Annotated in this window: 61 protein-coding genes (2 of these 61 only partly in view); 38 read left to right on the plus strand and 23 right to left on the minus strand. The window is 53.9% G+C overall.

Annotated elements, in window-relative coordinates; genetic code table 11:
• The 20 genes from H7U36_RS06430 to H7U36_RS06520 form a co-directional block, all read left to right on the plus strand.
• On the plus strand, positions 1-262 hold the 3' portion of the coding sequence (locus H7U36_RS06430) for a virulence protein (protein ID WP_205155846.1). Its footprint begins 389 nt before the window's first position; the window shows 262 of its 651 coding nt (coding positions 390-651); its start codon lies off the left edge, out of view; the stop codon is at positions 260-262.
• On the plus strand, positions 259-477 hold the full coding sequence (locus H7U36_RS06435; RefSeq protein WP_456298513.1) for a DUF4314 domain-containing protein: 219 nt from the start codon (positions 259-261) through the stop codon (positions 475-477). The genes H7U36_RS06430 and H7U36_RS06435 overlap by 4 nt, the downstream gene beginning before the upstream one ends.
• Before the next feature lie 142 nt (positions 478-619).
• Complete coding sequence (locus H7U36_RS06440) at positions 620-985, plus strand: DUF7698 family protein (protein ID WP_205155848.1); 366 nt, start codon at positions 620-622, stop codon at positions 983-985.
• Between the two features lie 4 nt (positions 986-989).
• Positions 990-1,238, plus strand: a complete 249-nt coding sequence (locus H7U36_RS06445) for a DUF7678 domain-containing protein (RefSeq protein WP_205155849.1) — start codon at positions 990-992, stop codon at positions 1,236-1,238.
• A 122-nt stretch (positions 1,239-1,360) separates the two neighbouring features.
• Positions 1,361-2,962, plus strand: coding sequence for a terminase large subunit (locus H7U36_RS06450; RefSeq protein ID WP_205155850.1), 1,602 nt, complete (start codon positions 1,361-1,363; stop codon positions 2,960-2,962).
• 103 nt (positions 2,963-3,065) lie between these two features.
• Positions 3,066-4,385 carry an ATP-binding protein gene (locus H7U36_RS06455; protein ID WP_205155851.1) on the plus strand — a complete coding sequence of 440 codons (1,320 nt, stop codon included), beginning with the start codon at positions 3,066-3,068 and terminating at the stop codon, positions 4,383-4,385.
• Positions 4,386-4,480: 95 nt separating this feature from the next.
• Positions 4,481-5,851, plus strand: coding sequence for a phage portal protein (locus H7U36_RS06460; RefSeq protein WP_205155852.1), 1,371 nt, complete (start codon positions 4,481-4,483; stop codon positions 5,849-5,851).
• Positions 5,736-6,476 (plus strand): head maturation protease, ClpP-related, encoded by a 741-nt coding sequence (locus H7U36_RS06465; protein WP_205155853.1) that lies wholly within the window; start codon positions 5,736-5,738, stop codon positions 6,474-6,476. Before H7U36_RS06460 ends, H7U36_RS06465 begins: the two co-directional genes overlap by 116 nt.
• A gap of 13 nt (positions 6,477-6,489) precedes the next feature.
• Entirely contained in the window at positions 6,490-7,692 is a 1,203-nt protein-coding gene (locus tag H7U36_RS06470) for a phage major capsid protein (protein ID WP_205155854.1), read from the plus strand.
• A 45-nt stretch (positions 7,693-7,737) separates the two neighbouring features.
• Positions 7,738-8,040, plus strand: a complete 303-nt coding sequence (locus H7U36_RS06475; RefSeq protein ID WP_243426709.1) for a head-tail connector protein — start codon at positions 7,738-7,740, stop codon at positions 8,038-8,040.
• The gene (locus H7U36_RS06480) at positions 8,040-8,372 is read left to right on the plus strand and encodes a phage head closure protein (RefSeq protein ID WP_205155855.1); all 333 of its coding nucleotides are present in this window, start codon (positions 8,040-8,042) and stop codon (positions 8,370-8,372) included. Before H7U36_RS06475 ends, H7U36_RS06480 begins: the two co-directional genes overlap by 1 nt.
• A gap of 2 nt (positions 8,373-8,374) precedes the next feature.
• Complete coding sequence (locus H7U36_RS06485; protein WP_205155856.1) at positions 8,375-8,755, plus strand: HK97-gp10 family putative phage morphogenesis protein; 381 nt, start codon at positions 8,375-8,377, stop codon at positions 8,753-8,755.
• 1 nt (position 8,756) lies between these two features.
• Positions 8,757-9,077 (plus strand): hypothetical protein, encoded by a 321-nt coding sequence (locus H7U36_RS06490; RefSeq protein WP_205155857.1) that lies wholly within the window; start codon positions 8,757-8,759, stop codon positions 9,075-9,077.
• A complete protein-coding gene (locus H7U36_RS06495) occupies positions 9,078-9,758 on the plus strand; it encodes a major tail protein (RefSeq protein ID WP_205155858.1) in 681 nt (226 codons plus the stop codon).
• An 11-nt stretch (positions 9,759-9,769) separates the two neighbouring features.
• Positions 9,770-10,147, plus strand: a complete 378-nt coding sequence (locus H7U36_RS06500) for a hypothetical protein (protein ID WP_205155859.1) — start codon at positions 9,770-9,772, stop codon at positions 10,145-10,147.
• Between the two features lie 26 nt (positions 10,148-10,173).
• Positions 10,174-10,308 carry a hypothetical protein gene (locus H7U36_RS15305; protein WP_275951598.1) on the plus strand — a complete coding sequence of 45 codons (135 nt, stop codon included), beginning with the start codon at positions 10,174-10,176 and terminating at the stop codon, positions 10,306-10,308.
• A gap of 55 nt (positions 10,309-10,363) precedes the next feature.
• A complete protein-coding gene (locus H7U36_RS06505; RefSeq protein ID WP_205155860.1) occupies positions 10,364-13,297 on the plus strand; it encodes a phage tail tape measure protein in 2,934 nt (977 codons plus the stop codon).
• 3 nt (positions 13,298-13,300) lie between these two features.
• Positions 13,301-13,663 (plus strand): hypothetical protein, encoded by a 363-nt coding sequence (locus tag H7U36_RS06510; protein ID WP_205155861.1) that lies wholly within the window; start codon positions 13,301-13,303, stop codon positions 13,661-13,663.
• Positions 13,664-13,680: 17 nt separating this feature from the next.
• Entirely contained in the window at positions 13,681-15,549 is a 1,869-nt protein-coding gene (locus H7U36_RS06515; RefSeq protein WP_205155862.1) for a hypothetical protein, read from the plus strand.
• A 20-nt stretch (positions 15,550-15,569) separates the two neighbouring features.
• Positions 15,570-16,961, plus strand: a complete 1,392-nt coding sequence (locus H7U36_RS06520; RefSeq protein WP_205155863.1) for a hypothetical protein — start codon at positions 15,570-15,572, stop codon at positions 16,959-16,961.
• Positions 16,962-16,970: 9 nt separating this feature from the next.
• Here the strand turns inward: H7U36_RS06520 and H7U36_RS06525 are convergent, their stop codons facing one another.
• Positions 16,971-17,315 carry a SymE family type I addiction module toxin gene (locus H7U36_RS06525; protein ID WP_205155864.1) on the minus strand — a complete coding sequence of 115 codons (345 nt, stop codon included), beginning with the start codon at positions 17,313-17,315 and terminating at the stop codon, positions 16,971-16,973.
• On the minus strand, positions 17,312-17,611 hold the full coding sequence (locus tag H7U36_RS06530; protein ID WP_205155865.1) for a hypothetical protein: 300 nt from the start codon (positions 17,609-17,611) through the stop codon (positions 17,312-17,314). The genes H7U36_RS06525 and H7U36_RS06530 overlap by 4 nt, the downstream gene beginning before the upstream one ends.
• A 193-nt stretch (positions 17,612-17,804) precedes the next feature.
• On the opposite strand from H7U36_RS06530, the gene H7U36_RS06535 reads away from it, so the two are divergent.
• From H7U36_RS06535 to H7U36_RS06560, 7 genes are all read left to right on the plus strand, one after another.
• Entirely contained in the window at positions 17,805-18,227 is a 423-nt protein-coding gene (locus tag H7U36_RS06535; protein ID WP_205155866.1) for a phage holin family protein, read from the plus strand.
• Entirely contained in the window at positions 18,227-19,078 is an 852-nt protein-coding gene (locus tag H7U36_RS06540; protein ID WP_243426710.1) for an SPOR domain-containing protein, read from the plus strand. The genes H7U36_RS06535 and H7U36_RS06540 overlap by 1 nt, the downstream gene beginning before the upstream one ends.
• A 27-nt stretch (positions 19,079-19,105) precedes the next feature.
• On the plus strand, positions 19,106-19,165 hold the full coding sequence (locus tag H7U36_RS15500) for a hypothetical protein (RefSeq protein WP_243426718.1): 60 nt from the start codon (positions 19,106-19,108) through the stop codon (positions 19,163-19,165).
• 116 nt (positions 19,166-19,281) lie between these two features.
• Positions 19,282-19,488, plus strand: a complete 207-nt coding sequence (locus H7U36_RS06545) for an SHOCT domain-containing protein (protein WP_205155867.1) — start codon at positions 19,282-19,284, stop codon at positions 19,486-19,488.
• A gap of 52 nt (positions 19,489-19,540) precedes the next feature.
• Positions 19,541-21,100: a recombinase family protein gene (locus H7U36_RS06550; RefSeq protein ID WP_205155868.1), complete on the plus strand. Its 1,560-nt coding sequence runs from the start codon at positions 19,541-19,543 to the stop codon at positions 21,098-21,100.
• A 4-nt stretch (positions 21,101-21,104) separates the two neighbouring features.
• Positions 21,105-21,521: an integrase gene (locus tag H7U36_RS06555; protein WP_205155869.1), complete on the plus strand. Its 417-nt coding sequence runs from the start codon at positions 21,105-21,107 to the stop codon at positions 21,519-21,521.
• Positions 21,521-23,089 carry a recombinase family protein gene (locus H7U36_RS06560; protein WP_205155870.1) on the plus strand — a complete coding sequence of 523 codons (1,569 nt, stop codon included), beginning with the start codon at positions 21,521-21,523 and terminating at the stop codon, positions 23,087-23,089. The genes H7U36_RS06555 and H7U36_RS06560 overlap by 1 nt, the downstream gene beginning before the upstream one ends.
• A 56-nt stretch (positions 23,090-23,145) precedes the next feature.
• On the opposite strand, the gene H7U36_RS06565 is transcribed toward H7U36_RS06560, so the two are convergent.
• From H7U36_RS06565 to H7U36_RS06580, 4 genes are all read right to left on the minus strand, one after another.
• Positions 23,146-23,955 (minus strand): hypothetical protein, encoded by an 810-nt coding sequence (locus H7U36_RS06565; RefSeq protein ID WP_205155871.1) that lies wholly within the window; start codon positions 23,953-23,955, stop codon positions 23,146-23,148.
• 217 nt (positions 23,956-24,172) lie between these two features.
• Positions 24,173-25,555, minus strand: a complete 1,383-nt coding sequence (gene rlmD / locus H7U36_RS06570) for a 23S rRNA (uracil(1939)-C(5))-methyltransferase RlmD (protein ID WP_205155872.1) — start codon at positions 25,553-25,555, stop codon at positions 24,173-24,175.
• Positions 25,556-25,653: 98 nt separating this feature from the next.
• A complete protein-coding gene (locus tag H7U36_RS06575; RefSeq protein ID WP_138303348.1) occupies positions 25,654-26,598 on the minus strand; it encodes a 3'-5' exoribonuclease YhaM family protein in 945 nt (314 codons plus the stop codon).
• Positions 26,599-26,668: 70 nt separating this feature from the next.
• Positions 26,669-27,955 (minus strand): S1C family serine protease, encoded by a 1,287-nt coding sequence (locus H7U36_RS06580; protein WP_205155873.1) that lies wholly within the window; start codon positions 27,953-27,955, stop codon positions 26,669-26,671.
• Between the two features lie 223 nt (positions 27,956-28,178).
• Here H7U36_RS06580 and H7U36_RS06585 point away from each other — a divergent pair, with 223 nt between their 5' ends.
• The 3 genes from H7U36_RS06585 to H7U36_RS06595 are packed head-to-tail and all read left to right on the plus strand — an operon-like array spanning position 28,179 to position 32,762.
• Positions 28,179-30,557 (plus strand): endonuclease MutS2, encoded by a 2,379-nt coding sequence (locus H7U36_RS06585; RefSeq protein WP_191428998.1) that lies wholly within the window; start codon positions 28,179-28,181, stop codon positions 30,555-30,557.
• Positions 30,558-30,589: 32 nt separating this feature from the next.
• On the plus strand, positions 30,590-31,291 hold the full coding sequence (locus H7U36_RS06590; protein ID WP_033126231.1) for a response regulator: 702 nt from the start codon (positions 30,590-30,592) through the stop codon (positions 31,289-31,291).
• Positions 31,292-31,349: 58 nt separating this feature from the next.
• A complete protein-coding gene (locus H7U36_RS06595; RefSeq protein WP_205155929.1) occupies positions 31,350-32,762 on the plus strand; it encodes a sensor histidine kinase in 1,413 nt (470 codons plus the stop codon).
• Between the two features lie 204 nt (positions 32,763-32,966).
• Here H7U36_RS06595 and H7U36_RS06600 read toward each other — a convergent pair whose 3' ends face one another.
• Entirely contained in the window at positions 32,967-34,172 is a 1,206-nt protein-coding gene (locus tag H7U36_RS06600) for a substrate-binding domain-containing protein (RefSeq protein WP_191428999.1), read from the minus strand.
• 247 nt (positions 34,173-34,419) lie between these two features.
• Here H7U36_RS06600 and pflB point away from each other — a divergent pair, with 247 nt between their 5' ends.
• The 5 genes from pflB (at position 34,420) to H7U36_RS06625 (ending at position 38,401) form a co-directional block, all read left to right on the plus strand.
• Positions 34,420-36,537 carry a formate C-acetyltransferase gene (gene pflB, locus H7U36_RS06605; RefSeq protein WP_205155874.1) on the plus strand — a complete coding sequence of 706 codons (2,118 nt, stop codon included), beginning with the start codon at positions 34,420-34,422 and terminating at the stop codon, positions 36,535-36,537.
• Positions 36,538-36,593: 56 nt separating this feature from the next.
• Entirely contained in the window at positions 36,594-36,836 is a 243-nt protein-coding gene (gene grcA3 / locus H7U36_RS06610; RefSeq protein ID WP_033126228.1) for an autonomous glycyl radical cofactor GrcA3, read from the plus strand.
• Positions 36,802-37,578: a pyruvate formate-lyase-activating protein gene (gene pflA / locus H7U36_RS06615; protein WP_205155875.1), complete on the plus strand. Its 777-nt coding sequence runs from the start codon at positions 36,802-36,804 to the stop codon at positions 37,576-37,578. The genes grcA3 and pflA overlap by 35 nt, the downstream gene beginning before the upstream one ends.
• Positions 37,579-37,693: 115 nt before the next feature.
• Positions 37,694-37,864 (plus strand): 4Fe-4S ferredoxin, encoded by a 171-nt coding sequence (locus H7U36_RS06620; protein WP_081958046.1) that lies wholly within the window; start codon positions 37,694-37,696, stop codon positions 37,862-37,864.
• Between the two features lie 177 nt (positions 37,865-38,041).
• On the plus strand, positions 38,042-38,401 hold the full coding sequence (locus H7U36_RS06625; RefSeq protein WP_191493574.1) for a hypothetical protein: 360 nt from the start codon (positions 38,042-38,044) through the stop codon (positions 38,399-38,401).
• Here the strand turns inward: H7U36_RS06625 and dnaB are convergent.
• The 5 genes from dnaB to H7U36_RS06650 all read right to left on the minus strand — a co-directional run bounded on the left by dnaB (position 38,384) and on the right by H7U36_RS06650 (position 44,468).
• A complete protein-coding gene (gene dnaB, locus H7U36_RS06630; RefSeq protein ID WP_205155930.1) occupies positions 38,384-39,724 on the minus strand; it encodes a replicative DNA helicase in 1,341 nt (446 codons plus the stop codon). The genes H7U36_RS06625 and dnaB overlap by 18 nt on opposite strands.
• Before the next feature lie 13 nt (positions 39,725-39,737).
• Complete coding sequence (gene rplI, locus H7U36_RS06635) at positions 39,738-40,187, minus strand: 50S ribosomal protein L9 (protein ID WP_205155876.1); 450 nt, start codon at positions 40,185-40,187, stop codon at positions 39,738-39,740.
• Positions 40,188-42,248 (minus strand): DHH family phosphoesterase, encoded by a 2,061-nt coding sequence (locus H7U36_RS06640; RefSeq protein WP_205155877.1) that lies wholly within the window; start codon positions 42,246-42,248, stop codon positions 40,188-40,190.
• Positions 42,249-42,399: 151 nt separating this feature from the next.
• Positions 42,400-43,416, minus strand: coding sequence for a UDP-glucose 4-epimerase GalE (galE, locus tag H7U36_RS06645; RefSeq protein ID WP_205155878.1), 1,017 nt, complete (start codon positions 43,414-43,416; stop codon positions 42,400-42,402).
• Positions 43,417-43,541: 125 nt separating this feature from the next.
• Positions 43,542-44,468 carry a nucleotidyltransferase family protein gene (locus tag H7U36_RS06650; RefSeq protein ID WP_205155879.1) on the minus strand — a complete coding sequence of 309 codons (927 nt, stop codon included), beginning with the start codon at positions 44,466-44,468 and terminating at the stop codon, positions 43,542-43,544.
• A 187-nt stretch (positions 44,469-44,655) separates the two neighbouring features.
• On the opposite strand from H7U36_RS06650, the gene H7U36_RS06655 reads away from it, so the two are divergent.
• Positions 44,656-45,576: an AraC family transcriptional regulator gene (locus tag H7U36_RS06655; protein WP_033126263.1), complete on the plus strand. Its 921-nt coding sequence runs from the start codon at positions 44,656-44,658 to the stop codon at positions 45,574-45,576.
• A gap of 35 nt (positions 45,577-45,611) precedes the next feature.
• Here the strand turns inward: H7U36_RS06655 and murD are convergent, their stop codons facing one another.
• The 10 genes from murD to srtB all read right to left on the minus strand — a co-directional run bounded on the left by murD (position 45,612) and on the right by srtB (position 54,758).
• Entirely contained in the window at positions 45,612-47,036 is a 1,425-nt protein-coding gene (gene murD / locus H7U36_RS06660) for a UDP-N-acetylmuramoyl-L-alanine--D-glutamate ligase (protein ID WP_205155880.1), read from the minus strand.
• A gap of 16 nt (positions 47,037-47,052) precedes the next feature.
• Complete coding sequence (locus tag H7U36_RS06665; RefSeq protein ID WP_205155881.1) at positions 47,053-48,423, minus strand: MurL-like N-terminal domain-containing; 1,371 nt, start codon at positions 48,421-48,423, stop codon at positions 47,053-47,055.
• A gap of 106 nt (positions 48,424-48,529) precedes the next feature.
• Positions 48,530-49,984, minus strand: a complete 1,455-nt coding sequence (locus H7U36_RS06670; RefSeq protein WP_330637049.1) for a sulfatase family protein — start codon at positions 49,982-49,984, stop codon at positions 48,530-48,532.
• 28 nt (positions 49,985-50,012) lie between these two features.
• Positions 50,013-50,858: an aminotransferase class IV gene (locus H7U36_RS06675; protein WP_076780244.1), complete on the minus strand. Its 846-nt coding sequence runs from the start codon at positions 50,856-50,858 to the stop codon at positions 50,013-50,015.
• Complete coding sequence (locus tag H7U36_RS06680) at positions 50,855-52,195, minus strand: D-serine ammonia-lyase (protein WP_076780242.1); 1,341 nt, start codon at positions 52,193-52,195, stop codon at positions 50,855-50,857. The genes H7U36_RS06675 and H7U36_RS06680 overlap by 4 nt, the downstream gene beginning before the upstream one ends.
• A 136-nt stretch (positions 52,196-52,331) precedes the next feature.
• Positions 52,332-52,598: a 30S ribosomal protein S18 gene (gene rpsR / locus H7U36_RS06685; protein WP_033126215.1), complete on the minus strand. Its 267-nt coding sequence runs from the start codon at positions 52,596-52,598 to the stop codon at positions 52,332-52,334.
• Between the two features lie 32 nt (positions 52,599-52,630).
• On the minus strand, positions 52,631-53,071 hold the full coding sequence (locus H7U36_RS06690; RefSeq protein WP_033126214.1) for a single-stranded DNA-binding protein: 441 nt from the start codon (positions 53,069-53,071) through the stop codon (positions 52,631-52,633).
• Between the two features lie 18 nt (positions 53,072-53,089).
• Positions 53,090-53,377, minus strand: a complete 288-nt coding sequence (rpsF, locus tag H7U36_RS06695) for a 30S ribosomal protein S6 (RefSeq protein WP_033126213.1) — start codon at positions 53,375-53,377, stop codon at positions 53,090-53,092.
• Between the two features lie 130 nt (positions 53,378-53,507).
• Positions 53,508-53,699, minus strand: coding sequence for a DUF951 domain-containing protein (locus H7U36_RS06700; RefSeq protein ID WP_033126212.1), 192 nt, complete (start codon positions 53,697-53,699; stop codon positions 53,508-53,510).
• Positions 53,700-53,732: 33 nt separating this feature from the next.
• Positions 53,733-54,758, minus strand: a complete 1,026-nt coding sequence (gene srtB, locus H7U36_RS06705; protein WP_243426711.1) for a class B sortase — start codon at positions 54,756-54,758, stop codon at positions 53,733-53,735.
• Between the two features lie 167 nt (positions 54,759-54,925).
• On the opposite strand from srtB, the gene H7U36_RS06710 reads away from it, so the two are divergent.
• Positions 54,926-55,321: a Zn-finger containing protein gene (locus H7U36_RS06710; protein ID WP_033126211.1), complete on the plus strand. Its 396-nt coding sequence runs from the start codon at positions 54,926-54,928 to the stop codon at positions 55,319-55,321.
• 30 nt (positions 55,322-55,351) lie between these two features.
• Positions 55,352-55,873, plus strand: a complete 522-nt coding sequence (bilS, locus tag H7U36_RS06715) for a flavodoxin family protein BilS (RefSeq protein WP_052084062.1) — start codon at positions 55,352-55,354, stop codon at positions 55,871-55,873.
• A 40-nt stretch (positions 55,874-55,913) separates the two neighbouring features.
• On the opposite strand, the gene H7U36_RS06720 is transcribed toward bilS, so the two are convergent.
• Positions 55,914-56,587, minus strand: the 3' portion of a protein-coding gene (locus tag H7U36_RS06720) for a carbohydrate ABC transporter permease (RefSeq protein WP_076780240.1). Its footprint extends 166 nt past the window's final position; only the last 674 of its 840 coding nucleotides appear in the window; the start codon falls outside the window, past its right edge — the gene reads right to left on this strand; the stop codon is at positions 55,914-55,916.

Raw genomic sequence — 56,587 nt, forward strand, 5'->3', positions numbered from 1 at the left:
CAGCTTCCCTTGGTTCACAGAGATGCCGGATCCAGAAACGGTCAAAGCCTACACTCACTTCATTACCGCCCTTGGCAAAATGAGCCGAGATTTGAAACGTATCAGCGCCAATGAAAAGTACGCATTCCGCTGTTTCCTCCTGCGACTTGGTTTCATCGGAAACGAATATAAGGCAGAGCGCAAGATTCTCCTTAAAAACCTCTCCGGCAACTCAAGCTGGAAAAACGGCGCACCCGAAAAGGGGGTGGCGGCATGCGAATGATCACGAAAGAGCAGCTTGCAGCGCTCCGCTCTCGATATCCGGCAGGCACTCGTGTGGAACTTCTACAGATGGACGATGTACAGGCTCCTCCCATCGGCACCAAGGGAACCGTCACAGGAGTCGACGATACCGGGAGTCTCATAGTGAATTGGGACAACGGTTCCAGCCTGAGTGTCATCTACGGCATTGATCGTATACGGAAGGTAGTGAGCTGATATGGATGAAAAGGTACGATTTATGCCTCAGAATTTCACGCAAAATTGTCACATATATTTCGATAAATAGCTTGCTATTACAAGCGTTTAGAGTGATATATGTACATACCAAAAGGGAAAACAACCACAAGGAGGAAACACCATGAAGTACACAATCGAAGCCATAGAAAATGCGAAACCAGGAATGCGCTGGGAAGAGATCGGATGTCAGTGGACACTGGGACAGGCCTACCTTTACAGCAAGGAAGCTGGAAATGACCTGCCGAACTTCGCTGACGTCATCTGGGATCACGACATCGAAGCGATCCTTGCAGATTGCCGGAAGCTCGGAATAAAAGAATTCACCATCAGCTCCACCTTCAGCAGCTTGATCGAAACCATTGCTAAATTCGAGGAGCTCGGCTGCACGCTGGACGGAATTGTAAAGGTCAAGGAGCGCTACACCCACTTCGGAAGCGACGAGCACGCCCTCATCCCAGCCTTCAAGATGACGGTAAAGGAGGCATAAGAAAATGTGGAGCGAAGGAGTTATCGGCATCCCGGGGGCCAAGGACAAGGAAAAATACACCAAGTGCCACTACTGGGTAAAGCACCATGATGAGCCGAGCGAGACCTACGGTATAAACGGCGGCAGGATCAGCAAGCTCATGATCAAGATTGACGATGATACCGTTTGTAACTACGACAGAGGTTGGGACATTCATCCCACTTGCAACGAAGCAGAGATGGCGCTTTGCATCCTGCTTGAGAACTACAACTAAGCATAAAACCCTGAATATGAATATTCCGGGAGACTGAGCCAGAAGGCTCTTTCTCTCGTACCAATACCGGATCGCTATGGTGATCTTTTATTTTGCTCTGAAAGGAGGCGGCCATCGTGCCAATGCGAAAACTGAAAAACTATAAACCGACCCGCTTCATGGCAGAGACTTCTCATTACAGTAAAAAAATGGCGGACTTCGCAGTGATGTTCATCGAGCAGCTTACCCACACCAAGGGAACATGGGCAGGAAATCCCTTCGAGCTGATCGATTGGCAGGAACGAATCATCCGCGACCTGTTCGGTGTCCTGAAGCCGAATGGTTACCGGCAGTTTAATACGGCCTATATCGAAATTCCAAAGAAGATGGGAAAATCAGAGCTGGCCGCTGCTGTCGCCCTACTCCTTTGCTGCGGTGACGGTGAGGAACGCGCCGAGGTCTACGGATGTGCTGCTGATAGGCAGCAGGCTACCATCGTTTTTGATGTCGCTGCGGATATGGTAAAAATGTGTCCGGCGCTAAATCGGCGCGTTAAAATACTGACCTCTCAAAAACGTATCATCTACGAGCCGACTAACAGCTTCTATCAGGTTCTCTCAGCTGAAGCCTACAGTAAGCATGGCTTTAATATACACGGTGTGGTATTTGATGAGCTGCACACGCAGCCGAATCGGAAACTCTTTGATGTAATGACTAAGGGCTCCGGTGATGCCAGAATGCAGCCATTGTATTTCCTGATTACCACTGCCGGAAATGATACGAACACCATTTGTTATGAAGTCCACCAGAAAGCACAGGATATCCTCGACGGCAGGAAGGTCGATCCAACTTTCTATCCGGTCATTTACGGTGCGGAACCTGATGAAGATTGGACTGATCCGAAGGTGTGGAAAAAGGCCAATCCCTCTCTCGGTATCACGGTCGGCATTGACAAGGTGGAGGCTGCCTGTGAATCCGCGAAACAGAACCCCGGCGAGCAGAACGCTTTCCGACAGCTTAGGCTGAACCAGTGGGTGAAGCAGTCTGTTCGCTGGATGCCGATGGACAAGTGGGACACCTGTGCGTTTCCGGTCTCCGAAGACGATCTGGAGGGACGCGTCTGCTACGGCGGACTGGACTTGTCTTCTACCACGGATATTACGGCCTTCGTGCTGGTATTTCCGCCGTTGGATGAGGCGGATAAATATTATGTTCTGCCCTACTTCTGGATACCGAAAGAAACCCTTGACCTGCGTGTGCGCAGAGATCATGTTCCCTATGACCTGTGGGAACGGCAAGGTGTACTGATGACTACTGAGGGCAATGTAGTACATTACGGCTACATTGAGAAATTCATCGAGCAGTTAGGAGAACGGTTCAATATCCGGGAGATCGCCTTTGACCGCTGGGGAGCCGTGCAGATGGTGCAGAACCTGGAAGGCATGGGATTCACAGTCGTTCCCTTCGGGCAGGGCTTTAAGGATATGTCTCCACCGACCAAAGAACTGATGAAGCTGGTGCTGGAGGGAAAACTTGCCCACGGCGGACACCCGGTGCTGCGGTGGATGATGGACAACATCTTCATCCGTTCCGATCCGGCAGGCAACATCAAGGCGGACAAGGAAAAATCTACAGAAAAAATAGATGGAGCAATCGCCACCATTATGGGGCTTGATCGTGCAATTCGTTGTGGGAACGATTCAGGTGCTTCGGTTTATGACAGCCGTGGTCTGTTGTTTATCTGACAGTGCATTTTTTGTCGAAAATGATAAGTTTGTGCTATTGATAGCATAAACTTGATTTCATCGAGGGTTTGTGCTATGATAAGAGCAACAGGAGGAATGCGCCATGATAGAATCACATGAACTCAAGAACCGTGATCGATACTTGAAAAAGCTGATCGGTTTCCAGGACACGGAACCAGTAAAGGTTATCACCGGTATCCGACGCTGCGGCAAATCCAGCCTGCTAAAGCTGATGATTCGGCATTTGTGGGAAACCGGCATAGGACAGGAACAGATCGTGGAGATGAACTTTGAATCCCACGATTTTCGGAGCATGACCTCGGATGAGGTATACCACTACGTAAAGGAAAAAGCCATTCCGGGCAAGCGGATGTACCTTTTCTTTGACGAGCTACAGCGGATCGATGCCTGGGAAGATGCGGTCAATTCTTTCCGGGTAGACTTGGACTGCGACATCTACATTACCGGCTCCAACGCCTACCTGCTGTCCTCCGAGTATTCCACCTATCTCTCCGGACGATGCGTGGAGATCAAAATGCTGCCTCTCTCATTCCGGGAGTTCCTGGACTTCCACAACTTTGAAGTGCGGGAAACCAGCAGCGCCTTGGGCGGAACTCACCGGCAAGTGTTTGATAAAAACGGCGAACGCTATGACCTGCGGGAAATGTTTGACGCCTATATGCGTTTTGGCGGGATGCCTGGAATCGCGGACATCGGACTGGATCAGGAAAAAGCCCTGAGCCTTCTGGAAGGCATTTACTCCACCGTGGTAGTGCGGGATATTCTGGAGCGGGAAAAGCGGCGCGGCCAGCGTCAGATCACCGACTCTGCGCTTCTGCGTAAGATCGTCCTGTTCCTTGCGGACAACATTGGCAGCAGTGTTTCAGTTTCCTCTATTGGCAACACGCTGATGAACGAGGGACTCCTGGAGGATGGTAAACGCAAAGGAACCCCCAGCACCCACACGGTGCAGGCCTATATCGCCGCACTGTTGGAAAGCTACTTCTTTTATGAAATCAAGCGGTTTGACATCAAGGGCAAGGAGTACCTGCGCACCCTGGGCAAATACTATATCGTGGACATCGGGCTTCGGAATTTCTTGCTGGGATTCCGCAACCGGGACAGCGGACACGCCATTGAGAATGTGGTCTACTTCGAACTGCTCCGCCGGGGCTATGACGTGGCCATCGGGAAGATCGACAATCAGGAAGTGGACTTCATCGCCACCACGGCTGACGACAAACTCTATATTCAGGTAACGGAATCTATGCAGAGCGAAGATGTCCGCAAGCGTGAGCTTGCCCCATTACAAAAGATCCGGGACAATTACGAAAAGATCGTGCTGTCCCTTGAGCCGGGGCTGGACGCCTCCTATGACGGTATCAAGTCCTTGAACCTTGTGGATTGGCTGCTGGACGGCTGATCGCCAGAAAAAACAACAATTCTATTTTCGAAGAGCATCTATCGAAAGGTAGGTGCTTTTCTTATGTCTAATTTCAGGAAGGATGGTGATTCGAGATGGGTTTCTTTTCCGGGCTTTTCCGTTCCAGGGATAAGCCCCAGAACCGTACTACAGGCAGTGCTTACAGCTTTTTCTTCGGGGGAAGCGCAGCTGGAAAGCGGGTAAATGAACGCTCCGCGATGCAGATGACGGCGGTGTATTCCTGCGTCCGTATTCTGGCGGAGGCTGTGGCAGGATTGCCACTCCACCTCTACCGCTATAAGGAGGACGGCGGCAAGGAGAAAGCCCTTGACCATCCGCTGTACCTTTTGCTCCATGATGAGCCGAACCCGGAGATGAGTTCCTTCGTGTTTAGGGAGACGCTCATGACGCACCTTCTCCTATGGGGGAATGCCTATGCGCAGATCATCCGGAACGGACGCGGTGAGGTGATGGCGCTCTATCCCCTGATGCCTGACCGGATGGCGGTGGACAGGGATGATAAGGGGCAGCTTTATTACGAATACACTACCAGTGCAGATGATGCGCCGATTTCTAAAGGCAGCATTGTCCGGCTGAAGCCTTCGGATGTGCTACATATCCCAGGCCTTGGCTTTGACGGGCTGGTGGGCTACTCCCCCATTGCGATGGCAAAGAACGCCATCGGCCTTGCCATTGCCACAGAGGAATACGGCTCCAAATTTTTTGCAAATGGCGCGCAGCCAAGCGGTGTGCTGGAGCATCCGGGAACCATCAAGGACCCGCAGAGGGTGCGGGATTCCTGGATGAGTCAGTTCGGGGGCTCGGCAAACAGCAACAAGATCGCTGTGCTTGAGGAGGGGTTGAAATACACGCCCATCTCCATCTCGCCGGAGCAGGCGCAGTTCCTGGAAACAAGGAAGTTCCAGATCAATGAGATCGCAAGGATCTTCCGGGTGCCGCCCCACATGGTCGGTGACTTGGAGAAATCCAGCTTCTCCAACATTGAGCAGCAGTCCCTGGAGTTTGTGAAATACACCCTGGAACCCTGGCTGGTGCGCTGGGAGCAGTCCATCCAAAGAACCCTGTTTTCTGCGGATGAGAAAAAGCGGTATTTTGTCCGCTTCAACGTGGAAGGGCTCCTGCGGGGCGATTATGCAAGCCGCATGAACGGCTACGCTGTGGGCAGGCAGAACGGCTGGATGAGCGCCAACGATATCCGGGAGTTGGAAAACCTGGACCGCATCCCGGCAGAGGAAGGCGGCGATTTATACCTGATCAATGGAAATATGACAAAGCTGAAGGACGCAGGAATCTTTGCGGCGTCTGGGGCTGGAAAGGAGGAAGGAACCGATGAAGAAGTTCTGGAAGTGGAAGAACAGAACGGTGACGGACCAGGAGAATCAGACGAAAACAGTGGAGAGAACGCTGTTCTTAAACGGCACCATCGCCGAGGAGAGCTGGTTTGATGATGATATCACGCCGGCTCTTTTTAAAGAGGAACTGATGGCAGGATCCGGCAATATCACCGTCTGGATCAATTCACCCGGCGGGGACTGTGTGGCGGCAGCCCAGATCTATAACATGCTGATGGATTATCCCCATGACGTGACGGTCAAGATTGACGGCATTGCGGCTTCAGCTGCGTCTGTCATTGCAATGGCTGGCACGAAGGTGCTGATCTCCCCGGTAGGGATGATGATGGTACATAATCCCGCTACTGTTGCATGGGGAGATTCCGCTGAGATGCAGAAGGCCATTGAGATGTTATCCAGTGTAAAAGACTCCATCATCAATGCCTATGAGATCAAGACGGGGCTGTCCCGTGCAAGGCTCTCCCATCTCATGGATGCGGAAACCTGGATGGATGCCCATAAGGCGGTGGAGCTTGGCTTTGCCGATGGGATCCTGGGAAGGACAGAACTGCCGGAGGACATGGATCCGCCAGCAGTCACCATGCTTTATTCCAAAGCCGCCGTGGTCAACTCCCTCATGGATAAGATCGCGGCGAAATGCAAAACGAAACCGAAAACCGAACTGGAAGGCCGCAGCGTAGACAGCCTCTACGAGCGGCTTGATTTATTGAGATTTTAAGGAGGACATGGCTATGACGATTTTAGAACTGAGAGAAAAAAGGGCAAAGGCGTGGGAAGCGGCGAAGGCATTCCTGGATTCCCACAGGACCGATAAGGGTGTGCTGTCCGCTGAGGATGACGCCGCCTATTCCCGTATGGAGCAGGAAATCACCGACCTTGGGAAGGAAATCTCCCGTATGGAGCGCCTTGAAGCGCTGGACGCACAGATGAAGAAGCCTGTGAACCAGCCCCTGACCGGGAAGCCTATGAGCGGCAGGACCATTGAGAGGATCGGCCGTGCTTCCGATGAGTACCGTACCAGCTTCTGGGATATGATGCGCTCCAAAGCTCCCCTCCCCTCGGTAGTCAATGCCCTGCAGGAAGGGACAGATTCCGAGGGCGGGTACCTGGTGCCGGATGAATATGAGCGCACCCTGGTGGAAGTCCTGGAAGAGGAAAACATGTTCCGTCAGCTGGCAAAGGTGATCCGTACTTCCAGCGGTGACCGGAAGATCCCGGTGGTGGCAACAAAAGGAACGGCGTCCTGGATTGATGAGGAAGGGGCTTATACGGAAAGCGATGATTCCTTCGGCCAGGTATCCATCGGGGCTTACAAAGTAGGCACCATGATCAAGGTGTCCGAGGAGCTTCTCAATGACAGCGTCTTCGACCTGGAATCCTACATTGCGAAGGAGTTTGCAAGAAGGATCGGGGCGAAGGAGGAAGAGGCGTTCTTTACCGGGGACGGTTCCGGAAAGCCCCTGGGCATCCTTGCGGCCACCGGCGGCGCGGAGACTGGGGTGACGGCGGCTTCCTCTACTGCCGTAACGGCGGATGAGTTGATGGACCTGTTCTACTCCCTAAAATCCCCTTACCGCAAGAAAGCGGTATGGGTGCTGAACGACTCCACCATCAAGGCGGTGCGCAAGCTGAAGGATTCCACCGGGCAGTACCTGTGGCAGCCATCCCTTGTGGCTGGTACGCCGGATACCCTGCTTGGCAGGCCGGTGAAGACGTCCGCCTATATGCCGGTGATCGCGGCAGGGGCTAAGACCATTGCCTTCGGTGATTTCAGCTACTACTGGATCGCGGACCGCCAGGGACGTTCCTTCAAGCGGCTGAACGAACTGTACGCCGCCAACGGGCAGGTGGGCTTCCTTGGCTCCCAGAGGGTGGACGGGAAGCTTGTGCTCTCCGAGGCGGTGAAGGTGTTGGCGCAGAAGGCCAGTGCCTAAGTGACCCTCTGAGTATAAATGACGGCGGCATCTCTGGTTATTGGGATGCCGCTTCCTGGGAAGGAGATCATGCAGATGGTGACGCTGGAAGAAATGAAGAATTATCTCCGGGTAGATTATGGGGATGACGATGCCCTGATTGAAGGGATGATCAGTGCTGCTGTAAAGCAGTGCATGGATATCCTCCGCACGGACAGTGAGGATGACCTTGCCGCAGCGCCGAACGGGAAGATTGCCGTGATGTTCACGGCGGCATATCTTTACGAACACCGGGAGGAAGCCGACCACCATGCTTTAAACCTGACGCTTAGGGCACTGCTTTTCGGGAGCCGGAAGGAGGGATTCTGATGGATATCGCTCTTTTGAATCAGAAGATCACCATACAGAAAAACACAGTTGTGGTGGATGACATTGGGAACCATATCAGCAAATGGGATGATTTCTATTCCTGTTATGCCACTATCAGCGGGGAATCTCCAAATGAGAGCACCTCAGCCGGTATGGTGGTGGATAACACCAAGGCCGACTTTACTGTCCGGTGGTGCAAAGCTGTGTTGGAGGTTACTCCTGACGAATACCGAGTCGTGTATAAGGGTGGGATATACAACATCCTTGGCATTGACCACCAAAATTTCAAGAAGAAATCGGTAAAGCTCAAATGCCAGAAAGTGAGGCGGTAAGCATGGAGAAGAATGTTTCAGTCAATGCCCTTGCGGATGCCATCATGGATACCCTTGGGGAATATGCGGATCTCGCCGCTGAAGATGTGAAGCAGGCAGTCAAAAATGCCGGGGATGCAGTAAGGGATGATATCCGCTCCCATGCGCCGAAGGACACCGGGGATTATGCCAAAAGCTGGGCGGTAAAGAAGATGAAGGAAACATCAGACAGCCTGACGGTGGTGGTACATTCCAGGAACCGCTACCAGCTGGCGCACCTCCTGGAGTTCGGACATGCCAAGCGCAGCGGTGGGCGGGTGGCGGCACAACCGCACATCGCCTCCGCAGAGCAGAAAGGTATCGAAAAGTTGGAGGAAGAAATTCGAAAAGCACTGGAGGGATGAGATGGAAAAATTATTATCCATTTTGGACAGCATAGGCATCCCCTATGCCTATGACCACTTTGCGGAAGGGGAATCCCCGGAGCCGCCGTTCCTCTGCTATCTGCTTCCTGGAAGTGATAACTTTTCCGCAGACGGGAAAGTGTACCATAAAATCAGCGAGGTGCGTCTGGAGCTATATACGGACTATAAAGACCTTGCTTCGGAGCAGAAGGTGGAGGATACGCTTGATGCGGCGGGGCTTTTTTATAACAAGACGGAAACCTGGATCGACAGCGAAAAGTTGTACGAGGTCCTGTACTCTTTTGATATGGAGGGAATGTAAATGCCAAATAAGAAGAATAAAGTAAAATTTAACATCTGCAACGTGCATTACGCATTGATTACGGTGGATGAAGACGGGGAGGTCACATTCGGGACGCCGGTGGCTATGCCGGGCGCAGTGTCCCTTTCCCTGGAGCCCAACGGCGAGCCGTCCAATTTTTACGCGGATGGGTATGCCTATTATACCATTTCCAACAATATGGGCTATGAGGGGGATCTGGAACTTGCCATGGTGCCGGAGAGCTTCCGGACGGATGTGCTGAAGGAGTCTTTGGATACCAACCAGGTGCTGGTGGAGAATGCCAACGTGGAGACCGCAAACTTTGCGCTGCTCTTCGAGTTTGACGGGGATATAAAGAAGATCCGCCATGTGCTGTATAACTGTTCCGCCGCAAGGCCGAATATCGAATCCACTACCAATGAGGAGGAGATCGAGGTACAGACGGAGACGCTTTCCATCACAGCCGCACCATTGGCAAACGGCTATGTAAAGGCAAGGACGGGCGATTCTACCACGGATACAGTTTACACCGGTTGGTATTCTTCCGTATATATGCCGGAGACCGCCGAACCTGTTGATCCGGAAACACAGCAGGCGGCACCGGCAAAGGCGGCGCTGTCAGTTCCTACCGGGACAGCAGGGAAGACGGAAGCCGTTTTTAGCTCTAAAACAAAGGCATAGGAGGGAAAACCATGAGCATGAAGCAAACGATCACGATCGACGGACAGGAGGTCGCTTTCAAGGCCTCCGCAGCTATTCCAAGGATTTACCGGATGAAATTCCACAGGGATATCTTCAAAGACCTGCGGGACCTGGAAAAGAGCATCGACAAGAATGACCCTGAGAATTCCAGCCTCGACCTGTTTTCCCTGGAGATGTTTGAGAATATCGCCTATGTGATGGCGAAGCACGCAGACCCTTCCATCGCGGATACGCCGGAAGAATGGCTGGACGGATTTAACACCTTCTCCATCTACCAGGTGCTGCCGCAGATCATCGAGCTTTGGGGGCTGAACACAAGGACAGAGGTACAGGCTAAAAAAAACTTCGCGCAACTGACCGGGAAATGACGACTCCGTTGTTTTTGCTGCGGTGTGTGCAGCTGGGGCTTTCCATCTGTGACCTTGATTTATTGAGCATCGGGCTGATCAACGACATGTACGTGGAGAGCCGGAACGATGAGCATAAATATGCGGTGGTGGCCACACAAAAAGATTTTGATTTATTTTAACCTGCCTGGAGCAATCCGGGCTTTTTCTATGCCCATTTTCAGGAGGTGGTGACACATGGCAAGCCGGATCAAGGGGATTACGGTGGAGATCGGCGGCGATACCAGCGGCCTGGAAAAGTCGCTGTCTGACGTCAACAATTCGATAAAGAAGACCCAGAGCCAGCTGCGGGATGTGAACAATCTCCTGAAGCTGGACCCGTCCAACACGGTGCTTTTAGCACAGAAGCAGGAACTGCTGCAGGCTGCCATCGGGGATACTGAGAGAAAACTGCAGGCTTTGGAGCAGGCGCAGGAGGAAGTGACGAAAGCCTTTGAGCATGGTGACCTTGGAAAAGACCAGTACATGGCCTTCCAACGCGAGGTGGAAGAAACCAGGGGGACGCTGAACCGCTATAAGGCGGATCTGTCCGGCCTGCAGTCAGAGCAGGAGCGTCTCTCTACGAATACAGAGAGACTCAGCAAGCTGTTTGCCGCTACGGAATCAAACGTAGATGATTATGCAGATGTGCTGGGAAGCCGATTGGTAAATGCCATCAGAAACGGCACAGCATCCTCAGACCAGCTAAAGACTGCTATCGAGAAAATCGGGAAGTCTGCTACCGGCGGCAAGGCGGATATTAAGCAGCTGACCGATGCCCTGGATACGGTGGATGACGGGCAGGCGATCCGGAACCTGATCGAGGATCTGAATGATGTGGGTGACGCTGCCCAGGATGCCGCAGGCGATATCGGGGAGATCGCAGGAGCCACAAAGGGAGCAGCCCTCATGGAAGCCGCCGACCAGCTTTCTGCCGTTGGGGATAAAATCCAGGATATCGGGGACAAGGCGGTGTCCGCTTATGCGGAGACAGAAAATGCAGTCACGAAGGTGAACGCTTACTTCGGGGAAACGGGTGCCGCAGCAGAAGCCAGCGCCGCAGTCGTCAAAGAAGTCTATGGATCCGGTGTTGGCCAGAGCATGGACGCCGTGGCGGAAGCGGTTATCATGGTCAAGAAGAACCTTGGGGAGCTTTCCGATACCGACCTTACCCACCTGACACAGCAGGCGCTGACGCTGGATGAACTGTACGGCATCGATATGAACGAGACCCTGCGCGGCGTCAATGCCCTGATGAAGCAGTATGGCATGACGGCGCAGGAGGCGATGGATTACATTGTCACGGGTACGCAGAATGGCCTGGATAAGACCAACGAGCTGGGCGATAACCTGTCCGAGTATTCCGGCAAGTTCGCCCAGGCCGGCTACTCCGCATCCGAGTATTTCCAGCTCCTGCAGAACGGCCTGCAGGGCGGCGCGTACAACCTGGACAAGGTTAATGACGCCATCAACGAGGTGACCACCCGTCTGGCAGACGGGACCATCGGGGATGCTATTGACCTGTATTCCCAGAAGACCCAGTCCCTGTTCCTGGCATGGCAGAACGGGGAAGCCACCCAGAAGCAGGTCATTGATTCCATTGTGGCGGATATCGCAAACTGTACCAACGAGCAGCAGGCCCTGAACATGGCGGCGGAAGCCTTCGGTACGATGGCCGAGGATGGGAATCTCAGGTTCATCACTTCCCTGACTTCTGTAGGCGAAACCTACGACAGTGTGGCAGGTTCTGCACAGAACCTGTTTAACCAGACAGGCACTCCCATGCAGGAGATGGAGGCCAATACCAGGAAGCTCCAGCAGGCCCTGATCCCTCTGGGCGAGAAGATCGTGGAGCTTGCCAATGTGGTGCTGCCGCCCCTGGTGGCGGTCATTGAGACTGTGAGCGGGATCTTTGGCATGCTGCCGGAGCCGGTGCAGAACTTCGTGGTGATCCTCGGGGCGCTGCTTGTGGCTTTTACCGCTCTGGTGCCGATTATCGCGGCCCTCGCAGTATCCTTTGGAGCATTGAATATTTCCCTGCTTCCGATTATCGGCATCATTGCCGGAGTGGCTGCGGCCATTGCCGCGATCATAGCCATTGTGAAAAACTGGGGCGCGATCACGGAATGGTTCGGCCAGCTCTGGGAGACGGTATCAGCAAAGCTGATGGAACTTTGGGACAAGGTGGTGGTGTTCTTTACGGAAACCATCCCTGCGGCGGCGCAGAAATTTGTGGATTTCTTCTCTGCTATCCCGCAGTGGTGGAGCAGCCTGTGGTCGCAGGTTTCCGCATTTTTCGTCAATATCTGGAACAATATCAGGAATACAGCCGCGCAGGTCTGGAACACCATCAGGCAGACAGCGGTCGATGCGGCAAATGCGCTGAAACAGGGCATCCAGAACATCTTCTCTGCACTTTCCCAGTTCATTTCACAGATCTGGAACACACTGAAAAATACAGCCTCGAATATCTGGAACGGCATCAAGACCACGGTAGTGAATATCGCCACAGGATTAAAGGACGCGGCGGTCAATGCCTTTAAAAACCTGGTTTCCGGCATCCGTTCCGCACTTTCCGGGCTGGCATCGGTTGTGCAGAACGGCTTTTCCGGCGCAATCTCCTTTATCACGAGCCTGCCGGGGAAAGCCCTCCAGTGGGGCAAGGATTTTATACAGGGGCTGATCAACGGCATCAAGAGCATGGTGCAGGCGGTGGTTGACACGGTATCCGGCATTGCCAGCAAGATTGCGTCTTTCCTCCACTTCTCTGCTCCGGATGAAGGACCGCTCTCTGACTATGAAAAGTGGATGCCTGACTTCATGAAGGGATTGGCTGGCGGCATTGAAAAGAGCCGCTGCCTGGTGGAAAAGGCTGTGAAGGATGTGGCTTCGGACATGGTCATCACTCCAAAGGCATGTGTGTCCGGGTACGGAGATACAGATGGGATGATGGCCGGAGGCAGCATGGCGGATATGATCTCCGCGATCTCATCTGCCGTTTCGGAGGCACTGTCCGGTTTTTCCGGCCGGCAGGGCAATATCGTGATCCCGGTGTATGTGGGAGGCACTTTGCTGGATGAACTGGTGGTGACGGCGCAGGCGAGGCAGAACCTGCGGTCAGGAGGGAGGTAAGCGATGGCATTTATACAGTATCTGACTTTTGACGGCACAGCCCTCCCCCTGCCGGATTCCTATGAGGTGCAGATGGATGATGTGGAAGCGGATTCCGGCGGGGAGACGGAGGCCGGGACGGTGCAGCGGGATGTAGTGCGCTCTGGTGTGGTGAGCATCCCGGTGACGTTTTCTGTTTCGGTAAAGTGGCTGAAGACCCTTACGGGGTTTAAGCAGCAGGAAAAGATCACAGTGGGATATTTCGATACGGAGACACTGGAGGTGAAGACGGCGGAGATGTATGTGGAGGGGTACAAGGCTTCTCTTGTGAAGGATACGTCCCGGAAGGGGCTGTGGACAGTGAGTTTTACGCTGAAGGAATTTTAGAGTGGAGGTGATGCCCTATGTATCCGGTGAGTGAGGCATTCCTGCAGGCGGTGCAGGGGAACACCCGGAAGTATTACTGGACGGGCAAGATAACAACTGCAGCCGGAGCGGAGTATCCCTTTGATCAGGAGGATATCGTCAAAGGAAGCGGCTATATCACAGCACAGTGCTGCGGCAACTCGGAAATCGAGCTTGGATCAGTGTATGCGGCTGAGATGGGGATCAGCCTGTTCCTGGATATCGACCGCTATACGCTTGAGGGTGCAAAGGCAGAACTGACCTATCACCTGCGGCTGGCAGACGGGACTTACGAAGCTGTCCCAATGGGGATCTTTGAAGTAAGCGAGGCAAACCGGACAGCCCATGTGCTGGAACTGAAAGCTTACGACTATATGCTGCGCTTTGACAGGGATTTCAATGGCTTTGAGACCATCGGGACGGCATATGGCATGATGGTGCTGTGCAGCACAGCCTGCGGGGTGGAACTGGCGCAGAGCCAGGCAGAGATCGAAGCGCTTCCCAACGGATCGGAACTGCTCTCCATCTACCCGGAGAATGATATTGAAACTTACCGGGATGTGCTGTATTTTACGGCGCAGATCCTGGGCGGTTTCTTCTGCGTCAACCGGGATGGGAAGCTGGAGTTTCGGCAGTACAGGAATACACCTGTGATGGAGATTTTACAAAAACACAGGTTCTCCAGCAGCTTCTCCGACTTTGTTACGAGGTATACGGCGGTCAGTTCCACGAACCAACAGACGCAGACGGCTGAGTATTATGCCCTGGAGGAGGATGATGGGCTGACCATGAATCTGGGGGTAAATCCGCTCCTGCAGTTCGGACTGGAAGAGACAAGGGCGGAGTTATGCAGAAATATCCTGACATCCTTATCAGCGGTCAATTATGTGCCCTTCGATTCGGATACTATCGGGAACCCGGCACTTGACCTGGGGGATGTGCTGACCTTCTCCGGCGGGCAGGCAGACAGCCGGCAGATCACCTGCGTGACATCTTTTACAGTCAAGGTCGGCGGCAGGCAGAGCCTGAAATGCGTGGGGAAGAATCCAAGGCTTTCCCAGGCAAAATCAAAGAATGACAAGAACATCTCCGGCCTCTTAAACCAGATCGAAGCCGGGAAGATCGGCATCCATACATTTACCAATGCCTCCGCTTATACCATTGCGAAGACAAATGTGCGGATCATCAGCATTGAGTTTGCTTCCAAAGAAGAAAACCATGCGCAGTTCTTCGGGCAGGTCATCGTAGATGCGGAGGCTGATCCGGTGGAACGGAGTGCAAATGCCGCCGGGACTATCGTAGTGCCGTTCCCGGAGGCTTTGGCGGATAGCGGCACGGAAGAAGATGCAGATACTTCCACAGACGCTGCGGAAGAAGCTCCTTCTGGAAACACTGAGGTTTCCGTGGATGTGAGCCTGCCGGTGACCTGGGCGGAGGACGGGAAGGCGGTCTGTTATGTGACTTTTGAACTGAACAACGCGGAGATCCTGCTCCATCATCCGGTGGAGACCTGGCACAGTGGGAAGCACATCCTGTCTTTGTATTATCCGATTGAGAACGTTGTACCGAACATAACGAATACCTTTAACGTGTATCTTCGCATGAAGGACGGTTCCGGGACAGTTGGCATCGGAGACTGCATCGCTTCTATCAGCGGCCAGGCGATGGCGGCTGCGGCAGCCTGGGACGGCAGGATTGACATTGAGGAGACGGCGGCACTATTTTCTGTCAGCGGCGGCCTTCAGGCAACAGGCCTTACGGAAGCGGTAGATGTGGGAATTATGGAGCTGGTACAGAAAAGCTACGCGGATACTATGACGGGAAGGACTGGAATCGGCGCATTCTGCCGGCCGGTCACACTTGCTTAAGCAACAGGAGGATTATGATTATGGTTTTGAAAGGCATTATGACGATTGAACTGACGGATGAGGCAACAGGGGATGTGGAAACCGTCACAGAAGAGAATATGATCACGGAAGCAGTAAACAATATCCTTGGCCTGAACCCGATGGGGATCTTTTATGCCGCCACCGGGGAATACGATGCGGCAGTTTTGTGGAATGGGAGCCTTCTGCCCATCTGTCCCAACATGATCGGCGGCATCCTGCTGTTCTCCAAGGCCCTGGAAGAAGATACGGGACATATCTATGAGCTGTCCGATAACCTCCCGGTGGCATATGCGTCCAACGATGTGAATTCCACGGCAAACACAGCGAGGGGAAGCCTGAACCTGACGGAGAGCATGCCTATTGCGAATGGTTATAAGTTTGTCTGGGAGTTTACGCCCAGCCAGGGGAACGGCACTATTGCGGCGTTAGCGCTCACCAGTTCCTTCGGCGGTGAGAATGCCTATGGGAGCCTTGTGGGGGATGCCAGCACCTTCCTGCAGTTAAAAGCTGCGGATATCGGGTCGATCCCGGATGCCAACAAGATGGTCCTTTTTGAAGCTGTGGAGATGGATTTTGAGAACAGCCTGCTCTACTCCATCACTTACGAAAATGACAGTGTCCGGATACGGAAGCTGCGGATTCCGGTCTTTTCCATCGGGCTGAACGAACGTCTGGATGATTCCACCTATACCGTGTTGGAGGATGAGGTGCTGACGCCGGAGACCTTTGAATTCCTGGGAAGTTATACAAAGCATGGAGAGTTCATGGATGGTCAGGACGGGTACTGGTACGGTTTTTCCAATGAGGAAAACTCTTCGGGGGATGCCGTGATGCTTTGGATCAGGATCTCCAAATCGGACTATTCCTTCACGGAAGGCCAGTGGACGCTCTCCAATGCAAAGCTGATGGACGTGGGGAGCAGGGAGCTTGGTTCCTATCCGGAGCGCGTGGTAAAGTGCTGCGTCAGGGACGGCTATCTTTATGTCCCGGCCTATGACGAGAAAGGGATCTACAAGATCAACCTTGCAAACTCCACGGATGTGACTCTGATCGAGTTCGGCTTCACGTCCAAATGGAAGCCGCTCTGCGAAACGGGAACCTGTGAGCTATATATGACATTGGTCGGCGACCTGATCATCGGCGGGGATTTTCAGGTCACGGCAGATGACACGGTGATACATACTCAGGGGAGCGCACGGCTCAATGATGCCGCCACTCCCCTGTTCCAGTATAAAAACTTCCTGATCGGCTGGGGAGGCAGCTACGGAAAAGAGTACCGGACGGCATACCTTCTGACGCCGTACCTGGCGTCCATCAATAACCTCTCTTCAGCGGTGGTAAAAACCGTGGATAAGACCATGAAGATTACCTACACGCTGACGGAGGAGTAAGTCCGGGGATTATCTGGCAGGTTTTTTAGATGGGGTACTGTAGCCAAGAGCAGGTTCAGCCACACGGGAAAATCTCCGGGAATCCTCGTGAATGTCTCTCCGGAGCCTTCGGATGGCTGCGGACTTAGCTGCAAGTTCTTTTTCCAGTTCGGCTTTCCGGCGGTCAGCCAGCTCCTCTTCTGTCATCTGCCGGATGCGGATGGAGCCATCATCGTACTCCACCACGATGGTGCTGCCGATGGAAAAGCCAAGTTCTTCCAGCCACTTCCCCTCCATCTGGATCTTCGGTACCTGCGTGTAAGAGTTACCGCAGCTGCGGCTGGTGTATGCGACCTTGATGTTTTTCTGCTTCATGAGCGTACCTCCTTATAGTGTTTGCAACGGCTTTTCCTGGAAAGCCAGTAGATATCGTGGTTTCGGATCTGGCTGAGGCAGCCGGAAAGCGTGGCTCCGTGGCCATGCTCGTGGTAGAGTGTTCCCCTGTGATGGGTGTGATAGATCATATAGCTTCTGAAATGAGGGTACTCCTGCAGCAGGATGTGCCAGCAGTGTCCGGTGTTTTTTGACTGGAGCGTTACGGTGCAGCCGCCGGATGCGATGATGGAAAAATACCCAGTATCGATAGTGTTTAGTTCCTTCGCAGTAAACATTTTTGACCTCCTTCCTGCGATTTTTGTAATTGTATCTATCACTCTGTCCGGCAGGAATAGCAACCTAAATCTGTGTCATAAACTGCACAAATCTTTTCCGGCAGGATTGTGTACTAAGACACTTTATATAAAGACTACTAATCGGCGCTCATGTGGGCGTCTTTTTCATTTTCAGAAAGCGAGGGATTTCGTTATGAAAGAATTCTGGAGCATGATTCAGCTTATTTTTACGGCACTTGGCGGCTGGCTGGGATATTTCCTTGGAGGCTGTGACGGTTTGCTTTATGCCCTCATTGCCTTCGTTGTGATCGACTACATCACGGGTGTGATGTGCGCCATCATCAGCCGGGAGTTATCCAGCGCAGTCGGCTTCAAAGGGATCTTCCGCAAAGTGCTGATCTTCCTGCTTGTCGGGATTGCAAACATCATCGATGTGCAGGTAATCGGAACCGGGGCGGTATTGCGGACAGCGGTGATCTTTTTCTACATCTCCAATGAAGGCGTGAGCCTGTTGGAGAATGCAGGACATCTGGGGCTGCCGATCCCGGAAAAGATCAGAACGGTATTAGAACAGCTCCATGACAGAGCAGAAAACGGAAAGGAAGGTAATGAATAATGGCTTACACAAACAGTCCCCTTGTATCTTACACAAAACTCAGCCCCAACCACTCCGGGCAGAGGACGCATTCCATTGACCGGATTACGCCCCACTGTGTGGTCGGCCAGCTGACGGCGGAGAGCATCTGCGGATGCTTTACCAGTCCGTCTAGAGAGGCCAGCTGCAATTATGGCATCGGAAAGGATGGGAAGATCGCCCTTTGCGTGGAGGAGAAGAACCGCTCTTGGTGTTCTTCCAGCAGCGCCAACGATCAGAGGGCTGTCACCATCGAGTGCGCCAGCGACTTAAATCATCCCTACGCAATGACCACTGCCGTTTACAATTCCCTTGTGAAGCTGTGTACGGACATCTGCAAGCGGAATGGGAAGAAGAAACTTCTCTGGCTGGGGGATAAAAACAAAACGCTGAATTATTCTCCAAAATCCGATGAAATGGTATTGACCGTCCATCGCTGGTTCGCCAACAAGTCCTGTCCGGGAGATTGGCTGTTTTCCCGTCTTGGGGATCTGGCCTCCAAGGTAACGGCAAAGCTTAGCGGGAACACTTCCGCAAACACCGGTACGCTGTACCGTGTGCAGACAGGCGCTTTTTCCAAGAAAGCGAATGCGGACGCAATGGAGAAAAAGCTCAAGGCAAAAGGTTTTGACACCTATATGGTACAAAGCGGCAGCCTTTACAAAGTACAGGTCGGCGCATACAGTGTCAAGGCCAACGCTGAAGCAATGATGAAAAAGGTCAAAGCGGCCGGATTTGACGCTTTCATTGCGACCGCATCCGGGTCAGCTGTATCTTCCTCTAATACTAAGTCCATTGACACGCTCGCCAAAGAAGTCATTCGCGGCGATTGAGGCAATGGCGCGGAAAGAAAGCAAAGGCTGACAGCCGCAGGATATGACTATGCGGCGATACAGAAAAGAGTAAACGAATTATTGTAAGAACAGGAACAAACTGGCCTGCAGATTTCTCTTTGGAGAGTCTGTAGGCCTCTTTTTTATTTTATTCCGCTCAAAGCGACAGTTCATCTCCAGTGGAAACTGGAGGTGGATATGTTATGACAGACAAAACCACAAATGTTCAATCTGGATATTTCACGCAGGAGCGGATTCAGGGCGATCTGGACTACTGCAGAGCGCAGGCAATTGCAAAAAAGATGCTCGATAACGGCCTCATTTCTATGACTGAATTCAACAAATTAAACGCTATCAATCGCGAAACTTTCTCTCCCTTGTTCGCGGAAATAATGCCAAAAATCCCTTGATATGTAGCCGTTTTAGAGTGATGTATAGGCGTACAGAAAGGAGGAACTTCCCTTGAAAAAGATAACGAAAATCGCTGAAACAGCAAGCGCGAAAGTTAAACTCAAGAAAATCCGGGTAGCCGCCTACTGCCGCGTCTCTACGGATTCTGATGCCCAGCTTGAAAGCCTTGAGGCACAGAAAACCCACTATGAAAATTACATCACATCTCGTGATGACTGGGAGTTCGCAGGACTCTATTACGACGAAGGTATTACCGGCACTAAGAAGGACAAACGTCCGGAGCTGTTACGCCTCATTGAGGACTGCAAGTCCGGTAAAGTAGACTTTGTTATCACAAAATCCATCAGTCGATTTAGCAGGAACACAACGGACTGCTTAGAGCTGGTAAGGAAGCTGCTTGCACTGCGCATTCCCATCTATTTCGAGAAAGAAAATATCAACACCGGCTCAATGGAGAGCGAGCTTTTTCTGGCAATTCTCTCCAGCATGGCTGAAAGCGAGTCTGTTTCTATATCGGCAAATAGCAAATGGTCAATCCAGAAACGCTTCGAGAACGGCACCTATAAAGTCAGCTACCCGCCCTACGGCTACGATTGGGATGGTGAGCAGATGGTCATTAATGCAGAACAGGCGGCTGTTGTGAAAGAAATCTTCGCGGCATTGCTCTCCGGCAAAGGTACCCACGCCATCGCGGACGATCTGAACCAGCGTGGCATTCCTACCAAGCGAAACGGGCACTGGACGGCCACGACCATTCGCGGGATGCTTTCCAATGAAAAGTATGTCGGCGACTGCTTTTTTCAGAAAACGTACTCGGATTCACGCTTTGTTCGGCACAACAACCACGGCGAGCAGACGCAGTATCTAGTCAAAGATCATCACGAGGCAATCATCAGCCGGGAGGACTTTGAAGCCGCTCAAACTTTTATTCATCAGCGGGCAACCGAAAAAGGTGTCGTCAAAGGAAGTGATAAGTATCAGAATCGCTACACTTTCTCCGGGAAAATCATCTGCGGCGAGTGTGGCAATACCTTTAAGCGCCGAATTCACCACTGCACCGGATATAAATACGCTGCATGGTGCTGCAATACCCATATCAAGGATAAGGATAAATGCCATATGCTTTTTATAAAAGACGATGATCTGAAGCAGGCTTTCATCACCATGATGAACAAGCTGGTCTACGCGCACCGGATCATCCTAAAGCCATATGTAGACGCATTGAAAAACACATCTTCTGATGACTCGCTTCGGCGCATTCAGGAAATACAGACCTTATTAGCTCATAACACAGAAAAGCGCGAGACGCTGACAAAGCTTATGACACAGGGCATCATCGACCCGATCCTTTTCAATAAAGAAACAAACGAGCTGCTTTCGCAGGCGGACAGTTTCCGAGATGAGATCAACGCCTTAAAAAACGCAGTTTCCGGAGATGTCACAAAAATTGACGAAGCCGCAGCACTCCTGCGCTTTACGGGAAAAGGTGGAATGCTCCAGGAATTCGATGATGACCTGTTTCAAGAATATGTGAACCGCATCATTGTACGCTCCAGAAGTGAAGTGTGCTTTGAATTGAAATGCGGTCTGACACTTCGGGAAAGGATGTGAAGATATGGGACATATACCCTACGGCTACAGCATTGAAAACGGCGGCGCCACGATTAACAAGGATGAAGCCGATAAAATACGAAAGCTCTATGAAAATTACCTCTCCGGGATGGCACTAACCAAGGCTGCTTCCGCTGCTGGCATCGAAACCTATCACGGCACTGCAAAGCGCCTAATGGAAAACAGGCACTACCTCGGAGATGATTTTTACCCGGCCATCATCGATCAGGAAACCTTCGATAAAGCTGCTGCCATGCGTCTGGAACGCGCCGGAAAACTTGGCAGGCTGAACAAGAAAAAGAACACAAAGCCTGCAGCGCCTCCTACAAACTTTCGCATGGCAACGGCAGCGCAACACTATGAAGATTCAAGGCTGCAGGCAGAATACCTCTACAGCCTCATAGAAAGCGAGGTAAGCTAATGGGAAATGTTATGGTGATTCCGGCCAGACGGCAGGTCGGAAATACAGTAAAACAATCCGCTCAGAAAAAGCTCCGTGTTGCAGCCTACTGCCGCGTCAGCACAGATTCTGAAGAACAGGAAACAAGCTATGAGGCTCAGGTCACGCACTACACAGAATATATTCAAAAGAATCCGGAATGGGAACTGGCAGGTATCTTTGCAGATGACGGTATCTCCGGCACCAACACAAAAAAGCGGAACGAATTCAACCGAATGATCGATGAATGTATGGCAGGCAATATCGACATGGTCATCACCAAGTCCATCAGCCGATTTGCCCGAAACACGCTCGACTGCCTCCAATACATCCGGCAGCTGAAAGAAAAGAACATACCTGTCTATTTTGAAAAGGAAGCCATTAACACGATGGACTCTAAGGGCGAGGTATTGATCACGATCATGGCGAGCCTTGCCCAGCAGGAAAGCCAGTCCATGAGTCAGAACATCAAGCTGGGACTTCAATACCGCTACCAGCAAGGCAAGGTGCAGATCAACCACAATCGCTTCCTCGGATACACCAAGGATGACAACGGGCACCTGATCATCGATCCAGAGCAGGCAGAAATCGTAAAGCGCATCTACCGAGAATATCTCGAAGGCTCCAGCATGAATAAGATTGCCGATGGGCTTATGGCCGACGGTATTCTCACTGGCGCAGGCAAGACAAAATGGCACACCAGCACCATCAACAAAATTCTCCGCAACGAGAAGTATATGGGCGATGCGCTTCTTCAAAAGACTTATACCACCGACTTTCTAACAAAGAAGCGGATCAAAAACAACGGCACCGTTCCTCAATACTATGTCGAGGACGACCACGAAGCAATCATTCCAAAGGAGCTCTTCATGCAGGTGCAGTCGGAGCTTGTACGTCGCCGGACAGTTCACGTAAGCCCGACAGGCAAGAAACGCAGCTTCTCCTGCAATCACTGTTTTGCACAGATGGTTTTATGCGGAGACTGCGGTGAGCTTTACCGGCGCGTTCACTGGAATAACCACGGCTGCAAGTCCATCGTCTGGCGCTGCATCAGTCGATTGGAGCCTATCTCCGCCGAAAAGAGCTGTACCAATCGAACGGTAAACGAGCTCCTACTACAGGAAATCACGGTCAAGGCCATCAACCAAATCCTCACCGAGCGAGACTTTTTCCTTAAAACTTTACAGCAGAATATCGCCAAGGCCGTAGTGGGTGCTGACACCCTCTCTCCAGACGGCATTCAGGCAAGGCTTGAAGAACTGCAAAAAGAGCTCATCAAGAAAGCAGATAACAAACAAGACTACGATGCCATCGCTGACGAAATTTTCCGGCTCCGCGACCAGAAAGAAAAGTCCGAGCTCGACAGCCATCACCAAGAAGAAGCCATGAACCGGATTAAGGAACTGCAGAACTTCATCGCCGGGCAGGAAACCGATATTACAGAGTTTGATGAGGCTCTGGTTAAAAAGCTCATTGAGAAGATTACCGTTTTCGCCGACCACTTCACCGTGGAGTTCAAGTCCGGTATCACAATCGACATCGGAGCATAAAAAGAGCAAGTCTCCTTAATGGTAATAAACCAGATAGGCGACTTGCTCTTTCATGTTTAAATCATCGGCGATGGCTTCAGTATATCTTCAAGTGTATCTATCAACTTTCTGATGTATGGAAAGAGCTTATTGTCATCAAAATCCACCAATTGCACAATTGCATCCTCCAGTGAAAAAGAATACCTGACATCACTAATATCTGACGCCATCTGTATCTTCTCTCCCGTGTCTTTATTTTGAACATAAAAGCCCATCACTCGCCCAGAAGATAACTCTTCAATTTCCTGATATGCTGGTCTTCCTTTGTGCTTACAAAAATTATAACGTTTCCTTATTTCTGAATCAGAAAAATCATTCCAAAAATCAATAATCTGGTCGAAGGCGGGAATAAATTCAGGGCACATCATTTTCAGGTACTCAAAGGGATTATTCTCAGCGGTAGGTGATGTCACGTTTCGTTCAGTACTTCTAAGTAATGTTGCTGCCTCATCAATAGGTCTTATTCCGGATAAATCTACTCTTTTTCCCTGTTGGCTACAGGCAAATTCTGCCGACACATAGCATAGTGTCCAAGACATATCTACGATAGCATTATAATAAAACAATGCAGTCTCATAAAAATGTGACCTAAAAATCAACTTAAAGGCTTTATCAGTTACATCATCCTCAACTGGATTAAACCAGTGTTTCCAATCATCGGTTTCAGTCTCTCTCAAAAATATACGAGCCGCTGAGTATTGTTCGACAAGCTCTTTTTGTTTAGAACGAGAAAACAAATCGTGATTGTTTGGCAGCCTTGTTCCAACTAAGTTAAATGTTACCGATGACGGCTTATCTAATGAAAATATATCTGTAGTAAAATCCATCCAACTCCTCCTCTGACATCTATCTCACAGCCACAACTCCCCGACATCTAACTCTGCAACTCAACATAATGACATCTATCGTGGCAACTCAACTCTCACACTTTTTGATTCGGATCATGCCTTGATAAGTTACCGAGAAGCGTTTTGTCTGCCCAACGCCAAATATATCAAATATGTCCGATTACGCGAAAACCGCAGTATTACAGGGCTTTCACGGCTATTTACCTTCCACCCTTGACATCAAACAGACCGTCTCCACATGCACCGTATGCGGGAACATATCCACCGCCTTCACCCTGTCCAGCTCATACCCGTTCCCCCGCAGGTACTTCACGTCCCGGGCCAGGGTGGCGGGGTCGCAGCTGACGTACACGATCCGATCCGGCTGCATCTTCACCATGGTCTCCAGCACGATCTGCTCGCAGCCCTTCCGGGGCGGGTCCACCACGATCACATCCGCCTGCACCCCCTCTTTTTCGTACATGCCAGGCAGCACCTCCTCCGCCTTTCCCACATAAAACCGGGCGTTGGAAATGTCGTTGATAGCGGCGTTGTTTTTGGCATCCCGGATGGCCTGGGGGACGATCTCCACCCCGCAGACGCATCCTGCCCTCCGGGCGAGGAAGAGGGAGATGGTGCCGATGCCGCAGTACAGATCCCACACCGTCTCCTTTCCCGTCAGGCCGGCGAACTCCAGGGCCGTGCCGTAGAGCCGCTCCGTCTGCACCGGGTTCACCTGATAAAAGGAGAGGGGAGAAATGTGGAATTTCACATCGCCGATGTAGTCTGTGATATAGTCCTGCCCCCAGATGGTTTTTATGTCCTTTCCCATGATCACATTTGTCTTCTCCCTGTTGACGCTGCAGGTGATGCTCGTCATGCCCTGGATGGAGGACAGCCGCTCTGCCAGCACATCGCTGTGGGGAAGGGCGTCTCCGTTGATGACTAGACAGACCATCAGCTCTCCGGTGGCAAAGCCCTTGCGGATCAGCACATGGCGCACCAGCCCGGCGTGGGACTCCTCGTCGTAGGGCTGCACGTGGTATTCCCCCATAAAGGCCAGAATCTCCTGCAGGATAGGCTGATTTTCCTCTGCCCCCAGAGCGCAGTCCATGTCCGGCAGGGGGATGATCTGATGGGTCCGTCCGGCATAGAAGCCTGCCGTCAGATGGCCTTCTCTGTCTCTGCCAATGGGATACTGGGCTTTATTGCGGTAACGGAAGGGCTCGTCCATTCCGATGATCCCCTCCATGGCGGCGTCCAGCACCTCTTTTGGCACTGCGCCGAGCCGCAGAAGGTTGTTCTCCACCTTGCCCTTTTTAAAGGCAAGCTGCTGCCTGTAATCCATCTCCTGGATCTGGCAGCCGCCGCATCTTCTGGCCTCCTTGCACCTTGCATTTTGACGGGCAGGTGAGGGCGCAAGAATATTCATTAATCTTGCATACCCATAGTTTTTCTTCATCTTCATGATCTTTGCTTCCACCAGGTCCCCGATGATTGCATCCTTAATAAAAAGAGCGCATCCGTCTACCTTTCCGATGCCCTCTCCACCAGTGCCCATGTCCTCTATCCGCACTGTCACCAAATCATTTTTCTGCATAAATATTCCCCTTTGTGTCACTTTTACGCACCAGTTATATGAATTTGGGACGTAACACTTTTAAACTTTGTTACGTCCCCAAATACATTTAATACTATTTACATCTCCGTCCGGCGCAGGTTTGTCTCGAAGAGCCGGTTATATCCCAGCCATTCCCTGCTGCCCTGCTTATCCTTGAAGATCTCGGTCAGCGTCTGCATCTTGGCGTCTGTGCAGTCCGCGAAGTTGAGGGCCATGGCCTCGGCCAGGGCCGGCTTCTTCGGGGAGCCGTACTCCAGCTCGCCGTGGTGGGCGATGACGCAGTGCTTCAGCTCGCTCGCCAGCACCTCCGGGAAATCCGGGATGGTGCGGATGGCGTCGCTGATCATCTCCACGCCGATGACGATGTGGCCCAGAAGCTGGCCGTCGTCTGTGTAGTCGTTTGCCGGGAAGGGAGACAGCTCTTTGATCTTCCCGATGTCATGGCACATGGCCGCGGTGTAGAGAAGATCCCTGTTCAGGATGGGGTAGGCTCCCACCATGTACTCGCAGAACTTCACCACGCTGAGGGTGTGCTCCAGAAGGCCGCCGGCAAAGCCGTGGTGGACCGTCTTGGCCGCAGAGTGGTTCTTGAATTTCTTGATGAAATCCGGGTCATTTTCAAAGTAGTACTCTATGATCTTCCGGAGGTACGGATTTTTCACCTGGCGGCCGTAGGATAAGAGCTCCTGGTACATGGCCTCCGGATCCTTCTCCGTGGAAGGCATGTAGTCCGCCGGGTTGTACTCGTCCTCGTAGGCCCTGCGGATCTGCTTGATATTCAGCTGCAGCGCGTTGTTGTAGCTGATGACCTCACCGTACACCTCGATGAAATCCATCTCCTCATAGTCCGCGATGCCGCTGGAGTTGGGATCCCACACCTTTCCGTCCAGTGTTCCTGTCTTGTCCTGGAGGATCAGGTTGTCGTATGGTTTGCCGTTTCTTGTCTCAGCGGAACGTTTGCCCTTGCACAGGTAAATGTTCCTGATGGTCTCTCCCTCGCAGAGAGTGTTGATATATCTCATATAAAATGCCTCTTTCTGATAATTTTCTAATTGTCTTGCGTCTTTTAAGGTTTGCGTCTTTTGCGTTTTCTTACTCTTTACTTCCCACAGTCACCCGGAAAGTGATGTCCACATAGCCGCCGGTTCCCTGGCGCTGCCCCCGGACCCGTATCTCATTGCCTGTCTCCTGCTGCATCAGGGCGTTGTTGTAGCCGGACAGAGTGGTCACTGAAGTGCCGTCCACCTCGGTGATCACATCGCCGCTCTGGATGCCCGCCGCCATGGCCGGCGAGTCGGCGCTGACCTCCTGCACGTAAACGCCGGCAGGAATGCCCTGGCTGTCTGTCAGCTCCTCTGTCACTGTGACCCCCTGTATGCCGATGTAGGGCACCGCCTGCCCGTTGGACAGAAATTCCAGGGCGTCCTTCAGGTCAGAGATGCCGTAGGCCGCCACAGGCCCGGACTCCCCGTCCCCATAGAAGCGCTCCTGGTCGATCAGGCCGATGATCTGACCGTCCGTGTTGAGCAGGATCCCGGTGCCGCTTGTGCTGCCGCCAATGTCCGTGCACAGCAGGCTGTAGTCTCCGTCCGCCCGGCTGACCGTCTCCCTGGTGGAGGAGACAACGCCAATGCCCATGCCTCCATAATACCCGAAGGGGCTGCCGATGGCAATGACAGGATCTCCCTTTGAGACGCTCCCGGAGCTGCCCAGAGCCACTGTCTGGATCTGGTTCCAGGCATTTTCCGACAGGGTGTTTTTCGCAATGGCGTAGACCGCAATGCCAAGGTTGGTATCCTGCCTCTTCACACTGACGCTGTAGGAATTGCCGTCCACAAGCCGGGCCTGCAGAGAGCCTCCCTCAGGCACGGCCAGACCTTTGGCCGCCACCAGGAGCTCCACGCCGTTGTCCTCAAAGATGACGCCCGCCACGCTGTCCTCGTCCACAAGCGCCTGGTCCTGCCCTTCCGGCTGGGAAACCTGGACAGATATCTCCGCCATGCTCCTGTTCACCGTGCCCGCCACAGTCACAAGAGCCTGGTTCAGTTCCTCGTAATCATCCACTGTGAGAACAGGGGAGGTCTCTTCTGTCTGTCCTTCCTCTCCTTCCTGGGTCTCCTCCTCTTCCTCCTCCGGGATGGTGATTTTCCTGGGATTGCTGGAAAACCGGTCCTCCGCCCATGGCCTGAGGGCATAAAATCCCAGGCAGGCCGCAAGTCCGAATATCAGACCAAGGCCCGCATATCTCAAGACCATGTTTCGGATCTTCCTGTATCCTACGTTCTCATCCTTGATGGTTTCCTGCATAAAGGAAAATTCTTCTTTCTTTTCCTCTTCGTTTTCCTCTCTGCTCTCCTCAGGATTTTCATGATATTCCATGACCATCTTCTCCTTGTGCAATCCTTGTTTTAGTATACAATATCCCCCCGCAATGTTCAATAATTATCCTTTCCTTTCCCCTGTAAATGCGGTATAATGATTGCGCAAAAGCGCAATCTGAAGCGAGGAACTCGCTTCACCCTGCTGCGCAGGGATATACCGACAGGACACGGCAAAGTGCGACAAAATCTGACAAAAAACATGGAATACAGGTGAACCTATCATGAATCATAAGACACTGACAAAACTGGAATTTGACAAAGTGGTGGACCTTCTCACCGCCCAGGCGACCTGCCCGGGAGGCGTGCGGTCCTGCCGCTCCCTGAAGCCATACACGGACATCAATAAAATAGAGACCGCCCAGGAGCAGACCCAGGCCGCCTTCACAAGGATCGTGAAGAAGGGCCGCCTGTCCTTCTCCGGCTGCGATCCGGTGAGCGACTCCCTGAAGCGCCTGGAGATCGGCGGAACCCTGGGGGCCGGAGAGCTCCTTCGCATCTGCAAGGTCCTGAAAGCCGCCGGCAGGGCAAAGTCCTACGGCCGCCACGAGACAGTGGACGAGGCCGCCGACTGCCTGGACGTCTACTTTGACCAGATCGAGCCCCTCACCAATCTGGCGGGCGAGATTGACCGCTGCATCATCAGCGAGGAGGAGATCAGCGACGAGGCCAGCCCGGGGCTGAAGCACATCCGCCGCCAGATCAGTCTGGCCGGTGATAAGATACACTCCACCCTGACCTCCCTTGTGAACGGCCCTCTGCGCAGCTATCTGCAGGACGCCCTCATCACCATGAGGGGGGACCGGTACTGCATCCCTGTGAAGGCCGAGTACAGAAGCCAGGTGCCGGGCATGATCCACGACCAGTCCTCCACCGGCTCCACCCTGTTCATCGAGCCCATGTCCATCGTCAAGCTGAACAATGACCTGAAAGAGCTCTACGGAAAAGAGCAGGAGGAGATCCAGGTCATCCTGGCGGACTTAAGCAATGAGACTGCTCAGCACGTGGACGCTATCCGGGCGGACTACAAGGCCATGACAGAGCTGGACTTCATCTTCGCGCGGGGAGCCCTGGCTCTCTCCATGAACGCCAGCCGCCCCCTCTTTAACAGCGAGCGGAGGATCCGGATCCGCCAGGGACGCCATCCCCTTCTGGACCCGAAGTCCGTGGTGCCCATCTCCCTCACGCTGGGGGAGGATTTTGACCTGCTCATCATCACAGGCCCCAACACAGGAGGAAAGACAGTCTCCCTGAAAACCGTGGGGCTTTTCACCCTGATGGGCCAGGCAGGCCTCCACATCCCGGCCCTGGACCGCTCCGAGCTGGGCGTATTTACCAATGTGTTCGCGGACATCGGGGACGAGCAGAGCATTGAGCAGAGCCTCAGCACCTTCTCCTCCCACATGACAAACATCGTGTCCTTTTTGAAGCATATCACCCCGGACAGCCTGGTGCTCTTCGACGAGCTGGGAGCCGGCACGGATCCCACTGAGGGCGCCGCCCTGGCCATCGCCATCCTGGAGCATCTCCACAGGCAGGGCATCCGCACCATGGCCACCACCCACTACAGCGAGCTGAAGGTGTTCGCTCTCTCCACAGAGGGAGTGGAAAATGCCTGCTGCGAGTTCGACGTGGCCACCCTGCGGCCCACCTACCGGCTCCTCATCGGCATCCCCGGCAAGAGCAACGCCTTTGCCATCTCCAGCAGGCTGGGGCTGCCGGACTACATCATCGACGAGGCGAAAAAGCAGCTCTCCGAGCAGGAGGAGTCCTTTGAGGACCTGCTGACGAACCTGGAGCAGAGCCGCCGCACCATCGACAGGGAGAAGGAGGAGATCAGCGCCTACCGCCGGGAGCTGGAGAAGCTGAAGAACGAGACCGCCGCCCGTCAGGAGAAGCTGGACGCCCAGAGGGACCGCATCCTGGAGGAGGCAAACGACAAGGCCCGGTCCATCCTGGAGGAGGCCAAGGAGATGGCCGACGAGACCATGAAAAATTTCCGCAAATTCGGCAAGGAGAACATCTCCGCCGCGGAGATGGAGAAGGAAAGGGAGCGGCTTCGCAAGAAGATCGCCTCCACCGGCTCCGGCAAAAAGCTGGCGGCCGCAAAGCCCAGGAAGCAGCATAAGCCCGGCGATTTCAAGCTGGGCGAGTCTGTCCGTGTGCTGAGCCTGAACCTGAACGGCACCGTCACCTCCCTGCCTGACGCGAAGGGAAATGTGAACGTGCAGATGGGGATCCTCAACTCCCAGGTCAACATCTCCGACCTGGAGATCATTGAGGAGCAGCCCGTGTACTCAGCGGCGAAAAACCTGCGGCGCACCTCACAGGGCAAGATGAAGATGGGCAAATCCCTGTCCGTCAGCCCGGAGATCAACCTCCTCGGGAAGACTGTGGACGAGGCCGTGGCGGAGCTGGATAAATATCTGGACGACGCCTACCTGGCCCACATAAACCAGGTGCGCATCGTGCACGGCAAGGGCACCGGCGCCCTGCGCAGCGGCATCCACAAATATCTGCGCAGGCAGAAGCACGTGAAGGATTTCCACCTGGCCGCCTTCGGCGAGGGCGATGCGGGCGTCACCATCGTGGAATTCAAATAGAGACCGACATCATCTTAAGAGGGAGGATATTTATGGTAAACAAACAGAAAATACTGATCGTAGATGACGATGAAAATATTGCGGAGCTGATCTCCCTGTACCTGACAAAGGAGTGCTTTGACACCATGATCGTCCACGACGGGGAGGAGGCTCTGAAGGCATTTGACCTGTACCATCCCAGCCTGATCCTTCTGGATCTGATGCTGCCCGGCATCGACGGGTACCAGGTGTGCCGGGAGATCCGCAGCCGCTCCCAGACCCCCATCATCATGCTCTCCGCCAAGGGGGAGGTGTTTGACAAGGTGCTGGGACTGGAGCTGGGGGCGGACGACTACATCATGAAGCCCTTTGACTCCAAGGAGATGGTGGCCAGAGTGAGGGCCGTCCTTCGGCGCTACCAGCCGGCCCGCCAGGAAACTCCGAAGGAGGAGCGGGGAAAATGTGTGGAGTATCCGGGCATTGTCATCAATCTCACCAACTACTCTGTCCTCCTGGACGGAAAAAATGTGGATATGCCTCCAAAGGAGCTGGAGCTCCTCTATTTCCTGGCCTCCTCCCCGAACCAGGTCTTCACAAGGGAACAGCTTCTGGACCAGATCTGGGGCTATGAGTACATCGGCGACACCCGGACTGTGGACGTGCACATCAAACGACTCCGGGAGAAGATCAAGGACCATCCGTCCTGGTCTCTTGCCACCGTGTGGGGCATCGGCTATAAATTCGAGGTAAAATAGTGTTCGAGGTAAACGAATGTTTTTCAGACGAAAAAAAGCAAAAAAGAATAATCTTCCTCTGAACAGCACGCTGTATCTGAAATTTATCATCGTCTACATCATTCTCGGGTTCCTGAGCCTTTTCACCGCCGCCACCCTGGCCTCGGGGCTGACCTACAGCGGCCTCAAGTCCTCGGAGGCGGACCGGCTCTACGCCCAGGCCACTGCCATGGCCAACGACTACCTGCCGGGGTACTTCAGCGATCTGCTCACAGGCTCTGACGTAAAGATGCAGCTGAACGGCATTTCCGCCTACGCAAAGGCCGCCGTCTGGCTGGTGGACCGGGAGGGCAATGTGCTGGTCTCCTCCCGCCCTGACAGCTACCCCGCCGCCCCGGCCCAGATCCGGGGCTTTGATCCCGCCGCCAGCGGCAGCGCCACATACCAGGAGGGAAACTACCACGGCTATTTTGAGGAGGATGTACTCACAGTCAGCGCCCCGGTGATCCAGGGCTTTTCCACAAAGGGCTACCTGCTGATCCACAAGGAGGTCTCTGACCTGACGGATTTCAGGGACACCCTGATGCGCTCTGTCTACGCCACGGTGATCATCATTTATCTTCTCTCCTTCATCGTGCTGCTGGCCTTCCAGTTTCTCGTGTACCGGCCTCTGCGCAAAATAACGGAGGCTGCCACCCAGTACGCCTCCGGCAACCTGGAGTACGAGATCCCGGTGACCACCCAGGACGAGATGGGGTATCTGTCCGCCTCCCTGAACTATATGTCCGCGCAGCTGCGGGACATGGAGGACTACCAGAAAAAGTTCGTGGCAAATGTATCCCACGATTTCCGCTCCCCTCTCACCTCCATCAAGGGCTATGTGGAGGCCATGGCAGACGGGACCATCCCTCCGGAAATGCAGCAGAAATACCTGAACATCATCCTCTTTGAGACAGAGCGGCTGACGGACCTGACCCAGGATCTGCTGACGCTGAACGAGTTTGACACAAAGGACATTCTCCTGAACAAGGAGGTTTTCGACATACACGAGGTCATCAAGAACACGGCCGCCACCTTTGAGGGCATCTGCACAAAGAGGAAGATTTCCATTGAGCTCATTCTGGCCGCCCGCCACCTGAACGTGTACGCGGACCGGAAAAAGATCCAGCAGGTCCTCTATAACCTGATCGACAATGCCATCAAGTTCAGCGACTCCGACTCCAGCATCACGGTGGAGACCACGGACCGGGGCGACAAGGTCTACATCTCTGTCAAGGACTACGGCATCGGCATCCCCAGGGACTCCCTGAACAAGATCTGGGAGCGCTTCTACAAGACAGACGCCTCCAGGGGGAAGGACAAGAAGGGCACCGGCCTGGGCCTGTCCATCGTGAAGGAGGCCATCCAGGCCCACGGGGAGAACATCAACGTCATCAGCACCGAGGGGGTGGGGACGGAGTTCATCTTCTCCCTGCCCAAAAAGAGCAATTAGCTTTCTATAAAAACGCACGAAAAAGGAGGGCCACATTCCCTTGAGGCCGGCTCCGGGGTTCGAGCCTGTATGACAGTCTCTCACCCCTCCCGCCGGAATATCCTCTTCGGAAATGTGGCCCTCCTTTTTCTGTTTATACGCAAAGTCATTCTCTTTTCCTGCACAGGATAAAGACTCTCTCTTGAGCGGAAAATCCCATCCCACTTAGTACAGCATGGCCGCCACTTCCGGGTCCTCCATGTTGTCCGCGGTGATCCAGGTGTAGCCGGAGTCCACCTCCGCCTCATTTCCCAGCTCCAGGATAGCCCTTGAGCAGGCCACCACTGTGGCATAGCCCATGCCGTAGGGGTTCTGGGCCACAAGGCCGTCCACCAGCCCCTCCTCCAGGGCCTGAGCCTCCTCCTTTGTGGCGTCAAAGCCCACAATGCTCACGTCCTCCTTCTCCAGCCGCTGAGTGTTCTCCACAGCATCCATAACAGCCTCCCCGCTTGTGCCGTAGATAGCCGTGACATCGGGGTTTTTCTCAAAGATATAATCCATAGCCTCCTCGTCGGAAATATCCTCCGCGGTGAGCTGGCTCTCCTCGTCCTCTATGGGAGCGGCCTCCTGCCCCTCCTTCGCGTAGGTTCCCGCGTTGATCTCGTCCGCGATGGTCTTCTTCAGATCCTCCAGCTCATCCAGATAGTAGGTAGTTCCCACTGTGATCTCCGGGTGATCCGCCGCCAGCTTCTGGGTAAAGCCATCCACTCTCTGCTGGGTGGTCACGGAGCGGGAGTCGTGTGCAAATATAAGGATCTCCCCGCTCTCTCCCAGGATTTCCGCCAGGTGATCCGCCGCCTCTGCCGCCGCGGCGGTGTTGTCCGTGCTGATCTTGGCCATCACGTTCTGATAGTTGCTAAGAGAGTCGTAGGTCACCACAGATATGCCGTTCTCCGCCGCCAGGTCAAACTGCACGTCCCCGGACTGGGAGTCTATGATGGCGATACCAACCGCCTGGGGATATCTGGCCAGCTCCTCGTCCAGAATGTTCACCTGCTCATCCACATCCCCCGACTCGGAGGGGCCGCTGTACACCATGCGCACCCGGTCCTCCCCCTTGTAGCCCAGCGCGTCGTTGATATCGGAGACCGCCTTCTGGGCCCCCTCCTTCACATCGTCCCAGAAATCTCCGCCGGAGGCCTTTCCGATAATGGATAGATACGTGCCTGCCTCCAGATTCAGCCCCTCCACATTGCCGTAGGCGGAAGGGTCCAGAGCATCAAGTCGGACCTTCTCCTCGTCCACCTTCTCCTCGGTTCTGTTGACGGTAGTGGTCTGCTCCTCCCCGTCATTGATCCTTGTCTGACTGCACCCTGCCAGCGCAATGGCCGCGCCGGCCAGGAGCGCCGAAGCTCTCCATAACCTTTTCATTTTCTCTACACTCCACATCATTGAAATTTTGACTACAAACACTATACACCAAAATATCAAAAAAATGTTGAAAAATTTCTTAAATTTGCAAGATGTATAATTTTTATCATATTTGTATACTGTATACAAATAAATACAATCTATCTATTGACTAAATGATAGTCATTCTCATATAATAGTGCCACAACAGCTGTTCAATTATTTATTTTATGATCTTACATTCACATATTTCAGAGGAGGAACCTATATGGAAAAACATTGGATCGCGGAGAGCTGGGACGGCTTCCGCCCGGGCAGATGGAACCGCACCTCCGTAAATGTGCGGGACTTTATTCAGAACAACTACACACCCTACGAGGGAGACGAGTCCTTCCTGGCGGGCCCCACGGACGCCACGAAAAAGCTCTGGGATCAGGTCTTGGATCTGTCCGCGAAGGAGCGGGAGGCAGGCGGCGTCCTTGACATGGACACCCGGATCGTCTCCGGCATCACCTCCCACGGACCGGGCTACCTGGACAAGGACCTGGAGCAGATCGTGGGCTTTCAGACGGACAAGCCTTTCAAGCGCTCCCTGCAGCCCTTCGGCGGCATCCGCATGGCCCAGAACGCCTGCCGCGAGAACGGCTACGAGGTGGACCCGGAGGTGGTGGAGATCTTTACCAAATACAGAAAGACACACAACCAGGGCGTCTTTGACGTGTATACACCGGAAATGCGCCTTGCCAGAAAATCCGCCATTATCACCGGTCTTCCGGACGCCTACGGCAGAGGCCGCATCATCGGAGACTACCGCCGGGTGGCCCTCTACGGGACAGACTGGCTCATCGAGGACAAAAAACAGCAGCTAGCCACATCCCTTGTCCGCATGACCGGCGACAACATCCGTCTGCGGGAGGAGCTGGCCGAGCAGATCCGGGCTCTGGGCGAGTTAAAGGAGCTGGGAGACATTTACGGCTTTGACATCAGCAGGCCGGCCAGAAACGCGAAGGAGGCCATCCAGTGGCTCTACTTCGGCTATCTTGCGGCCGTCAAGGAGCAGAACGGCGCCGCCATGAGCCTTGGCCGCACCTCCACCTTCCTGGACATCTACATCCAGAGGGATCTGGACAGAGGCCTCATCACAGAGGAGCAGGCCCAGGAGTACATTGACCACTTTATCATGAAGCTGCGGCTTGTAAAATTCGCCCGCACGCCGGAGTACAATTCCCTCTTCTCCGGGGATCCAACCTGGGTGACAGAGTCCATCGGAGGCGTGGGCATAGACGGACGCCCGCTTGTGACAAGGACATCCTTCCGCTACCTCCACACCCTGGACAACTTAGGGACAGCGCCGGAGCCCAACCTGACTGTCCTGTGGTCCACAAGACTTCCCAGGGCCTTCAAGGAGTACTGCGCGAAAATGTCCATCAAGACCTCCTCCATCCAGTACGAGAACGACGACCTGATGAGGGCTACGCATGGCGACGACTACGCCATCGCCTGCTGCGTGTCCTCCATGCGGGTGGGAAAGGAGATGCAGTTCTTCGGCGCCCGGGCCAATCTGGCCAAGTGCCTGCTCTACGCCATCAACGGCGGCATGGATGAGCGCATGAAGGTGCAGGTGGGACCGAGGTATCGCCCGGTGGACACGGAGTACCTGGAGTACGATGATGTGATGCAGAAATTTGACGATATGATGGAGTGGCTGGCGGAGCTCTATGTCAATACCCTCAATGTCATCCACTACATGCACGACAAGTACTGCTACGAGAAGCTCCAGATGGCCCTCCACGACAGGGAGGTGAAGCGCTACTTTGCCACCGGCATCGCCGGCCTTTCTGTTGTAGCCGACTCCCTGTCCGCAATCAGGTACGCGAAGGTGAAGCCTGTCCGGGATGAGGACGGCCTCGTGGTGGACTACCAGGTGGAGGGAGATTTCCCCAAATACGGAAACAACGATGACAGGGTGGATGAGATCGCCGTGGAGATCGTCCGGACCTTTATGGACAAGATCCGCAAGCACCATACCTACCGCCACTCCATCCCCACCATGTCCATCCTGACTATCACCTCCAACGTGGTGTACGGCAAGAAGACCGGAAACACACCGGACGGAAGGAAACAGGGCGAGCCTCTGGCTCCTGGAGCCAACCCCATGCACAGGCGGGATACCCACGGCGCCCTGGCGTCCCTGGCCTCTGTGGCGAAGATCCCCTTCCGCCACGCCCAGGACGGCATCTCCAACACCTTCTCCATCATCCCGGGGGCTCTTGGCAAGGATGACCGCATCTTCGCAGGCGACCTGGATGTGGACAGGCTGGAGGACGAGTGCGCCAACATGGCATGCAGCATCCCCAATATCGAGGAGAGCATCGACAGGGAATAGTGACAGAGAATAAACAGCAGAGCATTAAAAGTGAGACGCGAAAGGAGAATATCATTATGGCAGTAAATCAGCAGCAGGTAGACAATCTTGTAGCAATGTTGGACGGATATGTGGAGCAGGGGGGACACCACCTGAACGTGAACGTATTCACCCGGGAGACCCTTCTGGACGCCCAGAAGCACCCGGAGAAATACCCCCAGCTCACGGTCCGCGTGTCCGGATACGCGGTCAACTTCAACAAACTGACAAAGGAACAGCAGGACGATGTCATCTCCCGTACCTTCCACGAGGGAATGTAAGGGCTGGATCCACTCCATCGAGAGCTGCGGCACCGTAGACGGGCCGGGCATACGGTACGTGGTCTTCCTCCAGGGCTGTCCCATGCGGTGTCAGTACTGCCACAATCCGGACACCTGGGAGTACGGGAAGGGGGAACTCATGAGCGTCCATGAGGTGCTGGAAGGATTTTATTCCAACCTCCCCTTCTACCGGAACGGGGGCGTCACTGTGACAGGCGGGGAACCCATGATGCAGATGGCTTTCCTCACGGAGCTGTTCCGGGATCTGAAGCGCAGCGGCATCCACACCTGTGTGGACACCTCCGGGATCATGTTCAATCCCCACAATGAGCGCTTCATGGCGCAGCTGGGGGAGCTCCTTCCCCTGACCGACCTGGTGCTGCTGGACATCAAGCACATGTCCGACGAGAGGCACCGGAAGCTGACAGGCCACACCAACCGGCAGATCCTCTCCTTTGCCAGGTATCTGGACGAGCAGGGCATCCCTGTGTGGATCCGCCACGTGGTGGTGCCGGGCATCACCCTCTACCGGGAGTACCTGGAGGAGCTTGGCTCCTTCATGGCCTCCCTCCACAACGTGCGGGCCCTGGACGTCCTCCCCTACCATACGATGGGAATGGCAAAATATGACAGTTTAGGCCTCCCCTATTCCCTGGAGGGGACCCGGGAGGCCACAAAGGAAGAGGCAGCGGCGGCTCGGCAGATCATCCTTAAAGCCTACAAAAGGGCCAGGGAAAATTGAGGATGATAGTCAATCTCTTGTGCTAAATTTAGAACATCACTAAGTCTTGTATATTTGAAGCTTTTGTATTATTATATGTATAAACAACTGACAACAGTCAAAGGAGGAAGATATCATGGCACATGTAATTAGTGATGAATGTGTAAGCTGCGGCGCTTGCGAAGCTGAATGTCCAGTAGGAGCTATCTCTCAGGGAGCTGATCACTACGAGATCGATCCGGACGCTTGTGTAGACTGCGGTGCTTGCGCAGCTCAGTGTCCTACAGGAGCTATCTCTCAGGGCTAATCCTGATTGGGGTTTTTCCACATACGGCATATGAACATAGCAAAAAGGCGGACTGTCTGCAAAAAGTGCAGGCGGTCCGTTTTTTTGCCGTATTTTCGTACACGATGCCGACCTGTTTTGACAGTCTTGCCCACTTGGTACATGCTATACTCTCTTATGTGTAAAGGGGGTATGAATATGGGAAATGCACTGAACACTTTAAGCAGCGCAACAAAAGAAGACACAAAGCTGTATAACTGCATCAAAGAACTGTACGAGCAGGGTGTTCCCTTTGACGAGCTGAAGGCTCTCATTCCCGATATGAAGCGGACAAGGGAGCAGCTCCGCATCAAACGCATGCTGGAGAACAACAACGAAGTGCTTGCGGCCATGATCACGAAAGAAATGTCCTTCCTCCTGGACGCAAAGGAGCGGCAGGAGGAGGAACAGTTTAAAAAGCTGGACCAGCTCATCCGGCAGCAGCAGTCCTTCCGAAAAGAGACTGCCGGCCACCAGGGAGCGGCCCAGCGGTTAAAACGCCTATTCCTTCCAGGTTAGGTTCGCAAACTTTGTGTAGTCCGGCAGCCATGCCAGGTGAACGGTCCCTATGGGGCCGTTTCTTTGTTTTGCGATAATGATCTCCGCCTGGTTGGGGGTCTCTGTATCTTTGTTGTAATAATCGTCCCGGTAAATGAACATGACCACGTCCGCATCCTGCTCGATGGCTCCGGACTCACGCAGGTCCGAGAGCATGGGCCTGTGGTCGGGGCGCTGCTCCACCGCACGGCTCAGCTGCGACAGGGAGATGACAGGGACATTCAGCTCCCTTGCCACGCCTTTCAGGGATCGGGAAATGTCCGAGATCTCCTGCTGTCTCGACTCAGAGCGTCCTCCTACCCGGCCGCTCATGAGCTGCAGGTAGTCGATGATGATGAGGTCCAGTCCCTGCTCCAGCTTGAACTTGCGGCACTTGGACCGGAGCTCCGAGATGGAGATACCCGGCGTATCGTCTATGATCAGGTGGGATTTTCCGATGATCCCGGCGCTCTCTATGAGCTTCTCCCAGTCGTCATCCTTCAGATTTCCTGTACGCAGGGACTGGGAGTCCACCTGGGACTCCAGGGAGAAGAGACGGTTCACAAGCTGCTCCTTTGACATCTCCAGACTGAAGATGGCCACCGTCTTGCCGCTCTTGAAGGCAGCGTGCTGGGCGATGTTCAGGACAAAGGCCGTCTTTCCCATGGAGGGTCTGGCCGCCACAAGGATGAAGTCCGAGGGCTGCAGGCCGGACAGCTTGTAATCCAGATCCAGGAACCCGGTGGGGATACCGGTCACAGTCCCCTTTGTCTTGGACGCCCTCTCGATCTTCTCCAGGGCGTTCAGCACCACTTCCTTGATGGGCACATAGTCTCCGGTGCCCCGCTTCTGGGCCAGCTCGAAAATATTTTTCTCCGCCGTCTCAAGGACGGCCTCCATAGGCTCGCTGCCCGCGTAGCAGGCATTAGAAATCTCATCGTTCACCTTGATGAGCTTTCTGAGCATGGATTTCTCAAACACGATCTCCGCATAGTATTTCACATTGGCGGATGTGGGCACAGCGGCTACCAGCTCGCGGACAAACTCCAGGCTGGAGATCTCCTCCGGCACATTTTTCTCCTTCAGCCGCTCCTGCAGGGTGATCAGGTCCACCGGCTTGCCTTCGTTGAAAAGCTCTGTCATGGAGTCAAAGATGACTCCGTATGAGGTCTGGTAAAAATCACTGCCGCTGATGATCTCGGAAGCGGTCATGATGGCATCCTTGTCCATCAGCATGGCGCCGACTACCGACTGCTCCGCCTCTATACTGTGGGGCGGGACACGCTTGATGAGGGCTTCCTCCATATCCGGCATCTTCCTATGCCTCCTCCGTAACGTTTACTGTGAGCTCTGCCGTCACCTTCGGGTGGAGCTTTACGGGCACATGGAAGGTGCCCAGGGACTTCAATTGCTCTTTGAGCTGCACCTTCTTCTTGTCGATGTCCAGCCCGAGCTGCTCCTGGACCGCCGCCGCGATCTCCTTGGAGGAGACGGAGCCGAAGGCCCTGCCGCCCTCCCCTGTCTTGATGGAGACGGTCACCTTACTCTCTCCCAGCTTCTTCCCCAGCTCCCGGGCAGCCTCGAGCTGCTCCTGGGCGATCTTGTCCTGGTTGGCCCTGTGGAGCTTCAGGTCGTTCATATTTTTATTGTTTGCCTCCACGCCCTTCTTTGTCTTCAGAAGGAAGTTTCTTGCGTACCCGTCGTTGACTTCCACGATGTCTCCCTTTTTCCCAAGGGATTTTACGTCCTGCTGTAAAATAACTTTCATCTATAAATCTCCTTTTTCTGTCATTTCGTCGATAACTCTCTTGAGGGCTGTCACAGCCTCGTCCATGTTGGTGTGGTCGAACTGGGCGCCGGATGCGTTCATGTGGCCGCCGCCGCCCAGCTTCTCCATGATCACCTGCACGTTCACCTCGTCAATGGAGCGGGCGCTCACATAGATGCGCCCATTGTAGGTGGTAAGGACAAAGGTCGCCTTGATGCCGTCGATGTCCAGCAGCTCGTTGGCCGCCTGGGCGCCGATGATGGTGGGGCTCTCGATATGGAGATCCTCCCCCCGGGCAATGGCATATATATCCCGGTATACCTCCGCGCTGCTGATGATGCCGGCCTTGGCCTGGTAGGACTTCATATCGTCCCGCAGCATCTTGCGGACAAAGGGGATGTCCGCCCCGCAGCGGCGCAGGAACGCGGCCGCCTCAAAGGTGCGCACGCCGGTCTTGTTCATAAAATTGTTGGTGTCTATCACAATGCCCGCATACAGGCTGTTGGCCTCCACGGCCGGTATCTTCACGTCGTCCGTGATATACTGGAGCACCTCGGAAACCATCTCGCAGGACGAGGAGGCATAGGGCTCGATGTAGGACAAAAGGGCGTTGTCGATATTGTCGCTTCCCTGCCTGTGGTGGTCGAAGACCACGATAGTGCGGGTCATGTTCAGGAGCTCCGGGCACTCCGTCATACCCGGCCGGTTGGTGTCCACCACGATGACCATGGAGCTGTCACCTGTCATCTCCTTGGCTTCCCCGGATGTGACGAACATGTCATCCGGGTAGGAGGGATGCTCCACAAACTCCTCATACAATGGCCGGATCGTGGCTGACACATCGTTGATAACAATGTGGGCCTTCTTCTCCAGCGCGGCTGCAGCCCGGTAAATGCCGATGGCAGCGCCAAAAGAATCCATGTCTGTCATCTTGTGCCCCATGACAAGGATCGTGTCGTTCACGGTGATAAACTCCCGGAGAGCCTCCGCCTTCACTCTGGCTTTCACCCTGGTATTCTTGGAGGTCTGCTCCCTCTTGCCTCCGTAGTAGGTAATGCCATTGCAGTCCTTGATGACCGCCTGGTCGCCGCCTCTTGCAAGGGCCAGGTCGATGGCCGCTCTGGCGTAGGTGTAGCTCTGCACGTAGGCGTTCTTGCTCAGACCCAGGCCGATACTTAAGGTGGCCGGGATGCTGTTCCCAATGTTGATGGCCTTCACGTCCTCAAGAAGAGAGAAGCGGTCCGCCTCCAGCTCTTTGAAGCAGGACTTCTTCATGACGATAAAATACTTGTCCGTCTCCATCTTCTTGACAATGCCGTCCAGACGCGCGATATACTGGTTGATCTTCCTGTCGATGAGGGCCACCAGAAGACTCTGGCGCACCTCCTCCACACTGTCGATCATCTCGTCGTAGTTGTCAATGTAAATAAGGCCTGCCACAAGCCGCTGCTCTTCATTCTGGCGCAGCGCCGTGTTCAGCTCTGTCACATCGGACAGGTAGACAGCGATAAAGTACTCCTTCTCCTCCGGCATGTCCAGCAGCCGCTCGGAGTCGCTGAAGCCCTCCACGGACACCTTCCGAAGCTCCGCCCGGTACTCCTTATCGCGGTAGTAGACCTCCATCTCCACGATGTGATCCTCTTCCTTCGGGAAAATGCTCCGGTTCAGCTCAGGTATATACCTGCTCAGCACCGCCTCCTTCTTCAGCTTTCCGCCCAGGATCTCCCGAAACTGATCGTTCATCCACATGAGGCGGCCATCCTCCAGCAGAAGGGCGTAGGGCACTGCCAGCTTTTTCAGAAGCGTGTTCTGTATAATGCCGTACTGCGCCGCAAAGTCCACCAGATCCTTCATGACAAGGGACTTGTTGTAGAAATACATGATCCCCACGATCACGATGTAGATCAGCACAAAGACCATCATCAGGATACCCGCCCGCTTATCCAGGCGGTAGATCCATATATTCATGGCGATCAGCAGGATCGTCATAAACGCCGGCCACTGCATATAGAGCTTCAGCTGTCCCTTCAGGCGCACATTTTGTTTTGCTTTCTTCTTCATATTCGTTCCCTCGAAAAAAACTAAAAAGCTGCTCACCGTATTATAGCACTTTTCCGCGGAAAAGAAAAGAGAAAAGGCAGGGCGGGGCCTTCTGCCGGCCCGCGTCCCTGCCTGTGGTTTCTGCTGTGTCTTATGTTTTTCCTTTTTCGACCTATTTCTCGTATCCGTTGGGGTTCTGTGACTGCCATCTCCATGTGTCCTCGCACATCTCGTCCAGCCCTCTCTCGGCCTTCCAGCCGAGCACTCTGGCCGCCTTGGATGGATCTGCGTAGCACATAGCGATATCTCCCGCCCGGCGGGGCTTGATCTCATAGGGGATCTCCTTGCCGCAGGCCTTGGAGAAGGCCTTCACCATATCCAGGACGGAGTAGCCCTGTCCGGTTCCCAGATTGATGACATCCAGTCCCGGGTTGGTGAAGATGTAGTTGATGGCCTTCACGTGTCCGATGGCCAGATCCACTACGTGGATGTAGTCTCTCACTCCGGTTCCGTCCGGCGTGTCGTAGTCGTCTCCGAACACGCCCAGCTTCTCCAGCTTGCCCACTGCCACCTGTGAGATGTAGGGCATCAGGTTGTTGGGGATGCCCTTCGGATCCTCACCGATGCGTCCGCTCTTGTGGGCTCCCACCGGGTTGAAGTAGCGCAGAAGGATCACGTTCCAGGAGGGGTCAGCCTTCTGCACGTCTGACATGATCTGCTCCATCATGGATTTTGTCCAGCCGTAAGGATTGGTGCACTGTCCCTTGGGGCACTCCTCTGTGATGGGCATCTCCTTGGGGCTTCCGTATACCGTGGCGGAAGAGCTGAACACGATGTTCTTCACGCTCACCTCGCGCATCACCTTCAGGAGCGTCAGCGTGCCGGCGATATTGTTCTGATAGTACTCCAGAGGCTTCTGCACGGACTCGCCCACAGCCTTCAGGGCCGCGCAGTGAATGACTGCGTCGATCTTCTGTATCTTGAACATCTCAAGGAGCGCTTCCTCGTCCTGCACGTCTCCCTCGTAGAAGCGGATCTTCTTGCCTGTCAGCTCCTCCACTCTCTTGATGGACTCCTTGGAAGAATTGCACAGATTGTCGTATACAACCACGTCATATCCCTCGTTCAGCAGCTCCAGAGCCGTGTGGCTTCCGATGTAGCCGGCTCCTCCTGTGATTAAAATCGTCATGATGGTCTCCTCCTTTTTGGATCTGTTTTCCTGTATCTACTGTAATTATAGTTTGGACAGCCGACGATTTCTATAATAATAGTGGCCGAAACTATAAAAATATTGCGGTTTTTCTTGTGTACTTTTTATTCCTGCTCCCACAGATGCTGGGGGTACACGCCCTCGTCCTTCAGCTTCTGGATGGCGGCCATGACCACCGGCTTGTCCTCCTTGTAGGTGACGCCGTACCACTTGTCAGCGGAGTGGAGCACAGCCACAGTGGCCTTGTCCTGGCCGATCAGGTCGCTGACCACAGAGGGAAGGAAGTACTCGCACTTCAGGGGGTTTGTCTTCAGCCCCTCCTCCAGAAAGGCCGGAAAGCCCTTGCGGATCTCCTCCAGGATACTCCTTGTGAATCCCCACATATTCATGGAGACGGTTGTGTCCGCGGGCACGGATACCCATGTCTCCCCGTCATCCTCAGAGTAGGCGATGCCGCCGTCCCGCTTCTCAATGCGTGTCCTCTCGTGGATGCCTGTCAGCTCTCCCGCCGCGTTCATGTCGCACAGTCCCCTGGCCACATGGCCATTGTCCGTCACTGTGTTGCCGAGCTGGTATCCCACCATGGTGTAGCGGTATTTCTCATCGTCCTCATGGGTGGCCAGGTAGTCGTAGATCACCTGGAAGGCCTCTTTTCCATAGTAGTCGTCCGCGTTGATGACCGCGAAGGGCCCGTCGATCAGGTCAATGGCGGAGAGGACAGCGTGAGCGGTTCCCCACGGCTTCACTCTCCCCTCCGGCACCTCAAAGCCCTCCGGGATATTGTGGAGATCCTGGTAGGCGTACTCCACCTCCATGATCTGGCTCATGCGGTTGCCCACAGACTCCTTGAAGTCCTTCTCGATCTCCTTCTTTATAATGAAGATCACCTTCTCAAATCCGGCTCTCTTCGCGTCGTACATGGAGAAATCCATGATAATGTGTCCCTCATTGTCCACCGGGTCAATCTGCTTGAGTCCGCCGTAGCGGCTTCCCATTCCTGCCGCCATGATCACTAATACTGGTTTTTTCATCTCTTTCATATCCTTTCTGAATATTTCTGATGTTCTCGATTTCTACGCTTATTGTAGTATAAATGTACTAAAAAATCTTTATCCTATTTTGTGATTGATTTGTACAATCTGCATTTTCTTTTTGCTTTTTCTGCAAAATTGGGCTATGATAAGCATAAGGTTAAAAACAGGAAAGGGGGAGTGTGCCGTGCCCTATATTGGGATCGACCTGAAAGACTCCATCACCGTGGGAAAGCTGTACAGCATCCACTATTTTGAATACATGAGCGACTTTAAATTTCCCGGGGAGTCCCACGACTTCTGGGAGTTTATCTGCGTGGACAAGGGGGACGTGGCCGTCACCGGGGGAGACAGGCAGATGATCCTGAACCGGGGCGAGGTGGCCTTCCACCAGCCCGGGGAGTTCCACACCGTCCAGGCCACGGGCCACAGCGCCCCCAACCTGGTGGTCATCTCCTTCCAGTGCGACAGCCCGGCCATGGACTTTTTCCGCGAGAAGGTCCTCCAGGTGGACGAGACGGAGCGCAACCTCCTGGCGGACATCGTCATTGAGGCCCGGCACTGCTTTGACTGCCGGCTGGACGACCCCTATCTCCAGAACATGCCCCAGAAGGAGGCAGAGCAGTTCGGGGCAGAGCAGCTCATCCGCCTCTACCTGGAGCACTTCCTCATCCATCTGCTGCGCCGCTGCTCCCAGCCCATCCCCCTGGTGAAATCGGCCCTCCGGCCCCAGCCCCAGAAGGCCACCAAGAAAAAGAGCGACATCGAGCTCTTCAACCGGGTGGTGGACTACCTGGAGGCCCACCTGGGGGGCCACGTCACCATCGAGCAGGTGTGCCGTGAAAACCTCATTGGCCGCTCCCAGCTCCAGAAGATTTTCCGGGAGCAGAGCGGTCTTGGCATCATCGAGTACTTTTCTCTCATGAAGGTCAACGCGGCCAAGCAGCTCATCCGGACGAACAAGATGAATTTCACCCAGATCTCCGAGCAGCTGGGCTACACCTCCATCCACTACTTCTCCCGGCAGTTCAAGAAAGTCACAGGCATGACTCCCTCGGAGTATGCCTCCTCCATAAAGGCAATGGCGGACGGGGATTTCAAACCGTAAGGTCCGGGATCCCCGTCCGTCTTTTTCCGATCCGGTCAGCGGGCCGCCTGCCGGCCCTCCTGCCCGAAAATATATTGTCTGAAATACTCTCCGCGCTCTTCAAAATTTTTGAATATCCCGTAGCTGGCGGCCGCCGGCGACAGCACGCAGGCGCCGCCCTCCTCCCCCAGCTCCCTGGCCAGGTCCACAGCCTCCTCCAGGTGCTCTGTCAGAGCCAGCCTTCCGCTGGCAAACAGGGTGGGATACTTTTCTTTGATCTCCCTGTAAATCCTCTTTCCCGTGGCCTCCATGAGGATGATGTGGCGCACGCTGCTGCCCGTCAGATACTCCTCCAGCTGGCTGTAATCCACGCCCCGGTCCATCCCGCCGATCAGGATGCTGTCCACATTCTTCACGCTCTCCAGAGCCTGGATGGTGGTCTCCCCGATGGTGGAGATGGAATCGTCGTAGAAGCGCAGTCCCTCCTTCACGCCAAGGTACTGAAGCCTGTGGGGAAGGGTCTGGAAGGTGCGCAGGGCCTTCAGGAATTTCTCGTCTGTCACGGAAAACTCCTTGCAGATCCCGTAGACCACGCCGATATCAAAGTAGTTGTGCCGCCCGAACAGAGAGATGCCCTCCTCCGGGATCCGCAGGCCGCTGCCCCTGTAACGGACCGCGTTCCCGGCCACCTCGATGTCCCCGGCGCCCCGGGCTTTTTCGCCCTCCGGCACCATGACGGCGGAGATGATCTCGCCCCGGCAGGGCACGCAGGCGCTCTCCTTTCCGGCTCCCTCTATCTCCTTCCCGGGCAGTACGTCCACATTGCAGAAGAGGATGTCCCCCTCCCGCTGCCAGGCGTAGATGTTCTGCTTGGCCCGGACGTATTTTGCCATGGTTCCGTAGTGATCCAGATGCTCCTCATACAGGTTGAGAAGAACCGCGATGCGGGGGGACACCTGGATGTGCTCCAGCTGATGGCAGGAGAGCTCCAGCACGATGACCTCCCCCGGCATAATGTCCTCCGCGATGTCGAACACGGGGATTCCGATATTTCCCGCAAGCACGGTATCCTCCCCCGTCTCCTTCAGGATATGGTACAAAAGGGAGGACGTGGTGCTCTTCCCCTTTGTCCCGGTGATCCCCACGATCTGGTCCCGGAACCTCTCGATGAAGAGCTCTGTCTGGGACACGAACCGGCACCGGTAGACTTTCGGCTCCTCCGGCAGGACGATGCCCGGGGTCTTGAACACAATGTCAAAGGAGTCCAGAAGCTCCCTGTCCAGGTAGTGTTCGCCGGTGAACAGCTCCACCTTGTTTCCGCCGGCCTCCCTGGACGGGTCCACCTCTCTTAAGTCCGACACGGCCAGGGTCTCCCAGCCGCCGGCTTTGCAGACCAACCGCAGACTGGATCTTCCCTCTCTTCCAAATCCCAGGATCAGCACTTTCTTACCTTCTATCGTCTGACGTATCTTCTTCAGCATCCTTTTGTCTCCCCCTTTATAAACACTTTTCCTTTATCAGAGCAAGACAGGACGGCGGGAGAAGATTTTCTCCGTCAAAGTAAGTAAAGAAACGTCTGTTCTCCGGGTCGTCTTTTCGGTAGAGCCCGGAATTTCTGTAGTATGCAAAAAGCTCCGGCAGAGCCTGTCCTTCTTCTTCCAGTTTGTCAATGGTGAGGGATACGGCTGCGTTCACCTCATCCCTGCTGCCCACGCATTCAAATGGTTTCTCTTTTTCCATCCCCGTGAGCTTGCGGAAATCCTCCAGCATATCCGGGTCATCCAGCATATCCCGCCCAAAGATGGCGATGATCTCCTCCCTTGTCAGGAAGGGAGACAGGATCAGGCAGACAAAGAGGCACTTGGGACAGTGTCCGCACCACTTGTCCTCCTTGCTGCCGGCGTTGCAGCTGCGGAAAATGTCGTGGAACTGGCGGCACCGGGCAAAATACCGGGCGATCTGAAATTCGCTTAAAGGACGCAGCATACTGAAATAGTAAGTCCCGCTTCCTATATGCGCCGCCTCGTAGTCGTGGAAGGCCTTCTCAAAGCGGAAGCTCTTGGAGTACTGGTGGTTCACGGTGCTCCCCTCCACTGTGCTCTCATTGGCACTGGACTCGTTGGACAGGGCGATGTACCTCAGCCCACTCATGTAGGCTGCTATTGTAGAAGAAAAAGCCACAATGGCGGAGTAGGGCGTATGCCCGTTTAAATAGCCCTGGCGGTTCAGCTCCAGCATGTTCTTGTCCAGGGTCCGCTTTACAGTCACCAGCTGGTCTTCACCATATCCGGCTCTCTCCACCGTCTTTAAGGTAGCGCCCCGGGGATTGATGATATAGCAACAGTTCTTTTCCTTCTCCCCTTCCAGAAGAGACAGGGTCACAGCCGAGTCTTTGCCGCCTCCCACAGGGATCAGGAAGCCTTCCGCCTCCCGGCTCAGAGGCTGCTCAGCCCCCTCGACATCTCCGCCCAGAGACCGGATCTCCATAAAGTCCTCCTGGTTCTCCTGGATGCCGTTTGTATAGTAGAATTCTCCAAGCCCGTTAAAATACAGATCCTTCCACCATTCACACTGCTCCTCTGTCAGGCTTCCCGCCTCCACCTTGACCACAGGGGGGCAGGCTGTCTTCCAGTAGCTGATCAGCTCCACCATACCCAGGGAAAAGACCAGCTTCTGAAATGTGCCGTTCTCCTTAAAGCACCTCTGCTCTCCCCGCTTCTTCGGGAACTCCCAGGTGGGGTGAAAGGAGGCAAGCCCGGGGATCTCAAAATCATAGACGATCCCCACCTTGTCTGCACTCTCTTCTATCTCATATCCGCGATAAATAAATTCCGGATGTTCTTTTCTCAGTTCTGTATATGAATACATACATGCACCTTCCTCGTCATTTTTTCTTTGTATATCTTATCTCATTTTGCCCCTTTTCTCAAGTCATTCCGGGCAGTTGACAGGAGGTTTTGCGCGCATCCGTTCTCTATTTTCTGCGAACCAGGCTGTCCGGCTCCAGGCCAGTGTTGTAGTCAAGCTGCGGCACTTCGTAGTCCAGCTCTTCCCTCTGCCTGGTAAAACCTGTGTAGTCCCAAGAAGGTGCGGCAGCGTGAGTGTACCAGGGCCGCTGCTCCCACCAGTATCCTCGGAAGGGATCTCGTATCTCATTCATGTGTTCCAGCAGTCTCTTCATCATGTCGTCGCGGATGCTGGCAGTCTCTTCGTCACAGATACCGTTGTGCATTTCACCCGGATCTTTCTCCAGATCATAAAATTCATCTTCGGACAGCAAGTTGATCACCAGCTTGTACCGCCCGTCGAAAATGCACCGGAGCGGCTGCCAGCCCCCAAAGCCGTCATGGTCGATCTCATAGCGGCCGAATTCCACAAATACATCCCGGCGGTCCGGACATTCCCCGTTCCGCACAAGAGGAAGAAGACTCTCACCCTGGAGCATCATCGGCTTCTGGAAGCCGAAGAAATCCCACACAGTGGCAGCCACATCGATGTGGGACACCGGCGTGTCTATCTCCCCGGATCCCTGCCCCCACAGGATAAAGGGGATGTGGGCGATCTCCTCGTAGGCTGCAGGCCCTTTTGCGTAGAGACAGTGGGACTGGGCCATATCTCCGTGGTCGCTTGTATAGAGAAGCGTAAAGTCATCCCCCAGGATCTCCCTGGCAGCCCCGGCCACCCGGCCGATCTCACTGTCCACAAAACTGTTGCACCCGAAAAGCTCCTTCATGCGGATGGTGAGGGCGTCTCTGTCCTGGTGTCTGCGGGGTCCGCTCCAGGCCTGCTGGTGGGGCGGTTTCTCTTCCAGCGTATCCCACACGTTTTCTTTTTTGGGCAGGCAGAAATCCTCATACATACTGGCAAAAGGTTCCGGGCACAGGGACGGGTCATGGGGCTCATCGTAGCTGAGAACCAAGAAAAAGTCCTCGTCTTTGTGCTTCCTGATATAGTCGATGGCCCGCTGGGAACAGCGGTAGGCATAGGTCTTCTCAAGAGGCCATGACTCTCTGTACATCGTCTGGCTGTCCCTGGACTTTCTGCGATCCTCCTCCGACAGTTCATCCAGATAATTGCGCATGTCGTACCAGTAATCCGGATCCCACCCCTCGGGACACACGCCAAGTCCAAAGTAATCGCCTCCGTCCAGATGCCATTTTCCCACATACCCTGTGGCAATCCCCTTGTCGGACAGGCGCTGGCCGATGGTCTTTACATTGTCCCCAAGTGCTAGGGAATTGGCGTAGGAACCATTGACACAGGGATACTGGCCGGTGAACAGGGCGCTCCTGGCCGGGCCGCACACAGGCTGCACGGTGTACGCCTTGTTAAACTTTACTCCCTCCCTGGCCAGCGCATCCAGACAGGGGGTTGAGATCCCCGCATTCTCATAGCAGCTGACCATATCCAGCCGCTGCGTGTCTGTCATAATCATAATAAATTGTTTCCGCATATCCTTACTCCTCTTTTGTCGCTTCATAGAATTCTTCCAGAAGGGCTGTCCGGAGCTTTTCTAGAAGTTCCCGGTTCTTCCCTCCCACCGGCCTGCCGTCAATCTCATCCGCATGCAGGCAGAGATTGCTGGAGCTGGTCACAATGACTTCCTGGGCGCTGAACAGGTCTTCCAGCGTGTAGGGTGTCTCGCTGACCGGGATTCCCAGTCTCTCGCACATCCTGATCAGATGAGCTCTCGCGATCCCCGGAAGGATCAGGTTGTCTGCCGGCGCTGTCACCAACTTCCCATCCCTGATAATGTGCACATTGCTGTGGGCACACTCTGTCACTCGTCCGCCCGGCCTGTAGAAGACCGCCTCCTGGCATCCTGCTTTTCGCGCCTTCTCTGATGCCATGCAGGAAGGGATCAGGTTCAGCGTCTTGATATTGCAGTGTAAAAAGCGGGTGTCCTCTGTGGTGATCAGCTTGATGGGCTTCTCCCCGTCTGAGATCTCCGCAGGCCGCAGCGTGATCCACAGATTTCCGGGGCCCTCGGTAAATACATGATTGCGTATCCCTGTTCCCCGTGTCACCTGATAGTAGACAAACAGGTTGCCCGTGTCCATCTTGTTCACCATCTCCTGGAGGATCTCTTTCAGCTCCTCTTTTGTCACCGGTACCTGGATATCCAGCAGCCCTGCGCTGTTGAAAAACCGGTCCACGTGCTCGTCAATAGCAAAGATCTTATAGTTCCTGGCCGGCCCCGCATCGTAGACGCCATCCCCGAACCAGCACACCCTGTCGTTCATAGGAACCGTCATCTCCTCCAGCTCGCCATATTTTCCGTTATAGTAGCCTAATGTTTTCATGGTCTCTTCTCCTCTGCTTTTTTCACATATTCTGCCCTCACATCCGCAGGAACAAGGGAGCCGCCTGTGGCCCAGACAAGGTGCGCCGCCTGTTCCATCCTCTCCTCAAGTCCCTGCTCCTTGAGATAAGCCCGACAGACCTCCTCTTTTTCTATCCTGGCCGGCCCCGCAAAAGCCGCGCAGGAGCTGGGCTCTATAAAGATCCCTTCCCGGTCCAGCAGTTCTTTCATATACACATAGAGCCGGTCATCCTGTACCGTCACCTCACCGCTCAGCAGGTGTTCCACTGTCTTGCCCACAAACTTTGACGGTCTTCCCACAGCCAGCCCGTCCGCCTCTGTCATGCCGGAAAGGCCGATATCCTGGACGCAGATCTCATTGTGAAGGCCTGTAGTCATGCCAAGGATCATGCAGCAGGCCTGGACAGGCTCCGCATAAAAGACATGCACGTGATCCCCGTAGATCAGCTTCAGGCCAAAAGTGATCCCTCCCGGCGCGCCGCCCACCCCGCAGGGAATGTAAACAAAGAGCGGATGCTCCCCGTCCACTTTGACACCTGCCGCCTCCAGCTGTCTCTGCAGCCGCAGCGCAGACACCGCGTAGCCCAGAAACAGGCTGACAGAATTTTCATCGTCCACAAAATAGCTGGCAGGATCTCTCATGGCCTCCTCCCGGCCCTTTTTCACCGCCGCTCCGTAGTCCCCGGCATACTCGATGACCTGTACGCCCTTGGAGCGGAGCAGGTCTTTTTTCCACTGCTTCGCATCCTGGGACATGTGGACGTACACCCTGAATCCCAAGGCCGCGCTGATGATCCCAATGGACAGGCCCAGATTACCGGTGGATCCTACATGCACGGCATACTGAGAAAAAAATTCCCGGAAGGGCTCCCGGGCAAAGACTTCATAACTCTGCCCTTCCTCCAGCATGCCTTCCCTGATGGCCAGCTCCTCTGCATGTTTCAGGATCTCATAGATCCCGCCCCGGGCTTTCACCGAGCCGGCCACTGCCAGATCCGAGTCCATCTTCAAAAGGAGCCTCCCTCGAAGCCCTGCCGCCTGCCGGCTGTTCATCTCCTCCTTCATGCCGCTGATCTCCCGGACCGGCGACTCGATCAGTCCCCCGTCCTTCTCCGTCTCCGGGAAGGCCCGGCGGATAAAGGGCGCAAACCTCTCCAGCCGCGCCTCGGCATCCCGCACATCCTCCATAGTCAGATCGATCTTTCTCATAGCCTCCTCTGTACTCTCAAGCAGCGGGTTGATCCAGGTCACTTCCTCTGCTTTCCGCAAGCTCCCCACAATGGGGGCCTTCTCTTCCAAAACATCTGTGCTTATCATGTTCTCCCCTCCTTTTACGTTTTCTTTCATTATAGATGCTGGAGCCTCTGCGCACAACCAACTCCACGAAATTCTATAGGAATAAAAGAGCGGCAGATGGAATTTCCATCTGCCGCCCGGCATTTCACCCTACAGATTAGTCCTGAACATATGGCATTAAAGCGATATGTCTTGCTCTCTTGATAGCTACTGTCAGAGCTCTCTGATGTTTTGCACAGTTTCCTGTAATTCTTCTGGGAAGGATCTTTCCTCTCTCAGAGATATATTTTCTTAACTTTGCTACATCCTTGTAATCGATCTCATTGTTCTCTTTTCCACAGAACACGCAAACTTTTTTTCTTCTGCGTCCGCCGCCTCTTCTCTTGAAGCCGCCTTCAGGACGATTTCCTTTCTCGAAAGCCATGATGGTCTCTCCTTTCTATACACAATATGTCCTTAATTAAACGGTAATTCTTCGTCTATTCCATCTGGAATATTCATGAAGCCGTCACCGGCCGGTGCGGCTGGTGCCGGTTGGGGAGCTGACTGGAAACCGCCTGCATGTGCATCGCTTGCAGCTTTGCTCTCGGCAAATTCCTGTTCTTCCACTACAACCTCTGTTGTGTATACCTTCACGCCGTCCCTGTTGGTGTAGCTGCCCGTCTGGATCCGTCCGCAGACAACGATCTTCAGTCCCTGTCTGTAGTATCTCTCCGCATGCTCAGCCTGTTTTCCGAAAGCAACGCAGGAAATAAAATCTGCGCTCTGCTCTCCGTCACGCTTGAACCGGCGGTCTACAGCCAGTGTAAATCTGGCGATGGCCAGCGGATTCTCTCCCTGTGAGTATCTCACTTCCGGGTCTCTCGTCAAACGTCCCATCAAAATTACTTTATTCATTCTTCTACCTCTCTTATACTATGCCTCTTGTTTTACGCATAAATATCTGAGTACGTTATCCATGATGCGAATTCTCTGCTCGATCTCGCCTGGAACTGTAGCATCAGCTTCGAAGTGGACGAAATAGTAATAAGCTTCTTTCATCTTCTGAATTTCGTAAGCGAGTCTTCTCTTACCCCATTCATCAACGTCTGTCACATTGCCGCCGAAACGAGTGATCATGTCTTTCACTTTCTCGATGACCTGTGCTCTCTCTTCGTCTTCGATCTTTGCATTGACTACAACAGCTAACTCATACTTATTCATGTAGTTTGCACCTCCTTCTGGTCTTTTGGCCCCTGGCTTTCTGCCGGGAGCAAGGATACCCTTCCGGACGATTTCCGGTCGGATACTGATATATCACGAGTTAATATGATATCATATGGTCTTGCTTATTTCAAGCTTTTTTCCTTAAATCTTTTGTATTTTTCTCCACAAGTTTTCTCGCGATCATGATCTGGTGCCCGCATCCTGTACACTTCAGGCGGAAATCCGCCCCTACCCGGAGGATCTCCCACTCAAAGCTCCCGCAGGGATGCTTTTTCTTCATCCTGACAATATCTCCCACTTCGTATGTGTACGGTGTCATCTTTCTTCCTCCCTCATGCTCCTGTCTTTTTATTTAATTAATCTGCTTTTCACTTTCTTTCACTCCCACAACTACCATCCTGTGCTCGTCGCTGGCCCGGGTACAGGTGGACAGCGTCACCACGGTGTCCTGGGTAGTCACCTCCACGCCTGTGTCGTAGGCGGATGCCTCCTTCGTATAGTCCAGAAAAGCCTGGTAGGCGGCATCATCGGCAAAGTCCGTCAGGTACGTGTCCGATGTCTCCGTCACCTGCCCTGCCGCATAGATGTGGTAGGTGATCTCACGCCCGTCCGGCGTATAAATATAGAAGTAGGGATTGGCCTCCCAGAAAGACTGCTCCTCATACTTGGCCAGGTCGTGGAACATGGAACTGTCGTTCATACGGTGTCCGTATATGATGGTATTTCTGTCATTAAAGTCCGGGTTATTGTACGTATTTACAAAAATAGCCCCCACCGTGTTGTCACTGGCAGAAAAAGTCTTATTCAGATAGGTGCTGTTGTCCGCCGTCTGGACCAGGGGATAATTGATCTGGGCCGGTTCCGGGGCAAAGCGGATCCATCCCACCGTGTCCGGATTGATCCCCATCAGTGTGTCAAAATCCACCGTGAACTGGTTCTCTCCGTCCTCAGACTCCTCCTCCGTGATAGCAAGCTCTTTCACTTCGTCGTACTCCTTGCGTCCCTCGTAATACCCCGAGATAATGTGAAAAAGCTGAAAGGCAGACACGCAGAAGACGATGACAGCCACCACAAGGATGATGTTGCTGATCATGCGCCCCTTCCGTCCATTCTTTTTCTCGCCCTTTCCGGGAGTTTTCCCTTTCTTTTTCCCGGCGCCCGCTTTGCCTCCGGAAGCAGCTCTTCTCTTCCCTGTAGCCTTAACCTGGTCCGGTGTTCGCAGATCCTCATCTTCCTCCAGATCGATCCAATCGTTCTCCCAATCTTCTTCCGGCCGTCTCTCCACCTGACGCGCAGCCCTTTCCCGGCTGCTGCCGCGGCTCCCGGCCAGGCTGGAAGAGCGCCTTCTCCCTCTATGGTAATGCTTCTTTTCGCTCAATGTCTTAACTCCTTTTCTTCATAAACACACGTCACATTGCACGATGCCTGTTCTTTCCCAGTATAACACATCAAAAGATGCGCTTCTATTATTTTATATATTTTTAATTTCCAGTTTATTGACTTTGCAGGCGGTGCGAGTATGATTGCAGATAGGAGGATGAGAAAATGAAAGAAAAACTGATACGATTTATGGCCGGACGCTACGGCTTTGACTCTTTGGGAAAGGCAACCCTGATCGTTGCTCTTATCGTGATGATCCTGTCCGGTTTCTTTGAGAGCGCCATCCTGTCGCTCCTTTCCTGGGCTCTGATCATCTACACATACTTCCGGCTGTTTTCCAGGAACATTTACAGGCGCTCTGCCGAGAACCAGGCCTACCTGGCAAAGACACGCCGGATCCGCACCTGGTTCGCCACCCAGAAGAACCTGATGGCACAGCGCAAGACCCACCACATCTACAAATGTCCCACCTGCCGGCAGAAGATCCGGGTTCCGAAAGGCAAGGGCAAGATCGAGATCCGCTGTCCCAAATGCCAGACCCGGTTCATCAAGAAGAGCTGATAAAGATATCATGAAAGAAGGTACGTGCATATGTTGGATTATTTAGTTTTATACAACAGCCAGTCCGGAAACACAAAGAGCGTAGCTGCCGCCATCTTCTCCGCCCTGCCGGAGGGCTCCAGAGATCTGATCGACATAGACAGCGGCAAGCCCATCCCCGAGGCTTCCACTTATTTTATCGGCTTCTGCGTTCACAGAGGCTCCTGCTGCATAGAGGTGAGCGATCTGCTCAGCTCCCTGGAGAATAAGAACATTGCCCTCTTCGGCACCTGCGGCATGGGAAGATCCGCGGAATACTACAGCCTTATTGAGAAAAATGTCAGCGCATGGATCAACAGCAGCTGCCGCTACCTGGGCTGTTACATCTGCCAGGGAAAGATGCCCATGCAGGTCCGCCAGAAATACGAGAACATGCGCACCAGCGAAAACGCCCCGCAGGTAGACGGGTTTATCCGAAACTTTGACTGCGCCATGACTCACCCGGACCGGGAGGATCTGAAAAAGGCACAGGAATTCGCATTATCCTGCATTTCCCATGCCTCCTGTGTTTAAACAGATCTGCTGATTCCTTTTATCAATCTGGCATGATCTTTTACCCCTTGATAGATCCCCCTGTCATTCCTCTAACGAGAAGTTTCCGGAAGACAAGCGCTGCAATGGCCGGCGGCAGAATGATCAGCATCCCCGCAGCAGCAGTAATTCCGTAAAGCACTGTGTCTTTTGTCATAAACTCCGAGGCCACAATGGCCGCCGGCTTTGTGTCAATATTCGACGCCAGGATCAGGGGAATCTGAAACTGACTCCAGGCGCTCAGGAACATAATGAGCATACTGGCACATATGATAGGATAGGACACCGGAAGTATGATCCGGAAAAATGTCCTTAGCCGTCCGCAGCCGTCCACAAGGGCGGCTTCTTCTAATTCCCTGGGTATCGTCGAAAAGTAATTGCTCATCAGCCAGATGCTCATAGGCAGAAAGGAGCTGGCATATACCATGCTCAGCCAAAAAGTGCTGTTGAGCAGTTCCATAGCCGAGAACATCCTGTATAGAGGAATGATAGTCGCAAACACCGGAATGACCATAGTAATCAAGATCGCGTTCTTGATGATCTTCTTCCCCCTGAACTCCATCCTGCTCAGAGTGTAGGCTGTGACTGCAGCCACAGGAATCCCGATGACAAGTGTACACGCCACTGCCTTCAGAGAGTTCTCAAGCCCTCGGAAAAGCCGGATATGCTGCTGACTGATAGAATCAAACAGCGTAA

The sequence above is a fragment of the Faecalicatena fissicatena genome (assembly GCF_016900595.1).
Taxonomy (GTDB): domain Bacteria; phylum Bacillota; class Clostridia; order Lachnospirales; family Lachnospiraceae; genus Claveliimonas; species Claveliimonas intestinigallinarum.

Coding starts and splice junctions, on each gene's coding strand:
- H7U36_RS06435 (WP_456298513.1), top strand. CDS start 259: ATGATCACGAAAGAGCAGCTTGCAGCGCTCCGCTCTCGATATCCGGCA.
- H7U36_RS06440 (WP_205155848.1), top strand. CDS start 620: ATGAAGTACACAATCGAAGCCATAGAAAATGCGAAACCAGGAATGCGC.
- H7U36_RS06445 (WP_205155849.1), top strand. CDS start 990: ATGTGGAGCGAAGGAGTTATCGGCATCCCGGGGGCCAAGGACAAGGAA.
- H7U36_RS06450 (WP_205155850.1), top strand. CDS start 1,361: ATGCGAAAACTGAAAAACTATAAACCGACCCGCTTCATGGCAGAGACT.
- H7U36_RS06455 (WP_205155851.1), top strand. CDS start 3,066: ATGATAGAATCACATGAACTCAAGAACCGTGATCGATACTTGAAAAAG.
- H7U36_RS06460 (WP_205155852.1), top strand. CDS start 4,481: ATGGGTTTCTTTTCCGGGCTTTTCCGTTCCAGGGATAAGCCCCAGAAC.
- H7U36_RS06465 (WP_205155853.1), top strand. CDS start 5,736: ATGAAGAAGTTCTGGAAGTGGAAGAACAGAACGGTGACGGACCAGGAG.
- H7U36_RS06470 (WP_205155854.1), top strand. CDS start 6,490: ATGACGATTTTAGAACTGAGAGAAAAAAGGGCAAAGGCGTGGGAAGCG.
- H7U36_RS06475 (WP_243426709.1), top strand. CDS start 7,738: ATGCCGCTTCCTGGGAAGGAGATCATGCAGATGGTGACGCTGGAAGAA.
- H7U36_RS06480 (WP_205155855.1), top strand. CDS start 8,040: ATGGATATCGCTCTTTTGAATCAGAAGATCACCATACAGAAAAACACA.
- H7U36_RS06485 (WP_205155856.1), top strand. CDS start 8,375: ATGGAGAAGAATGTTTCAGTCAATGCCCTTGCGGATGCCATCATGGAT.
- H7U36_RS06490 (WP_205155857.1), top strand. CDS start 8,757: ATGGAAAAATTATTATCCATTTTGGACAGCATAGGCATCCCCTATGCC.
- H7U36_RS06495 (WP_205155858.1), top strand. CDS start 9,078: ATGCCAAATAAGAAGAATAAAGTAAAATTTAACATCTGCAACGTGCAT.
- H7U36_RS06500 (WP_205155859.1), top strand. CDS start 9,770: ATGAGCATGAAGCAAACGATCACGATCGACGGACAGGAGGTCGCTTTC.
- H7U36_RS06505 (WP_205155860.1), top strand. CDS start 10,364: ATGGCAAGCCGGATCAAGGGGATTACGGTGGAGATCGGCGGCGATACC.
- H7U36_RS06510 (WP_205155861.1), top strand. CDS start 13,301: ATGGCATTTATACAGTATCTGACTTTTGACGGCACAGCCCTCCCCCTG.
- H7U36_RS06515 (WP_205155862.1), top strand. CDS start 13,681: ATGTATCCGGTGAGTGAGGCATTCCTGCAGGCGGTGCAGGGGAACACC.
- H7U36_RS06520 (WP_205155863.1), top strand. CDS start 15,570: ATGGTTTTGAAAGGCATTATGACGATTGAACTGACGGATGAGGCAACA.
- H7U36_RS06525 (WP_205155864.1), bottom strand. CDS start 17,315: ATGAAGCAGAAAAACATCAAGGTCGCATACACCAGCCGCAGCTGCGGT.
- H7U36_RS06530 (WP_205155865.1), bottom strand. CDS start 17,611: ATGTTTACTGCGAAGGAACTAAACACTATCGATACTGGGTATTTTTCC.
- H7U36_RS06535 (WP_205155866.1), top strand. CDS start 17,805: ATGAAAGAATTCTGGAGCATGATTCAGCTTATTTTTACGGCACTTGGC.
- H7U36_RS06540 (WP_243426710.1), top strand. CDS start 18,227: ATGGCTTACACAAACAGTCCCCTTGTATCTTACACAAAACTCAGCCCC.
- H7U36_RS06545 (WP_205155867.1), top strand. CDS start 19,282: ATGACAGACAAAACCACAAATGTTCAATCTGGATATTTCACGCAGGAG.
- H7U36_RS06555 (WP_205155869.1), top strand. CDS start 21,105: ATGGGACATATACCCTACGGCTACAGCATTGAAAACGGCGGCGCCACG.
- H7U36_RS06560 (WP_205155870.1), top strand. CDS start 21,521: ATGGGAAATGTTATGGTGATTCCGGCCAGACGGCAGGTCGGAAATACA.
- H7U36_RS06565 (WP_205155871.1), bottom strand. CDS start 23,955: ATGGATTTTACTACAGATATATTTTCATTAGATAAGCCGTCATCGGTA.
- rlmD (WP_205155872.1), bottom strand. CDS start 25,555: ATGCAGAAAAATGATTTGGTGACAGTGCGGATAGAGGACATGGGCACT.
- H7U36_RS06575 (WP_138303348.1), bottom strand. CDS start 26,598: ATGAGATATATCAACACTCTCTGCGAGGGAGAGACCATCAGGAACATT.
- H7U36_RS06580 (WP_205155873.1), bottom strand. CDS start 27,955: ATGGAATATCATGAAAATCCTGAGGAGAGCAGAGAGGAAAACGAAGAG.
- H7U36_RS06585 (WP_191428998.1), top strand. CDS start 28,179: ATGAATCATAAGACACTGACAAAACTGGAATTTGACAAAGTGGTGGAC.
- H7U36_RS06590 (WP_033126231.1), top strand. CDS start 30,590: ATGGTAAACAAACAGAAAATACTGATCGTAGATGACGATGAAAATATT.
- H7U36_RS06600 (WP_191428999.1), bottom strand. CDS start 34,172: ATGAAAAGGTTATGGAGAGCTTCGGCGCTCCTGGCCGGCGCGGCCATT.
- pflB (WP_205155874.1), top strand. CDS start 34,420: ATGGAAAAACATTGGATCGCGGAGAGCTGGGACGGCTTCCGCCCGGGC.
- grcA3 (WP_033126228.1), top strand. CDS start 36,594: ATGGCAGTAAATCAGCAGCAGGTAGACAATCTTGTAGCAATGTTGGAC.
- pflA (WP_205155875.1), top strand. CDS start 36,802: ATGTCATCTCCCGTACCTTCCACGAGGGAATGTAAGGGCTGGATCCAC.
- H7U36_RS06620 (WP_081958046.1), top strand. CDS start 37,694: ATGGCACATGTAATTAGTGATGAATGTGTAAGCTGCGGCGCTTGCGAA.
- H7U36_RS06625 (WP_191493574.1), top strand. CDS start 38,042: ATGGGAAATGCACTGAACACTTTAAGCAGCGCAACAAAAGAAGACACA.
- dnaB (WP_205155930.1), bottom strand. CDS start 39,724: ATGGAGGAAGCCCTCATCAAGCGTGTCCCGCCCCACAGTATAGAGGCG.
- rplI (WP_205155876.1), bottom strand. CDS start 40,187: ATGAAAGTTATTTTACAGCAGGACGTAAAATCCCTTGGGAAAAAGGGA.
- H7U36_RS06640 (WP_205155877.1), bottom strand. CDS start 42,248: ATGAAGAAGAAAGCAAAACAAAATGTGCGCCTGAAGGGACAGCTGAAG.
- galE (WP_205155878.1), bottom strand. CDS start 43,416: ATGACGATTTTAATCACAGGAGGAGCCGGCTACATCGGAAGCCACACG.
- H7U36_RS06650 (WP_205155879.1), bottom strand. CDS start 44,468: ATGAAAAAACCAGTATTAGTGATCATGGCGGCAGGAATGGGAAGCCGC.
- murD (WP_205155880.1), bottom strand. CDS start 47,036: ATGCTGAAGAAGATACGTCAGACGATAGAAGGTAAGAAAGTGCTGATC.
- H7U36_RS06665 (WP_205155881.1), bottom strand. CDS start 48,423: ATGTATTCATATACAGAACTGAGAAAAGAACATCCGGAATTTATTTAT.
- H7U36_RS06670 (WP_330637049.1), bottom strand. CDS start 49,984: ATGACAGACACGCAGCGGCTGGATATGGTCAGCTGCTATGAGAATGCG.
- H7U36_RS06675 (WP_076780244.1), bottom strand. CDS start 50,858: ATGAAAACATTAGGCTACTATAACGGAAAATATGGCGAGCTGGAGGAG.
- H7U36_RS06680 (WP_076780242.1), bottom strand. CDS start 52,195: ATGATAAGCACAGATGTTTTGGAAGAGAAGGCCCCCATTGTGGGGAGC.
- rpsR (WP_033126215.1), bottom strand. CDS start 52,598: ATGGCTTTCGAGAAAGGAAATCGTCCTGAAGGCGGCTTCAAGAGAAGA.
- H7U36_RS06690 (WP_033126214.1), bottom strand. CDS start 53,071: ATGAATAAAGTAATTTTGATGGGACGTTTGACGAGAGACCCGGAAGTG.
- rpsF (WP_033126213.1), bottom strand. CDS start 53,377: ATGAATAAGTATGAGTTAGCTGTTGTAGTCAATGCAAAGATCGAAGAC.
- H7U36_RS06700 (WP_033126212.1), bottom strand. CDS start 53,699: ATGACACCGTACACATACGAAGTGGGAGATATTGTCAGGATGAAGAAA.
- H7U36_RS06710 (WP_033126211.1), top strand. CDS start 54,926: ATGAAAGAAAAACTGATACGATTTATGGCCGGACGCTACGGCTTTGAC.
- bilS (WP_052084062.1), top strand. CDS start 55,352: ATGTTGGATTATTTAGTTTTATACAACAGCCAGTCCGGAAACACAAAG.